At 64.6% G+C, this 41,690-nt stretch carries 35 protein-coding genes; 17 read left to right on the plus strand and 18 right to left on the minus strand.

Features of this window, described 5'->3' with window-relative positions; translation table 11 throughout:
- Positions 1-93: 93 nt before the first annotated feature.
- The 4 genes from frr to rpsB all read right to left on the minus strand — a co-directional run bounded on the left by frr (position 94) and on the right by rpsB (position 3,324).
- Positions 94-654: a ribosome recycling factor gene (frr, locus tag ACCD07_RS28635; protein ID WP_176651099.1), complete on the minus strand. Its 561-nt coding sequence runs from the start codon at positions 652-654 to the stop codon at positions 94-96.
- Between the two features lie 27 nt (positions 655-681).
- Positions 682-1,398 (minus strand): UMP kinase, encoded by a 717-nt coding sequence (gene pyrH / locus ACCD07_RS28640; RefSeq protein WP_176651100.1) that lies wholly within the window; start codon positions 1,396-1,398, stop codon positions 682-684.
- Between the two features lie 142 nt (positions 1,399-1,540).
- Positions 1,541-2,455, minus strand: a complete 915-nt coding sequence (gene tsf / locus ACCD07_RS28645) for a translation elongation factor Ts (protein ID WP_176651101.1) — start codon at positions 2,453-2,455, stop codon at positions 1,541-1,543.
- A gap of 116 nt (positions 2,456-2,571) precedes the next feature.
- The gene (rpsB, locus tag ACCD07_RS28650) at positions 2,572-3,324 is read right to left on the minus strand and encodes a 30S ribosomal protein S2 (protein WP_176651293.1); all 753 of its coding nucleotides are present in this window, start codon (positions 3,322-3,324) and stop codon (positions 2,572-2,574) included.
- Between the two features lie 395 nt (positions 3,325-3,719).
- On the opposite strand from rpsB, the gene ACCD07_RS28655 reads away from it, so the two are divergent.
- The 9 genes from ACCD07_RS28655 to ACCD07_RS28695 all read left to right on the plus strand — a co-directional run bounded on the left by ACCD07_RS28655 (position 3,720) and on the right by ACCD07_RS28695 (position 16,380).
- On the plus strand, positions 3,720-4,613 hold the full coding sequence (locus ACCD07_RS28655; protein WP_413449316.1) for an MHFG family PEP-CTERM protein: 894 nt from the start codon (positions 3,720-3,722) through the stop codon (positions 4,611-4,613).
- A gap of 138 nt (positions 4,614-4,751) precedes the next feature.
- On the plus strand, positions 4,752-5,588 hold the full coding sequence (map, locus tag ACCD07_RS28660) for a type I methionyl aminopeptidase (RefSeq protein ID WP_353404521.1): 837 nt from the start codon (positions 4,752-4,754) through the stop codon (positions 5,586-5,588).
- A 6-nt stretch (positions 5,589-5,594) separates the two neighbouring features.
- Complete coding sequence (locus ACCD07_RS28665; protein ID WP_413449317.1) at positions 5,595-8,177, plus strand: [protein-PII] uridylyltransferase; 2,583 nt, start codon at positions 5,595-5,597, stop codon at positions 8,175-8,177.
- A gap of 30 nt (positions 8,178-8,207) precedes the next feature.
- Complete coding sequence (locus ACCD07_RS28670) at positions 8,208-8,957, plus strand: pseudouridine synthase (RefSeq protein ID WP_008449305.1); 750 nt, start codon at positions 8,208-8,210, stop codon at positions 8,955-8,957.
- Positions 8,958-9,184: 227 nt separating this feature from the next.
- A complete protein-coding gene (locus ACCD07_RS28675) occupies positions 9,185-9,856 on the plus strand; it encodes a flagellar brake protein (protein WP_176651104.1) in 672 nt (223 codons plus the stop codon).
- A 68-nt stretch (positions 9,857-9,924) separates the two neighbouring features.
- Entirely contained in the window at positions 9,925-13,320 is a 3,396-nt protein-coding gene (locus ACCD07_RS28680; RefSeq protein ID WP_413449318.1) for an ATP-binding protein, read from the plus strand.
- On the plus strand, positions 13,304-14,209 hold the full coding sequence (locus ACCD07_RS28685) for a response regulator (protein ID WP_413449319.1): 906 nt from the start codon (positions 13,304-13,306) through the stop codon (positions 14,207-14,209). Before ACCD07_RS28680 ends, ACCD07_RS28685 begins: the two co-directional genes overlap by 17 nt.
- Positions 14,210-14,234: 25 nt before the next feature.
- Positions 14,235-15,518 carry a DUF445 domain-containing protein gene (locus ACCD07_RS28690; protein WP_413449320.1) on the plus strand — a complete coding sequence of 428 codons (1,284 nt, stop codon included), beginning with the start codon at positions 14,235-14,237 and terminating at the stop codon, positions 15,516-15,518.
- Positions 15,519-15,573: 55 nt separating this feature from the next.
- Positions 15,574-16,380: a transporter substrate-binding domain-containing protein gene (locus ACCD07_RS28695; protein ID WP_176651109.1), complete on the plus strand. Its 807-nt coding sequence runs from the start codon at positions 15,574-15,576 to the stop codon at positions 16,378-16,380.
- Here the strand turns inward: ACCD07_RS28695 and urtE are convergent.
- From urtE to ACCD07_RS28725, 6 genes are all read right to left on the minus strand, one after another.
- Complete coding sequence (gene urtE / locus ACCD07_RS28700; RefSeq protein ID WP_413449321.1) at positions 16,377-17,075, minus strand: urea ABC transporter ATP-binding subunit UrtE; 699 nt, start codon at positions 17,073-17,075, stop codon at positions 16,377-16,379. The genes ACCD07_RS28695 and urtE overlap by 4 nt on opposite strands.
- Positions 17,076-17,080: 5 nt before the next feature.
- Positions 17,081-17,890 (minus strand): urea ABC transporter ATP-binding protein UrtD, encoded by an 810-nt coding sequence (urtD, locus tag ACCD07_RS28705; protein WP_176651111.1) that lies wholly within the window; start codon positions 17,888-17,890, stop codon positions 17,081-17,083.
- Positions 17,887-18,969 (minus strand): urea ABC transporter permease subunit UrtC, encoded by a 1,083-nt coding sequence (gene urtC, locus ACCD07_RS28710; RefSeq protein WP_413449322.1) that lies wholly within the window; start codon positions 18,967-18,969, stop codon positions 17,887-17,889. The genes urtD and urtC overlap by 4 nt, the downstream gene beginning before the upstream one ends.
- A complete protein-coding gene (urtB, locus tag ACCD07_RS28715) occupies positions 18,966-20,531 on the minus strand; it encodes an urea ABC transporter permease subunit UrtB (protein WP_413449335.1) in 1,566 nt (521 codons plus the stop codon). The genes urtC and urtB overlap by 4 nt, the downstream gene beginning before the upstream one ends.
- 95 nt (positions 20,532-20,626) lie before the next feature.
- Positions 20,627-21,826, minus strand: coding sequence for an urea ABC transporter substrate-binding protein (urtA, locus tag ACCD07_RS28720; protein WP_353404588.1), 1,200 nt, complete (start codon positions 21,824-21,826; stop codon positions 20,627-20,629).
- A 77-nt stretch (positions 21,827-21,903) separates the two neighbouring features.
- On the minus strand, positions 21,904-23,031 hold the full coding sequence (locus ACCD07_RS28725) for a porin (RefSeq protein WP_413449323.1): 1,128 nt from the start codon (positions 23,029-23,031) through the stop codon (positions 21,904-21,906).
- 135 nt (positions 23,032-23,166) lie between these two features.
- Here ACCD07_RS28725 and ACCD07_RS28730 point away from each other — a divergent pair, with 135 nt between their 5' ends.
- The 3 genes from ACCD07_RS28730 (at position 23,167) to ACCD07_RS28740 (ending at position 25,070) form a co-directional block, all read left to right on the plus strand.
- The gene (locus ACCD07_RS28730; protein WP_176651114.1) at positions 23,167-23,394 is read left to right on the plus strand and encodes a hypothetical protein; all 228 of its coding nucleotides are present in this window, start codon (positions 23,167-23,169) and stop codon (positions 23,392-23,394) included.
- Between the two features lie 73 nt (positions 23,395-23,467).
- Entirely contained in the window at positions 23,468-24,580 is a 1,113-nt protein-coding gene (locus ACCD07_RS28735; protein ID WP_413449324.1) for a DNA topoisomerase IB, read from the plus strand.
- Between the two features lie 58 nt (positions 24,581-24,638).
- Entirely contained in the window at positions 24,639-25,070 is a 432-nt protein-coding gene (locus ACCD07_RS28740) for a hypothetical protein (protein ID WP_353404505.1), read from the plus strand.
- Here ACCD07_RS28740 and ACCD07_RS28745 read toward each other — a convergent pair.
- The 7 genes from ACCD07_RS28745 to ACCD07_RS28775 form a co-directional block, all read right to left on the minus strand.
- The gene (locus ACCD07_RS28745; RefSeq protein WP_176651117.1) at positions 25,067-26,032 is read right to left on the minus strand and encodes an ion channel; all 966 of its coding nucleotides are present in this window, start codon (positions 26,030-26,032) and stop codon (positions 25,067-25,069) included. The genes ACCD07_RS28740 and ACCD07_RS28745 overlap by 4 nt on opposite strands.
- Positions 26,033-26,044: 12 nt before the next feature.
- Positions 26,045-26,581: a peptide deformylase gene (gene def / locus ACCD07_RS28750; RefSeq protein WP_413449325.1), complete on the minus strand. Its 537-nt coding sequence runs from the start codon at positions 26,579-26,581 to the stop codon at positions 26,045-26,047.
- Positions 26,578-27,480, minus strand: a complete 903-nt coding sequence (galU, locus tag ACCD07_RS28755; RefSeq protein ID WP_176651119.1) for a UTP--glucose-1-phosphate uridylyltransferase GalU — start codon at positions 27,478-27,480, stop codon at positions 26,578-26,580. The genes def and galU overlap by 4 nt, the downstream gene beginning before the upstream one ends.
- A gap of 15 nt (positions 27,481-27,495) precedes the next feature.
- Positions 27,496-29,832 carry an NAD-dependent DNA ligase LigA gene (gene ligA / locus ACCD07_RS28760; protein ID WP_413449326.1) on the minus strand — a complete coding sequence of 779 codons (2,337 nt, stop codon included), beginning with the start codon at positions 29,830-29,832 and terminating at the stop codon, positions 27,496-27,498.
- A gap of 9 nt (positions 29,833-29,841) precedes the next feature.
- On the minus strand, positions 29,842-31,005 hold the full coding sequence (locus ACCD07_RS28765; RefSeq protein WP_176651121.1) for a cell division protein ZipA C-terminal FtsZ-binding domain-containing protein: 1,164 nt from the start codon (positions 31,003-31,005) through the stop codon (positions 29,842-29,844).
- The gene (gene smc, locus ACCD07_RS28770; RefSeq protein WP_413449327.1) at positions 31,002-34,529 is read right to left on the minus strand and encodes a chromosome segregation protein SMC; all 3,528 of its coding nucleotides are present in this window, start codon (positions 34,527-34,529) and stop codon (positions 31,002-31,004) included. The genes ACCD07_RS28765 and smc overlap by 4 nt, the downstream gene beginning before the upstream one ends.
- Before the next feature lie 93 nt (positions 34,530-34,622).
- The gene (locus ACCD07_RS28775) at positions 34,623-35,246 is read right to left on the minus strand and encodes a phosphatase PAP2 family protein (protein WP_413449328.1); all 624 of its coding nucleotides are present in this window, start codon (positions 35,244-35,246) and stop codon (positions 34,623-34,625) included.
- Positions 35,247-35,394: 148 nt separating this feature from the next.
- Here ACCD07_RS28775 and ACCD07_RS28780 point away from each other — a divergent pair, with 148 nt between their 5' ends.
- Genes ACCD07_RS28780 through ACCD07_RS28795 form a run of 4 tightly spaced genes read left to right on the plus strand, consistent with a single transcriptional unit; the run spans position 35,395 to position 37,247 of the window.
- Entirely contained in the window at positions 35,395-36,018 is a 624-nt protein-coding gene (locus ACCD07_RS28780; protein ID WP_413449329.1) for a glutathione S-transferase family protein, read from the plus strand.
- A gap of 19 nt (positions 36,019-36,037) precedes the next feature.
- Entirely contained in the window at positions 36,038-36,703 is a 666-nt protein-coding gene (locus ACCD07_RS28785; protein WP_413449330.1) for a LysE family translocator, read from the plus strand.
- A 29-nt stretch (positions 36,704-36,732) separates the two neighbouring features.
- On the plus strand, positions 36,733-36,957 hold the full coding sequence (locus ACCD07_RS28790; RefSeq protein ID WP_413449331.1) for an addiction module protein: 225 nt from the start codon (positions 36,733-36,735) through the stop codon (positions 36,955-36,957).
- Entirely contained in the window at positions 36,954-37,247 is a 294-nt protein-coding gene (locus ACCD07_RS28795; RefSeq protein WP_413449332.1) for a type II toxin-antitoxin system RelE/ParE family toxin, read from the plus strand. Before ACCD07_RS28790 ends, ACCD07_RS28795 begins: the two co-directional genes overlap by 4 nt.
- A gap of 12 nt (positions 37,248-37,259) precedes the next feature.
- Here the strand turns inward: ACCD07_RS28795 and ACCD07_RS28800 are convergent, their stop codons facing one another.
- On the minus strand, positions 37,260-39,854 hold the full coding sequence (locus tag ACCD07_RS28800; RefSeq protein ID WP_413449333.1) for a DUF1631 family protein: 2,595 nt from the start codon (positions 39,852-39,854) through the stop codon (positions 37,260-37,262).
- A 217-nt stretch (positions 39,855-40,071) separates the two neighbouring features.
- On the opposite strand from ACCD07_RS28800, the gene ACCD07_RS28805 reads away from it, so the two are divergent.
- A partial coding sequence (locus tag ACCD07_RS28805; protein WP_413449334.1) for a methyl-accepting chemotaxis protein occupies positions 40,072-41,690 on the plus strand: 1,619 nt, incomplete at its 3' end.

Consider the following 41,690-nt stretch of genomic DNA (forward strand, 5'->3'; position numbering starts at 1 on the left):
CCCCCCCCCCCCCCCCCCCCCCCCCCCCCCCCCCCCCCCCCCCCCCCCCCCCCCCCCCCGGGGTGGGGAAACCATGCTGGCGCCCCTTGGTATTTAAACCGTCAGAACTTCTTTTTCTTTCTCCGCAACCATCTTGTCGATGTCGACGATGAACTTGTCGGTCAGCTTCTGCACCTCGTCGGTGCCGCGGCGTTCGTCGTCTTCCGAGATCGCCTTGTCCTTGACCAGCTTTTTCATGCCTTCATTGGCATCGCGGCGGATGTTGCGGACGGCGATTTTCGCGTCTTCCGCTTCGCTCTTGACCAGCTTGACCATTTCCTTGCGGCGCTCTTCGGTCAGCGGCGGGGTCGGCACGCGTATCATGTCGCCCTGCGACGACGGGTTCAGGCCCAGGTCGGCGTCGCGGATCGCCTTTTCAATGGTGGCCGCCATCTTCTTCTCGAACGGCTGCACACCGATGGTGCGGGCGTCGATCAGGGTCACGTTGGCCACCTGCGTCAGCGCGGTCGGCGAACCGTAGTACTCGACCTGCACGTGGTCCAGGATACCGGTGTGGGCGCGGCCGGTGCGGACCTTGGCCAGATCGGCGCGCAAGGTTTCCAGCGATTTGATCATGCGCTCTTGCGCATTCTTTTTAACGTCAGCTACGGACATTGCTGCTCTCCTGTATCGGAATATTATTTAAACGTGAACCAGTGTACCCTCATCCTCGCCCATGATGACGCGCATCAGCGCACCGGGCTTGGTGATGGAAAACACTTTGATCGGCAGCTTCTGGTCGCGGCACAGCGCGAAGGCGGTGGCGTCCATGACTTGCAGATGCTTGGCGATGGCTTCGTCGAAGGTGATCGAGCTGTACAGCGTGGCGTTCGGGTCCTTCTTCGGGTCGGCGGTGTAGACGCCGTCGACCTTGGTTGCTTTCAGGACGATTTCCGCGCTCACTTCCGAGCCGCGCAGCGCCGCCGCGGTGTCGGTGGTGAAGAACGGGTTGCCGGTGCCGGCCGCGAACACGACGACCTTGCCTTCCTCCAGGTACTGCAGCGCTTTCGGGCGCACATACGGCTCCACCACCTGCTCGATGCCGATGGCCGACATCACGCGCGCGGTGATGCCGACATGGCGCATCGCGTCGGCCAGCGCCAGCGCGTTCATGACGGTGGCCAGCATGCCCATGTAGTCGGCGGTGGCGCGGTCCATGCCCTGGGCGCCGGGGGCGACGCCGCGGAAGATGTTGCCGCCGCCGATGACGATCGCCAGTTCCACGCCCAGTTTCGCGACCTCGGCCACATCGGCGACCATCCGTTCGATCGTGCCGCGGTTGATGCCGTAAGGATCATCGCCCATCAGGGCTTCACCGGACAATTTGAGGAGGACGCGCTTGTAGGCTGGTTTTGACATGAGACGGGGCTCCTAAGTTGGGTTGATTCGGTAAGGCTGCCGGCGCCCATGATACCTTGCCTGGCGCCGGGGACAACTGGTGTTACAGCCAAGATTGCTTGGGTCGGGCTAAAAAAACGGGCCTCTCGGCCCGTTTTCAGAATTACGCTCCTTGGGAAGCAGCCATCTGTGCGGCTACTTCGGCGGCGAAATCGTCGACTTTCTTCTCGATGCCCTCGCCTACCACGTACATGGTGAAGGCTTTGACGGTGGTCGATTTTTCTTTCAGCATCTGCTCGATCGATTGCTTGTCGTTTTTCACGAAAGCCTGGTTCAGCAGCGACACTTCCTTCAGGTACTTCTGTACCGAGCCTTCCAGGCGCTTGGCGACGATGTCGGCAGGCTGCACTGGCTTGCCGGCGGCCACGGCGGCGGCGGCATCTTCGTCAGCTTTCAGCTTGGCAACCGAACGCTCTTTTTCGATCAGTTCGGCAGGAACCTGGTCGGCCGACAGCGACACCGGCTTCATCGCGGCGATGTGCATGGCCACATCCTTGCCCACTTGCTCGTCGGCGCCGTCGAATTCGACCATCACGCCGATGCGGGTGCCGTGCAGGTACGAAGCCAGCTTGGCGGTGGTTTCGAAACGCTGGAAGCGGCGGATCGACATGTTTTCGCCGATTTTGCCGATCAGTGCGGAACGCACTTCGTCCAGGGTCTGGCCGTTGCCGGCTGGCAGTGCCAGCAGGGCTGCGACGTCGGCCGGGTTGTTTTCGGCGACCAGCTTGGCGGCGGTGTTGGCCAGGTTCAGGAAGTCGTCGTTCTTGGCGACGAAGTCGGTTTCCGAGTTCACTTCGATCAGCGCGCCCACGCCGTTGGCGATGTAGGTGGCGACCACGCCTTCGGCGGTGATGCGTGCCGAAGCTTTCGATGCCTTGCCGCCCAGCTTGACGCGCAGGATCTCTTCCGCACGACCCATGTCGCCTTCGGCTTCGGTCAGTGCTTTTTTGCATTCCATCATCGGCGCGTCAGTCTTCGCGCGCAGTTCGCCTACCATTGCTGCAGTAATTGCTGCCATGTGATTCTCCTGTATTCGGTGTTCGGGGGGATGGTGAGCGGCGCTCTAACCATTTACGTTAAAAAAAAGGGGGAGCTGTTGGCCACCCCTTTTTTCCTACTGCTTGCTGCGAACGATTAAGCCTGTTCGGAAACTTCGACGAATTCGTCGCCGGCAGCGGCTTTCACCATTTCAACGACTTCGTTACCTGCGGCAGCACGGCCTTCCAGGATGGCATCTGCCACGCCGCGGGCGTACAGAGTGATGGCTTTCGACGAGTCATCGTTACCTGGAATGACGAACTGAACGCCTTCTGGCGAGTGGTTGGTGTCGACCACGCCGATGACTGGAATGCCCAGTTTAGCGGCTTCGGTGATCGCGCCTTTATGGTAGCCAACGTCAACGACGAAGATTGCGTCAGGAACGCCGCCCATGTCCTTGATGCCGCCGATCGATTTCTGCAGCTTGATCATTTCGCGTTGGAACATCAGCGCTTCTTTTTTCGACAGCTTCTCTACCGAACCGTCTTCGATCTGGGCTTCCATGTCCTTCAGGCGCTTGATCGAGGTCTTGATGGTTTTGAAGTTGGTCAGCATGCCGCCCAGCCAACGCTGGTCAACGAAAGGTACGCCTGCGCGTGCCGCTTCGGCAGCGATGATTTCGCGCGCTTGACGCTTGGTGCCGACCATCAGGATGGTGCCGCGGTTCGAAGCGACCTGCTTCACGTGCTTCATCGCTTCCTGATACATACCCATCGTCTTTTCCAAGTTGATGATATGGATCTTGTTGCGGTGGCCGAAGATGAACGGAGCCATCTTTGGGTTCCAGAAACGGGTTTGGTGACCGAAGTGGACACCGGCTTCCAGCATTTCGCGCATAGTTACGGACATATTAAACTCCAGGGTTGGGTCTGGAATCCGATCAGTCACCATATAGGCACCCTTGTCGACCGGATTCGCGTTTATTAATGTGGATTTCCACGGGATTTTTGCAACATTGCTCAAAACCGAATTCAAGCAACCCGAGATTCTACCCTGAAAACAGCCACTTAGGCAAGCGTCGCACGCACCGGCCACGCCCTTGCACCACCCTGGCGAGCATCCCGCCACATCGTGGTGCGAAATGGGCCCGCCGCAACGCCTGCGCACCAAATTGCGCCGTATCAAAAAAAAATGAGGCATGGATATGCCATACATGTTTAAAATGTAATATCATCTGGAAAACTTTAATGCATGGCAATAACTATTAAACCAGAAGTAGTGTTCCATTACTGAAAGATCACCCTATGTCCATCCTGCTTGCCGTGACGCTCGCAGCAGCCTCCGCTGCCCAGCCCGTTTGTTCCTGGGACCACCCCGGCGTCAATCCCTACAAGGGCCGCAGCGGCGACGCCATCGACCGCTACACCGACATCCCGGCCGCCGTGCGCAGCACGCTGCGCCGCCGCATCGAGGAGCAGCAGCCGGACGACATGGTCACCATCACCCGCGACAGCATCAGCGGCAAGAGCCAGTACGACCCGGCGATCCGCGACATGCACTTTGGCGCCGCCTCGGTGTGCGCCACCGTCACCCGCAGCAAATGGGCGGAAAACCACCAGGAACCGGCCGCCGTCTATTGCGTCGACAAGCACTGCATCCTGGTACCCAAGATCTGCGGCAACGTCAGCCGTATCTCGCGCCTGCCGGCGGCGGTGGCAAAGAACGCCGGTGATCGCCCATACTTCGTCCCGGCCAACCAGGTCAGGCGTGAGCTGGGCGGCAGCTTGGGCGACAAAGACCTGGGCCTGGCCGACGCCGCGCATTCAGACGCTTCGTCCGGACAGGACGACCCATACAGCCTTGTAGGCGACTCCGCCGAGCTTCTCGATGCTCTCACGGAAGCTGCGGGCAAGCGGGCTCGCCTGATCGCCAGCATCCGCGGCACCCCAGCCGGCCACAGCCTGAGCGAGGTCGAAATGGCGTTCGACGAGGACGGATACGATATCGACCCGCGCGGCCGCGCGGGCCGCCTGTCCGGCCACAATTCAAGGTTCGACATAGACGATACCTCCGAGCTCCTCAACCCGGCGCCTGTGCCGGAAGCTGACACCTGGGCCATGCTGCTGGCCGGCCTCGGCCTGGTCGGCTGCGCCGCCCGCCGCGCCCGCCGCAAGCAAGCCGGCTCCCAGCCGGACTGAGCTGCTCCGCCCACCGTGCATCTCCGCACGCGAAGAGGCGGCTGTCGTTTATAATTTCAACCTACTGCACGCCGCGAGCCGACCCTGTCCGCTCGCCGCCTGCGTTTTTACCGTTTACCTTGCTGATTGCGATCCACTATGTCCATCTCCATTAAATCCGCTGAAGATATCGAAGGCATGCGCGTGGCCGGCCGCCTGGGCTCCGAAGTGCTCGACTACATCACGCCCTTCGTCAAGCCCGGCGTGACCACCGGTGAGCTGGATCGCCTTTGCCACGAATACATGGTCAATGTCCAGGGCACCATCCCGGCGCCGCTGAACTACTGCCCGCCGGGCTACACACCCTACCCGAAAGCCATCTGCACCTCGGTCAACGACGTCATCTGCCACGGCATCCCGGGCGACAAGGTGCTCAAGAACGGCGACGTGGTCAACCTCGACATCACCGTCATCAAGGACGGCTACCACGGCGACAACAGCCGCATGTTCTTCATCGGCGAACCGTCGATCATGGCCAAGCGCCTGTCCGACATCACCTACGAGTGCATGTGGCTGGGCATCGCCAAGGTCAAGCCGGGCGCGCACCTGGGCGACATTGGCCACGTGATCCAGCAGCATGCGGAAAAAGCCGGCTACAGCGTGGTGCGCGAGTTCTGCGGCCACGGCATCGGCAAGATCTTCCACGAAGAGCCGCAGGTGCTGCACTACGGCCGTCCGGGCACCCTGGACGAGCTCAAGCCGGGCATGATCTTCACCATCGAGCCGATGATCAACGCCGGCAAGCGCGAAATCCGCGAAATGGGCGACGGCTGGACCATCAAGACCAAGGACCGCAGCCTGTCGGCGCAGTGGGAACACACCATCCTGGTCACCGAGACCGGCTACGAAGTGCTGACCCTGTCGGCCGGCAGCCCGCCGCCGCCGGCGTTCATCACCGGCGCGGCGCCGGCCAACGCCGCGCCGGTCGCGGCGTAAGCCCGGATGTCGACCGCCGCGATGAAGAAGGAACTGCGCGAGCAACTCAAGCGCCAGCTGAAAGCCGACCGCCAGGTCGTCATCGCCGGCTTCCAGGCCGACGGCATGCCGGAAAAGCTGCTGCGCAGCCTGCGCCAGAGCGTCGACGCGGTGCTGACCACGGCCTGGCATGAAGCCCGGCTGCCGCCCAACACCGCCCTGATCGGCGTCGGCGGCTACGGCCGCGGCGAGCTGTTCCCCTACTCCGACGTCGACCTGCTGATCCTGCTGGAACAGGCGCCCGACGCCGCCACCACCGAAAAGCTGGAAGAACTGGTGCAGCTGCTGTGGGACCTGGGCCTGGAGATCGGCCACAGCATCCGCACGGTGGACGAGTGCCTGACCGAGTCGGCGGCCGACATCACGGTGCAAACCAGCCTGCTCGAAGCGCGCATCATCTGCGGCGACGAGCCGCTGTTCGCGCAGCTGCAGGCGCGCTACACGGCGGCGATGGACCCGCGCGCCTTCTACCACGCCAAGGTGCTGGAGATGCGCCAGCGCCACGCCAAATACGAGGACACCGCCTTCAGCCTGGAGCCGAACTGCAAGGAAAGCCCGGGCGGCCTGCGCGACCTGCAGGTGATCCTGTGGATGGTCAAGGCCGCCGGCCTGGCCAATTCCTGGCGCACCCTGGCCACGTCCGGCCTGATCACGCAGACCGAAGCGAAGCAGCTGATGGAAAAGGAGCGCGCCTTCAAGGACATCCGCGTGCGCCTGCACCTGCACGCGGGCCGGCGCGAAGACCGGCTGGTGTTCGACGTGCAGACGGCGATCGCCGAATCGCTGGGCCTGACCGCCACCGGCAGCGGCGTGCACATGCGCCGCGCCAGCGAATACCTGATGCAGCGCTACTACTGGGCTGCCAAGACGGTCACGCAACTGAACACCATCCTGCTGCAGAACATCGAGGAGCGGCTGTTCCCGAAATCCGGCGAGGCGGTGCGCATCAACGAGCGCTTCAACGACGTCAACGGCCTGATCGACATCAGCGCCGACGACACGTTCGAGAAGACGCCGTCGGCGATGCTGGAGATCTTCGTACTGATGACCGAGCGGCCGTCGCTCAAGGGCATGAGTTCGCGCACCACGCGCGCGCTGTGGCACGAGCGCTTCAAGATCGACGCCGCCTTCCGCGCCGATCCGGTCAACCGTGCGCTGTTCCTGCGCATCATGCAGGCGCCGGTGGGCATCATCCACGCGCTGCGGCGCATGAACGACATGTCCATCCTGGGCCGCTACCTGCCCAACTTCCGCAAGATCGTCGGCCAGATGCAGCACGACCTGTTCCACGTCTACACGGTGGACCAGCACATCCTGATGGTGGTGCGCAACATGCGCCGCTTCTCGATGGCCGAGCACGCGCACGAATACCCGTTCTGCAGCCAGCTGATGGCCAACTTCCCGCAGCCGTGGCTGCTGTACCTGGGCGCGCTGTTCCACGACATCGCCAAGGGCCGCGGCGGCGACCACTCGAAGCTGGGCATGGCCGACACCGAGCAGTTCTGCCGCGACCACGGCCTCAGCGACGAGGACACGGAACTGGCGGTGTTCCTGGTCGAGAACCACCTGACCATGTCGCAGGTGGCGCAAAAGCAGGACCTGTCCGATCCCGACGTCATCGCCTCCTTCGCCAGGGTGGTCAAGGACGAGCGCCACCTGACCGCGCTGTACCTGCTGACGGTGGCCGACATCCGCGGCACCAGCCCGAAGGTGTGGAACGCGTGGAAGGCCAAGCTGCTCGAGGACTTGTACCGCATCACGCTGCGCGTGCTGGGCGGCGAGCCGCACAGCGCCGACCACGAACTGAAGAACCGCCAGCAGGAAGCGCTGGCGACCCTGCGCCTGTACGGCCTGCCGCCGGACGCGCACGAAGCGTTCTGGAAGCAGCTCGACGTCGCCTACTTCCTGCGCCACGACGCCTCCGACATCGCCTGGCAGACGCGCGCGCTGTACGACCGCTTCACCAGCGACAGGCCGGTGGTCAAATGCCGGCTGGCGCCGATCGGCGAAGGCCTGCAGGTGGCCGTCTACATCAAGGACCAGCCGGACCTGTTCGCGCGCATCTGCAGCTATTTCGACCGCAAGAACTTCAGCATCCTCGACGCCAAGATCCACACCACGCGCCACGGCTACGCGCTCGACACCTTCCTGGTCACCGAGCAGAACTTCGCCAAGAGCTACCGCGACATCATCAGCCTGATCGAGCACGAGCTGTGCGGCGTGCTGACCACGCCCGAGCCGCTGCCGGCGCCGGGCAAGGGCCGGCTGTCGCGGCTGTCGCGCACCTTCCCCATCCAGCCGACGGTGGACCTGCGGCCGGACGAGCGCGGCCAGTACTACCTGCTGTCGGTGGCCGCCAACGACCGCACCGGCCTGCTGTACTCGATCGCCAACGTGCTGACCAAGTACAAGATCAACCTGCACACGGCCAAGATCATGACCCTGGGCGAGCGCGTCGAGGACGTGTTCCTGATCGACGGCGCCACGCTGAGCAACGCCCGCAGCCAGATCCAGCTTGAAACCGACCTGCTGGACGCGATCAAGGTATAAACTGGCTTCACTCTCTATAGAAAACGCATCATGTCAGAAGAATTATTACGCCTGTCCAAACGCATGTCCGAACTGGGCCTGTGCTCGCGCCGCGAGGCTGACGAGTGGATAGCGCGCGGCTGGGTACGGGTGGACGGCCAGGTCGTCTCCGAACTCGGCACCAAGATCTATCCGAGCCAGCGCGTCACCGTCGAGCGCCAGGCCGCCGCCGAGCAGTCCAAGCGGGTGACGGTGCTGATCAACAAGCCCATGGGCTACGTCAGCGGCCAGGCCGAGGACGGCTACCAGCCGGCCGTGGTGCTGGTCAAGCCGGAAAACCGCTGGCCGGACGATCCGTCGCCGGAAATCTTCCACCCGACGCAGCTGCGCTCGCTGGTGCCGGCCGGCCGCCTGGACATCGATTCGGTCGGCCTGCTGGTGCTGACCCAGGACGGCCGCGTGGCCAAGCACCTGATCGGCGAAACCACCGACGTCGACAAGGAATACCTGGTGCGCGTCGAGTACACCAAGCCGGGCAAGCTGCCCGACAGCGACCTCAAAAAGCTCAACCATGGCCTGTGGATGGACGGCAAGCCGCTGCTGCCGGCCAAGGTGCGCTGGCAAAACGACGACCAGCTCAGCTTCACCTTGCGCGAAGGCAAGAAACGCCAGATCCGCCGCATGTGCGACATGGTGGGCCTGAAAGTTGTCGGCTTGAAACGGGTTCGCATCGGCAAAGTCAAGCTGGGCGACCTGCCGGTCGGCCAGTGGCGCTATTTGCGCCCGGAAGAGCAGTTCTGACCTGGGCATCGTGGAAAAGAATGCACATTTACTGAAATATTCTTGCCAATTAGCAAGCCAAGAGCGCGAATAAATTGTAAACTGTGTAGATCGACCTCGCATTGTAGAAGTCATTATCAAAGAGATATGCCGTCGTGAACGATCCCATACCAAATGAATTTCGCCGCGGCCCTCCCAGCCTAAAAGATGCTGTGGAACCAATACCGGCGGGTTCGAAGCCACATGACATGACCGACGAGCATGATATCGGTGATTCATTGACCCTGCTCTCCGACAACGGCGATCCGATCTCCATTTATCCCGCCAGCTCCACCAATGTGGTGATGGCGCGCATCAAGTCGGTCGACCCGGAAAATCCCTACTTTGTGCTGGAGCTCAACGAGGGCGAGGTCATCCCGCCCGGCGAGGCCACCTTTGTCGCCTGGCTGCGCTCGGCCAAGGTGCAGTTCAAGCTGACGTCGCCGGACTGGGCGTCGCAGCCGGACGAACCGACCTTGATCCCGCTGGACTTCCCGACCAAGTGCCTGGTGCTGAACCGCCGCTCGTCGACGCGGCTGGAAACGCCGCTGGGCATCTACTACATGGCCTCGTTCGTGTTGAACGGCAAGCCGTACGAACTGCAGCTGTACGACTTCTCGGCCGGCGGCGTCGGCATGCGGGCCCCGCCGCGCGATTGCCAGGGCCTGTACGTGGGCCGCAAGCTGCAGCGCGTGCGGCTCGAGCTGGGCCCCGATTCGGTGATGATCGCCGATCTGGAAGTGCGCCTGTCGCGCACCTTCCGCTCCTTCCTGCTGGGCGAACAGGTGCAGATCGGCTGCCAGTTCATCAACCTGTCGCCGGTGATGCAGGAAGAGCTGGCGCGCCTGCTGGACAAGCTCAGCACCAGCAAGCAGCGCTAGCCCCCTGGTCCGGCACATAAATTGCTTAAAAAGCAGCTTACACAGCTGCTTTTTTTTATGGGCCCGGCATGACCACAACACAGCGCATCGTCAAGATCCGGCGCGACTACAACACCTGGGTGGCCAACGAAACCATCGAGGACTACGCGCTGCGCTACACGCCGCGCGCGTTCCGCAAATGGTCGGTGTTCCGCGTCTCGAACACCGCGTTCGGCGCGATCTCGTTCCTGGTGCTGGAAGCGATAGGCGGCACCATCACCGTCAACTACGGCTTCATCAACGCGCTGTGGGCCATCATGGCGGTCGGCCTGATCATCTTCCTGACCGGCCTGCCGATCAGCTACTACGCCGCCAAGTACGGCGTCGACATGGACCTGCTGACGCGCGGCGCCGGCTTCGGCTACATCGGCTCGACGATATCGTCGTTCGTCTACGCCTCGTTCACCTTCATCCTGTTCGCGCTGGAGGCGGCCATCATGGCCTATGCGCTGGAGCTGTACTTCCACCTGCCGCTCTACCTCGGCTACATGGCCAGCGCGCTGGTGGTCATTCCGCTGGTGACCCACGGCGTCACCCTGATCAGCCGCATCCAGATGCTGACGCAGCCGGTGTGGCTGGTGCTGATGGCCCTGCCCTTCATCGCCATCCTGCAGAAGCAGCCGGAACTGCCGGCGCAGCTGCTGGCCTACGCCGGCCGCTCCGGCCAGAACGGCCACTTCAACGTGCTGATGTTCGGCGCCGCCACGGCGGTCGGCGTGGCGCTCATCACGCAGATCGGCGAGCAGGTCGACTTCCTGCGCTTCATGCCGGAGAAGACCGCCGCCAACCGCCTGCGCTGGCACCTGGGCGTGCTGGTCGCGGGGCCGGGCTGGATCCTGCTCGGCATCGCCAAGATGCTGGGCGGCGCGCTGCTGGCCTTCCTGGCGATCAGCAGCGCCGTGCCTTTGGAGCAGGCCGTCAACCCGACGCAGATGTACTTGGCAGGCTTCGGCCAGGTGTTCGCCTCGCCGCAGGTCGCGCTGCTGGCGACGGCGCTGCTGGTGGTCATCTCGCAGGTGAAGATCAACATGACCAACGCCTATGCCGGCTCGCTGGCGTGGTCGAACTTCTTCGCGCGGCTGACGCACAGCCATCCGGGCCGCGTGGTGTGGGCCGTGTTCAACGCGCTGATCGCCGTGCTGCTGATGGAGCTGGACGTGTTCCAGGCGCTGGACCAGGTGCTGGGCCTGTACTCGAACATCGCCATCTCGTGGATCACGGCGGTGGTGGCCGACCTGATCATCAACAAGCCGCTGGGCCTGAGTCCCAAGGGCATCGAATTCCGCCGCGCGTATTTGTACGACATCAATCCGGTCGGCGTCGGCGCCATGCTGCTGGCGTCGGCCTTATCGGTGGCGGCCTTCATGGGCTTGTTCGGCCAGCAGGCGCAGGCCTTCTCCGCCTTCATCGCGCTGCTGACGGCGCTAGTGGCCTCGCCGCTGATCGCCGTGGCGACCAAAGGCAAGTACTACATCGCCCGCAAGCAGGAACACGTGCACAGCAAGACCTGCGTGATCTGCGAAAAGGAATACGAGTCGGAGGACATGGCGCACTGCCCGGCCTACCAGGGGTCGATCTGCTCGCTGTGCTGCTGCCTCGACGCGCGCTGCAACGACGTCTGCAAGCCGCACGCCAAGGTGTCGGCGCAATGGCAGGACGCGATGCGCGCGATGCTGCCGCAGTCGCTGGCGCGCTACCTGAGCAGCGGGCTGGGACATTACCTGCTGCTGATGATAGTCACCGTGCTGTTCCTCGGCGCGCTGCTCGGCCTGATCTACTACCATGAGCAATCGGTGCTGCCGGCCGGCGCCGCGGCGCTGCTGCCGCAGCTGCAACTGGTGTTCTTCAAGATCTTCGCGGCGCTGCTGCTCACCAGCGGCATCGTCGCCTGGTGGCTGGTGCTGACCAGCGAAAGCCGCCGCGTGGCGCAGGAGGAATCGAACCGCCAGACCGGCCTGCTGACGCGCGAGATCGAACTGCACGGCCAGACCGACGCCCAGCTGCAGCAGGCCAAGAAGACCGCCGACCAGGCCAACCAGGCCAAGAGCCGCTACATCGCCGGCATCAGCCACGAGATCCGCACACCACTCAATTCGATACTGGGCTACGCGCAACTGCTGGACAACGATCCGTCCATCCCCGAGCACCGCCAGCAGGCGATCCGCGTGATCCGCAGCAGCGGCGAGCACCTGCTGTCGCTGATCGAGGGCACGCTGGACATCGCCCGCATCGAAGGCGGCAAGTTCAACTTCGACATGAAGGAGCTGAACTTCCCCGACTTCATCGGCCAGATCGTGCGCATGTTCGAACTGCAGGCGGCCAACAAGGGGCTGAGCTTCCGCTACGAACTGACCGGCGCGCTGCCGCGCATCGTGCGCGCCGACCGCAAGCGGCTGGGGCAAATCCTCATCAACATCCTCGGCAACGCCGTCAAGTTCACCAGCAGCGGCGGCATCGTGCTGCGGCTGCAGTACGCGCGCGAGATGGCCTCGTTCGAGATCGAGGACACCGGACCCGGCATCCTGCAGGAGGAGATCGACCACATCTTCGAGCCGTTCTCGCGCGGCAGCGCCAGCGCGCACGCCAACGCCAGCGGCACTGGCCTCGGACTGCCGATCTCCAAGATGCTGACGCAGCTGATGGGCGGCGAACTGAATATCCGCAGCATGCCCGAACAAGGCAGCGTATTCCACATCCGTCTGTTCCTGCCCAGCGTGCACGTCTCCGGCAGGGAGCTGAAGGAGCTGGAGCAGCCCGAACGCCAGCGCACCGGCTATCGCGGCCCGCGCCGCCGCATCCTGGTGGTGGACAACGAGCGGGTCGACCGCGAGATGCTGCTCAACATACTGGCGCCACTGGGCTTCGACGTGGCGCTGGCCGAATCGGGCCTCGAATGCCTGGACCTGCACGCGTCGTTCCAGCCGGACCTGATCCTGATGGACCTCGCGATGCCGGCCATGGATGGCTGGGAAGCGAGCTACATCCTGCGCCGCCGGCAGCTGTCCACGGTGCCGATCGCCATCGTCTCGGCCAACGCCTTCGACAAGGGCATGGAGAACGCGGCCGGCATCACGGCGGCGGACTTCATCGTCAAACCGGTCAACGTGGCCGAGCTGCTGGACTGGATAGGCCGGCGGCTGACGCTGGAATGGATCACGCAGCCGGGCATCGGCATCGAGGTGGCGGCCGCCGCGCCGGAACTGGCGCAGCTGGTGTTTCCTCCGGCCGCGCACCTGGAAGCGCTGAATGAACTGATACGCATCGGCTACGTGCGCGGCATCCAGAACAAGCTCGATGAAATCAGCGCACTCGACGCGCGCTACCTGCACTTCACGCAAACCATGCGCAATTTCGCGGCCCGCTTCCAGCTGGATGCGATGGCCGATTTCGTCCTGAGGAACAAGAGCGATGAACTTCAACATTGAACCCGCGCGCGGCAATATCGTCCTGGTGGTGGACGACGTGCCGGAAAACCTGGCCGTGCTGCACGACGCGCTGGACGAATCAGGCTTCACGGTCCTCGTCGCCAACAACGGCGAATCGGCCCTGCAGCGCGCCGCCGAGGCGCAACCGGACATCATCCTGCTGGACGCCATCATGCCCGGCATGGACGGCTTCGAAACCTGCCGCCGGCTCAAGGCCAGCCTGGCGACGAAGCAGATCCCGGTGGTCTTCATGACGGGGCTGACCGAAGCCGAACACGTGGTGGCGGCGTTTGCCGCCGGCGGCAACGACTACGTCACCAAGCCGCTGCGCACCAGCGAGGTGCTGGCGCGGATCGCCGCCCACATGCAGACGGCGCGGCTGATGGACCAGGCCCGCAGCGCGCTGGACGCCTTTGGCAACGCCGTCATCGCGATGACGCCGCGCGACGGCAAGATTGTCTGGCAAACCCCGCTGGCACGCACGCTGATGCAGGGCTACGCGGTCGACGGCGAGCTGGCCCCGTGGCTGGAAGCGACACAGGCCGCGCACAGCCAGGGCCAGTCGCACCCGCCGCTGGCCCTGATACGCGGCGCGCGGAGGCTGATCTTCTCGGCGGCGGAATTCAGCGAAAACGCGCAATGGATGATCGTGCTGCGCGAGGAATCGGACGCCGCGCAAATCGAAAAGCTGATGGCCTCCTTCAAGCTGACGCAGCGCGAATCGGAGGTGCTGAACTGGGTCATCAAGGGCAAGACCAACCGCGACATCGGCGACATCCTCGGCACCAGCCCGCGCACGGTCAACAAGCACCTGGAACACGTGTTCGTCAAACTGGGCGTGGAAACCCGCACCTCCGCCGCCTCCGTCGCGCTGGCGAAACTCGCCTGATTGCGATTTGGCTTACACTTGGTGGATGACCAAAGAACACGAACTACGGCAATCCAAGCGGCTGGCGCTGGCGCTGCTGGCGGCGGCGACGGCCGTCTTCATCATCACGTCCCTGCTGCCGCGCGGCTTCTGGGTCGATGGCGTGCGCGCCGTATCCGAGGCGGCGATGGTCGGCGCGCTGGCCGACTGGTTCGCGGTGGTGGCGCTGTTCCGCAAGGTGCCCATCCCGTTCATCTCGCGCCATACCAGCATCATCCCCAACAACAAGAACAAAATCGCCGACAACCTGGCCGGCTTCGTCGAGGACAAATTCCTCAAGCCCGAGGCGCTGGCCGAGGTCATACTGAAAAACGATCCCGCCACCAATGTCGCGCAATGGCTGGAACGGCCGGAGAACCGCCGCTTCCTGTCCTCGTACCTGATCAAGCTGGTGCCGGAAATGCTGTCGATGGCGGACGACGCCAGCATCCAGAAGCTGCTGCGCGACGCCCTCGACGCGGCCGTCGACAAGCTGGAGCTGTCGCAGGCGCTGGGCGGCCTGCTCGATGGACTGACGAAGGACGGCCGCCACCAGGAACTGCTCGACGACGGCATCGCGGCGCTGATCGCGATGATGAACAAGCCGTCCAGCCGCGAGCTGATCGCCGGCCTGATCGCGGCCTGGCTCAAGCGCGAACACGCCGCCATGGAACTGGTGCTGCCGACCTCCTGGCTCAGCGAAAACGGCGCCGTCATGATCGCCAACACCTTGAACAACATCATGGAAAACATCGCGGCGGACAAGGGGCACAAGCTGCGCGTCCGCTTCGACGACATGGTGCGGCACTTCGTGGTCCGCCTCCAGTCCGATCCCGCCTTCATCGCCAAGGGCGAGGACCTCAAGCGCTACCTGCGCGACGGCGACGTCTTCAACACCTACATCAAGGATTTGTGGATCGGCGTGCGGACGTGGGTAAAGAACGACATCGAAACCGAGCACTCCAAACTCAACGACGGCATCGTCAAAGCCAGCCAGTGGCTCAGCGAGGAGCTGCTAAGCTACCCCGAGATGCGCGCCTCGCTCAACCAGCACCTGGCCTCCATGGCCCAGACACTGGCGCCGGCCTTCTCGCGCTTCCTGACGCGCCATATCAGCGACACCGTCAAGGCCTGGGACGAAAAGGACATGTCACGCCAGATTGAACTCAACATCGGCAAGGACCTGCAGTTCATCCGCGTCAACGGAACGCTGGTGGGAGGCTTGATCGGGCTGTTGTTGTATGCGAGCTCGCAGGTGATGGGGATGGCCGGCGCCTGGCTACACCACTGACTCTCATGTTAGGATTGATCCGTTTGACATCCGATTAACGATACGGGCCGTCGGCGTGACCAAATTCCGTCTTACCTTCGTATTCCTCGCTATATGCGCCGCGTCCGCGCGGGCCGCCGATATTCCGGTGACGATCTACGCCGACGCCGGCTATCCGCCCTACTCCTACGAAAAAGACGGCAAGCCCGCCGGCCTGTATTACGAAATCGTCCGCGCCGCCTTCGCCCGCATGCGCGGCTACAAGATCGACGTGCAGGCCGTGCCCTGGAAGCGCGGCATGGCGCTGATCCGGTCAGGCGCCGGCTTCGCGCTGTATCCGCCCTACCTGAACACCAAGGACGAACCTTGGACCTGGCCGTACTCGCTGCCTCTGTACGAGGAGCGCGTGGCCGCCGTCTGCCGCAAGGACGTGCTGGCGGCCAAGCCGCGCAAGCGCTGGCCGGAGGATTTTTACGGCCTCACGATAGGCAACAACGCCGGCTTCATCGTCGGCGGCGAGGCCTTCGAGAAGGCGGTACGCGCCGGCAGCCTGCGCATGGAGGAAGGCAAGGACAGCGCCACCAACATTCTCAAGCTGGGCATGAAACGCATCGATTGCTACATCAACGACCGCGTCTCGATCCAGTGGACGCTCAACCAGCTCAAGGCCGAAGGCAAATACGACGAAGGCGGCGCCCACGCCGAACTGGCCGAAGCGACCGTCATCGCGGTGGAGCAAGGCTTCCTCGGCTTCACGGACCGCGACAACGGCAAGTTCACGTACAAGTCAGACTTCGTCAGGCAGTTCGACACCATCATCTACCAGATGAAGCGCACCGGCGAAATCGACAACATCGCCCGCGGCTTCTTCAAGACTCACTAGACCGCCAGGTGGCGCTTGACGTCAGGGTCGTTCATCGCGGCCTGGGCGCCGGCGGCCACCACCTCGCCGCGCGACAGCACCATGAACTGGTCCGCCAGCTCGTGGGCGAAATCGAAGTACTGTTCGCACAGCAGTATCGCCATGTCGCCGCGCTGGCGCAGCAGCCGGATCACGTTGCCGATGTCCTTGATGATCGACGGCTGGATACCCTCGGTCGGCTCGTCGAGGATGATCAGCTTGGGTTCGGCCAGCAGCGCGCGGGCGATCGCCAGTTGCTGCTGCTGGCCGCCGGACAGGTCGCCGCCGCGCCGGTGCAGCATGTCCTTCAGCACAGGGAACAGTTCGTACACCTCGCCCTTGATGGTGGACGCTTTCTTGCCGCTGTGGGTGGCAAGCCCCATCAACAGATTTTCCTCCACCGTCAGACGCGCGAAGATCTCCCGACCCTGCGGCACATAGGCGATGCCGGACCGCGCCCGCTGGTGCGGCGCCATGCGCGTGATGTCGCGTCCCTCCAGTCTGACCGTGCCGGCCGATACCGGCAGCACGCCCATCAGGCACTTGAGCAAGGTGGTCTTGCCGACGCCGTTGCGGCCCAGCAGTGCCATGCACTTGCCCCGTTCCAGCTCCAGCGATACGCCACGCAAGGTGTGCGAGGAACCGTAGTACTGGTTGATTTTTTCAACTTGCAGCATATTTTTCAGCGCCCCAGATAGACTTCAATCACCCGCTCGTCGGACTGCACTTGCGACATCGTGCCCTGCGCCAGCACCGAGCCTTCGTGCAGCACCGTCACCACGCCCTGCTGCGCGATCTCGGTGACGAAGGCCATGTCGTGCTCCACCACCATGATCGAGTGCTTGCCGCGCAATTCATTCAGCAGCTCCGCCGTGCGCGCCGTCTCGGCGTCCGACATGCCGGCCACCGGCTCGTCCAGCAGGATCAGCTGCGGCTCCTGCATCAGCAGCATGCCGATCTCCAGCCACTGCTTTTGGCCGTGCGACAGCAGCCCCGCCAGCCGCCGCTCGCTGCCGTTCAACCGTATCAGCTTGAGTATCTCGTCGATCTTGCCCCGCTGCTCGGACGACAGCCGCGCGAACAGCGTCGGCCGCACGCGCTTGTCGGTCTTCATCGCCAGCTCCAGGTTCTCGAACACCGTATGCTGCTCGAAGATGGTCGGACGCTGGAACTTGCGGCCGATGCCGGCGTGCGCGATCTGGTACTCGGTCATGCGGCTCAGATCCATGGTCTGGCCGAAGAACGCGGTGCCGGAGGTCGGCCGCGTCTTGCCGGTGATGACGTCCATCATCGTCGTCTTGCCGGCGCCGTTCGGCCCGATGATGCAACGCAGCTCGCCGACCGAGATATCCAGGCTCAGTTTATTCAGCGCGCGGAAGCCGTCGAACGACACGGTGATCTCCTCCAGATACAGGATGGCGCCGTGCGTGGTGTCCAGTCCCGGCTCCGAAACCCGGCCTGACGATATGTTCAGATGTTCGTTGGCGCTCATGCCTGCTCCTTGCGCAGCCGCGCCGCCAGTCCCGCTATGCCTTGCGGCAGATAGCGCGTCACCAGGATGAAGATCAGTCCCAGCGCGAACAGCCACAGGTTGGGGAAGGCGCCGGTGAACCAGCTCTTCAAGCCGTTGACCGAGAACGCGCCGATGATGGGTCCCAGCAGCGTGCCGCGCCCGCCGACCGCCGCCCAGATCACCATCTCGATCGAGTTCGCCGGCGACATCTCGGACGGGTTGATGATGCCCACCTGCGGCACGTACAGCGCGCCGGCGATCCCGCACAGCACCGCCGACAGCGTCCACACGAACAGCTTGAACCACAGCGGGTTATAGCCGATGAACATCAGCCGCGACTCCGAATCGCGCACCGCCTGCAGCACGCGGCCCAGCTTGGACTGGACGATCCAGCGGCACAGCAGCAGCGAGCCGGCCAGCGCGGCCAGCGTGACCAGGTACAGCGTGGCCTTGGTGCCGGGCGCGCTGATCGAGTAGCCCAGTATCCGCTTGAAGTCGGTGAAGCCGTTGTTGCCGCCAAAGCCGGTGTTATTGCGGAAGAACAGCAGCATGAAGGCATACGTCATCGCCTGCGTGATGATCGAAAAGTACACGCCCTTGATGCGGGAACGGAAGGCGAAGAAACCGAACACGAAGGCCAGCACGCCCGGCACCAGCACCACCAGCGCGAGGCTGTACCAGAAGCTGTCGGTCGCGCTCCAGAACCACGGATAGGTTTTCCAGTCGAGGAAGACCATGAAGTCCGGCAGGTCGCTCTGGTACACGCCCTCCCTGCCGATGGCGCGCATCAGGTACATGCCGTGCGCATAGGCGCCCAGTGCGAAGAATACACCGTGGCCCAGCGACAGGATGCCGGCGTAGCCCCACACCATGTCGAGCGCCAGCGCGGCCAACGCGTAGCACATGAATTTGCCGACCAGGCTGACCATGTAGCTCGGCACGTGCAGCGCGTGGCCGTCCGGGAAGGCGAGATTGAGCAGCGGCAGCGCCGCCAGCACCGCACAACAGGCGGCGATGCCGCTCCACGCCCGGCGAGAAAACAAGGATGGATGAGTCATTCGGCGCTCCTGCCTTTCATGGCGAACAGGCCCTGCGGCCGCTTCTGGATGAACATGATGATGAAGACCAGGATGGCGATCTTGGCCAGCACCGCGCCCGCCACCGGCTCCAGGAATTTGTTCGCTTCGCCCAGACCCAGCGCGGCGATGATGGTGCCTGCCAGTTGGCCGACGCCGCCCAGCACCACGACCATGAAGGAGTCGACGATATAGCTCTGGCCCAGGTCCGGTCCGACGTTACCCAGCTGCGACAAGGCCACCCCGCCCAAGCCCGCGATGCCGGAGCCGAGGCCGAAGGTCATCATGTCGATCTTCGCGGTCGATACGCCGACGCAGCCGGCCATGCGGCGGTTCTGCATCACTGCGCGCACGAACAGTCCGAGCCGGGTCTTGTTCAGGATCAGCCAGACGCCGCCCACCACGAACAGCGCGAACACGATGATGACGATGCGGTTATACGCCAGCACCAGCGATCCCAGCACCGTCACGCCGCCGGACATCCACGACGGATTGGCCACCTCGACGTTCTGCGCGCCGAAGATGGTGCGCACCGCCTGCATCAGTATCAGGCTGATGCCCCAGGTGGCCAGCAGCGTTTCCAGCGGACGGCCGTACAGCCAGCGGATCACGGTGCGCTCCAGCGCGATGCCGACGGCCGCCGTGACCAGGAACGCGGCCGGCAATGCGGCGATCAGGTAGCAACCCAGCGCCGACGGGAAGTAGTTGCGGAAGCCGAGCTGGCACAGATAGGTGGTGTAGGCGCCTATCATCAGCAGTTCGCCGTGCGCCATGTTGATGATGCCCATCAGGCCGAAGGTGATCGCCAGGCCCAATGCCGTCAGCAGCAGCACGCTGGCCAGCGAGATGCCGTAAAAGACGTTGCCGATGAATTCGGTGCGCGCGAGGCGGCTGTCGAGCGCCTGCAAGGTGTGGGCGACGGCCACGCGCACGCCTTCGTCCGGCTCGGCGGCCAGCATCGATTGCAGCAGCGGGCGCAGGTTGGCGTTGCTGCTCTCGGCCAGCGCCTCGACGGCGGCCTTGCGGCGGATGCCATCCGGCGATTGCAGGTTGGCTGTGGCCACGACCAGTTGCAGCACGGGGCGGATGTCGGCGTCCTGCTCCTTGGCCAGGGCTTTCTCCACCAGCGGAGCCTGTACCAGCGTGACGCTCTTTTGCAGCTCGGTCGCCGCCGCCAGCCGCAACGCGCGGTCCGGCGAGAACAGCTTCAGCGCGGACAGCGCATCGTCGGCGGCGCCGCGCAGGCGGTTGTTGACCATCAGGCCGTCCAGGCCCTCGGGCAGCGGACCGTTTGTGCCGGTGGCGGGATTGTAGGCCTTGTCGTCGGTGACGATGTAGATGCGGCCGTCGGCTGTGGTGTAGAGCGCATCGTTCTTCAGCGCCGTCAGCAGGCGCGTGGCGTCGTCGTTGGCGAGCGCGCCGATCTTGACGATCGCTTCGACGCGGGCGTCCGGGTCATCGCCCGCCAGTGGCGCCAGCAGGGCGGGATCGATGGTGGCGTGTGCCGCGCCGGACAAGGCGCCGGACAACAACAGGCAGGCCATGAGCAGGAGTTTTTTCAAGATGCTTATCCTCAGGTGATGCGGACCGGCGGCAGGCGGCGCGGGATGCGGCTGCCGCGCTGCGCCGGCCCTGCCGCTTACAGCTTCTGCTTGCCTTCGTTACCCGGGATGTACGGGCTCCAAGGATTGGCGCGCACCGGGCCCGGCGTCTTCCATACGACGCTGAACTGGCCGTCCGGACGGATCTCGCCGATGAACACCGGCTTGTGCAAGTGGTGGTTGGTCGGGTCCATCGTCAGCGTGAAGCCCGACGGCGCCTTGAAGGTCTGCCCCGCCATCGCCGCGATCACCTTGTCGGTGTCGGTCGACTTGGCCTTTTCCACCGCCTGCGCCCACATGTGGATGCCCACGTAGGTCGCTTCCATCGGGTCGTTGGTCACAACCGTGTTCGCGTTCGGCAGTTTCTTGGCGACCGCGTAGGCTTTCCACTTCTTGATGAACTCCGTGTTCACCGGATTCTTCACCGACTCGAAGTAGTTCCATGCCGCGAGGTGCCCCAGCAGCGGCTTGGTGTCCACGCCGCGCAGTTCTTCCTCGCCGACCGAGAATGCCACCACCGGCACGTCGGTCGCCTTCAGGCCGGCGTTGCCCAGCTCCTTATAGAACGGCACGTTGGAATCGCCGTTGATGGTCGAGATCACCGCCGTCTTGCCGCCGGCCGAGAACTTCTTGATATTGGCGACGATGGTCTGGTAGTCCGAATGGCCGAACGGCGTGTAGACCTCGTCGATGTCGCTGTCCTTCACGCCCTTGCTCTTCAGGTAGGCGCGCAGGATCTTGTTGGTGGTGCGCGGATAGACGTAGTCGGTCCCCAGCAGCACGAAGCGCTTGGCGCCGCCGCCCTCCTTGCTCATCAGGTACTCCACCGCTGGTATCGCCTGCTGGTTGGGCGCCGCGCCGGTGTAGAACACGTTCTTCTCCAGTTCCTCACCCTCGTACTGCACCGGGTAGAACAGCAGGCTGTTCAACTCCTTGAACACCGGCAGCACCGACTTGCGCGACACCGACGTCCAGCAGCCGAACACCACGGACACCTTGTCCTGCGCGATCAGGCCGCGCGCCTTCTCGGCGAACAGCGGCCAGTTGGAGGCCGGATCGACCACCACCGCTTCCAGCTTCTTGCCCATCACGCCGCCCTTGGCGTTGATTTCGTCGATGGTCATCAAGGCCACGTCTTTCAGCGAGGTCTCGGAAATCGCCATCGTGCCCGACAGCGAGTGCAGGATGCCGACCTTGATGGTGTCGGCGGCGTAAACATTCACGCCCGAGGCCAGCATGGTGGCGGCTGCGGCGATGCGGCTCAAGGTGCCGATGAAGTTGCGACGATTTTGCATGTGATAGCTCCCTGTGAAAGTTAGAATTGCAGCTGCAAGGTGACCGAGAACTTGTCCAGGTCGGCGGCCTTGGTGACCTTGGTCTTCGAGTACACGGCGCTGATCTGCGCGCTGTAGCCGTCGATGATGTAGTTCACGCCGGCGTCGATCTGCTTGGTGTCGATGTCGGTGTCGGCGCTGAACTTCTGCCAGCGCGCGAATGGCTGGAACTTGCCCCAGCCGACCTTGTCCTCGAAGATGAACGAGGCGCCCGCGGAATATGCCTTGCCCTGTTCGGACTTGATGATGTCGTCGGTGTCGTAGTCGTAGTAAGCCGCTTCCAGCGCGACCGCGCCCGAGCCCTTGATACGCTTCTCCAGCAGGAAGTCGACGTTGTACGCGCTGTACTTGCCGTTTTTGGCGATGGTCAGGATGCCGTCCTTCTGGTAGCGCCCCGCGACGCCGATGGCCAGGATGTCGGCGCCGCCGATGTAGTTGCCGGTGCCGTAGTAGCCCGGTTCCGCGTCCCAGAAGTCGTACTGCACGCGGCCCGCGTACATCAGCGAGTCGTCGGCCTTGACGCCTGCCGCCTTGGCCTGCGACTGCGTCAGCGAACCGATGCCGAAGGTGTGGCCTTCGAAGGCGCCGAACGAATAACCCAGCTTGCCGCCCTCGCCCGCATTGCCCCAGACGACCACGCCGTCGTCGCGGCCGCGGAAGATGCCGCCGTTGTAGCCGTAGCGCGAAGCCACGCCGGCCCAGTAGCCGCCGCCCAGCGAGTAGTAAGGCCCCGCCATGTTGGCGCGGTCGGACGGCGACAGCAGGCGGCCGGCCCAGATGTTGAGCTCAGGCGAAATGGCGAACTGCCCCGCCGCGTCGAGGATGCGGATCTTGTCGCCGTCCCACTCGGTGTTGAGCATGCCCTTGATGTTCTTGTTCAGCGAGGCGCCGAAGAACAGCCGCGCCGAATCCAGATTGAAGTCGCTGGAACGGTCGGTGCCGTTCGGCGCGCCGTTTTCCGCGCTGGTGAAGCTCTCGCGCATGCCGAAACCGACGCTGACCGACTTGTCTTCGCCAAAATTGATCGTGGCACCCGCCTGCGCCTCACCAAGCCCGCCGACCGCCGCCACCGCCGCTGCCGTCAGCAGCACTCCCTTTTTCAACCCCATCTTGCTCTCCCTCTTGGTTTTGGATGTTGCAAGATTAGCTAGCAGACAAGCGGCAAGGAATACGTTGAATGACGTAGTGGCGCCGACGGCACAATTTGGTGGCACAATAACGGCTTACTTTTTCGGAATACCACCATGACCATCTTTGCCGCCCCTGTATTCGACGCCACCGTGATCTACGAAGGCAATGAGCTGTTCAAGGGCCAGGGCGCGGCGCGCGGCTGGGCCGAGAAGCTGGCAAAGGAGCTGGAGTGCGAGATCGGCGTCGAGAAGATCGGCACCGGCTGGGCGTTGACCGGCACCGTCGACGGCGAAGCCTGCCGGTGGGGCATCGTCGGCCAGCGCCTGAAGCGTTTGGAATAAGCGTGCGCTAGCGCACAACGTCGCTGCGGACCGGCGGGTACGATTCCCGATAATCTGCCCCACAAGGATAGCGATGAAGCGCGATATGCCAGCGGCGGCCGGTCCGGCCGGCACCGCCGCCCCCGCCCCGTCCAATGCTCCCGCCGCCGCCAGGTCGGCCGGGCTGCGCTACGTCCACGACGACCAGCCGGGCTATGCCCGCCGCAAACGGGGCAAACATTTCCACTACGTCGACGCCGACGGCCACGCCGTCACCGACGCCGACACGCTGGCGCGCATCAAGTCGCTGGTGATCCCGCCCGCATGGACCGACGTGTGGATCTGCCGCCAGCCGCTGGGCCATCTGCAGGCGACGGGGCGCGATGCGCGCGGCCGCAAGCAGTACCGCTATCATCCGCGCTGGCGCGCGCACCGCGACGACTCCAAGTATGAACGCCTGCTCAGCTTTGGCAAGGCGCTGCCTGCGATCCGCAGCGCGGTCGATGCCGCGCTGCGGCTGCCCGGGCTGCCGCGCGAGAAGATGCTGGCCACCGTGATCCACCTGCTGGAAGCGACGATGATGAGGATAGGGAACGAGGAGTACGCGCGCGAGAACAAATCCTTCGGACTGACCACGCTGCGCGACCGCCATGTGCGGCTGGACGGCGGCACCGTCGAGTTCCGTTTTCGCGGCAAGAGCGGCGTGCACCATGCGGTCAAGGTGGAGGACCGGCGGCTGGCCGCCATCATCCGCCGCGTGCGCGACCTGCCCGGGCAGGAGTTGTTCCAGTACGTCGACGACGACGGCAACCCGCACAGCATCGGCTCGGCCGACGTCAACGAATACCTGCAATCCATCGCCGGCGAGGACTACACCGCCAAGGACTTCCGCACCTGGTCCGGCACGGTGCTGGCGGCGGTGGCGCTGCATGAATACGAAAAATACGACTCCCAGGCACAGGCCAAGAAGAGCGTGGTGCAGGCGATCGAATCGGTGGCCAAAAAGCTGGGCAACACGCCGACCATCTGCCGCAAATGCTATGTGCATCCGGCGGTGATCGAGTCCTACCTCGACGGCACCATGCTGAAGGCGCTGCGCCGCCGCGCGCGCGATGAGCTGCAGCACGACGTGCACGCGCTGCGGCCCGAAGAGGCGGCGGTGCTGGCGTTGTTGCAGCACCGTCTGCAAACGGCCCCGGCCAGGTAAATAGGAGTAGAATTTAGCTCCGGCGAGTTTTCGCCCCAGACCGAACAGCCGTTGCGATATGCCTCAAGCCCTGCCTTTTCCGATTCGTAAAGAGTGCCCGCCGGGCGCCTGCGAGTGCGGCCGCGACGATTTGCTGCAGGCCTGGGACCGGGCGCCGGACGACACAGACATCCGCGTGCTGCGCCTGACCCGCGACCAGGAGAAGGTGCTGATTGAGCGCATCGAATCCGTCGCCACCTACGAACAGCTGGGCCATCTCAAGCAGCGCATCCAGGAACAGCTGGGTGTCACACTGACCATCACGCCCAGCGCAAACGGCGTCAGTACCGTCATGGGCCTGTCGATCAAGCTGGTCGAGCAGCCCGGCCTGTGCCGCCGCACGCGCGAGAACCTGCCGGCCGCCGTGCGCCGCTGCTTCCGCAACCATCCCGAAATCGTCTACGCGCTGCTGAACGCGCGCGACCTGCTGGGCGCCGAAGAGGAAGCCTAGCCCGGATGCGCGAGCGCGGCGCCGGGCATGTTGCCGCCTTCGGAGCCGTCCGGATAGATGTCGTGGAACTTGCTGTAGTCGAGAATGCGCACATTTCCCTCCTGCTTGTCCGACATGATGTCGGCGAAGTGGTGGTTGAAGAAGATGTGCTCGGCCGCGTAGGTCTGGCGGGCGTGGACGAAATCGTTGAGCGTGTCGTCCGTGCCGGATACGGCGACCGACAGCGTGGCGCCTTCATCGTGCAGGTCCTTCTGCGACTTGCCCCAGAACGGGCTCGATTCGTCGATCTTGTGCAGGATCGTCCACGTCAGCGCGAACACACCCGAGTGCTCGCGCTCCAGGGTCAGGTCGTAGAATCGGGTGAAGATCTGCCCTTCCAGCGTCGTTTCGCGGCGTATCAGCGTGGCCCGCACCGACGCTTCCAGTATCAGGTTGCCGCGTTCGTTCCCGGTGCGCAGCATCAGCGTCGGCACGCCGTTGAACGGCGTGATCACGGCGACATCGGAGAACATGATGCGCGACGTCGGCCGCGAAAAGCGCGCAAACAGCAGCCCCGTCACCGTCGCCACTTCGACCATGCCCAGCAGGATCTCGATCGAGGCGACGACGTGGCCGTAGGTCGAACCGGGATTCATGTAGCCATAGCCGACGGTGGCCAGCGTTTCGATCGAGAAGAACACCGTGTCGAGGAAGTAGCCCGGCCGCGCATTGGATACCGAGCCGGGCACCAGGAAAAAGGCCAGCGCGAACACCAGGTTGGTGACCAGGTACAGCGCGCCGATCAGCAGGAAGAAGCGCGGCCAGCTCAGCGTCAGCATCCAGTGATAGATGTCGCCCCAGTACCAGCGGCCGATGCCGACCCGCTTGATCTGCGAAGTCCCCATCTGGAACACGCCGCGCTCGTTGCCCACTCTTGGACGCACCACCTTTTGCGCCGGTACGCGCACCGGACCTTCAGTCATGGCCGCCCCGCCTCAATCGTCGTCGTTGGGATCGAGATCCGGGAACATCACCTCGGTGTAGCCGAATTTGGAAAAATCCGTGATGCGCATCGGGTACAGCACGCCCAGCAGATGGTCGACTTCATGCTGCACCACGCGCGCGTGGAAACCGTCGACGTCGCGCCTGATCGGCTGGTTGAACTGGTCGACGCCCTCGTAGCGCAACGAGGTAAAGCGCGGCACGCTGCCGCGCAGGCCGGGCACGGACAAACAGCCTTCGAAGCCCTCTTCCATCTCGTTGGCCAGCGGCGTCAGCACCGGATTGATCAATACCGTTTCCGGCACCTGCGGCGCATCCGGATAACGCGCGTTCTGCTTGAAGCCGAAGATCACCAGCTGCAGGTTGACACCGATCTGCGGCGCGGCCAGGCCGGCGCCGTTGGCGGCGTGCATGGTGTCGAACATGTCGGTGATCAGCTCGCGCATTGCCGGCGTGTCGAACTCGGTGACCGGTTCGGCCACGCGCAACAGGCGCGGATCGCCCATCCTGAGAATTTCACGGACTGTCATTTACCGCCTCCATTCACGATGCCGCACTGGATCTCGCGCAGGAACTCGCAATATTCGTCGCCGGTCTCGGCGTGCTTCAGGCCCATCGCCGTCATCGCCTTCAGATAGCCCAGCTTGGAGCCGCAATCGTAGCGCTGGCCGTCGTAGCGGTAGGCCAGCACGCGCTCGTCCTGCATCAGCGCGGCGATGCCGTCGGTCAGCTGGATCTCGCCGCCGGTGCCGGCGCCGATGTTGGCCAGGTAGTCGAAGATGCGGCCCGACAGCACGTAGCGGCCAACCACCGCCAGTGTCGACGGCGCCTCTGCCGGCGCCGGTTTTTCGACGATGCCATGCACCAGTTCCAGCTTCGGCTGGTACGGCGAGGCGCTGACGATGCCGTACTGGCGGGTCGCGGCGGGCGCCACTTCCTGTACCGCCAGGATGCTGCAGCGCTCGTAGGCGTACAGCTCGGTCATCTGCGCCAGCACCGGCTTGACGCCGTCGGGGGTATCCATGAAGTCGTCCGCCAGCAGCACGGCAAACGGCTCGTTGCCGACGATGGGACGCGCGCACAGCACCGCGTGGCCCAGGCCCAGCGGCTCGGACTGGCGGATGTAGATGCAGTTGACGTGCTTGGGTATCACGTTCTGCACCAGCTCCAGCAATGCGTGCTTGTTGGCCCGCTCCAGCTCCACTTCCAGCTCGTAGGCCTTGTCGAAATGGTCTTCGATGGCGCGCTTGTTGCGGCCGGTGATGAAGATCATCTCGGTGATGCCGGCGGCGACGGCCTCCTCCACCGCGTACTGGATCAGCGGTTTGTCGACGATGGGCAGCATTTCTTTCGGCTGCGCCTTGGTGGCGGGGAGAAAGCGGCTGCCGAGGCCGGCGACCGGGAATACAGCTTTGGTAATCTTGGACATGGTTTTTCTTTGTTTTTATCCGGCCGCCAGCAAGGCCAGCAGGCCCGCCTCGTCCAGTATGGTGACTTCAAGTTCCTGCGCCTTGGCCAGCTTGCTGCCGGCATCGGCGCCTGCGACCAGGTAATGCGTTTTCTTCGAGACCGAACCGGACACCTTGCCGCCCTGCGCCTCGATCATGGCGCCGGCCTGGTCGCGGCTCAGGGTCGGCAGCGTGCCGGTCAGGACAAAGGTCTTGCCGGTCAGCGCGCCTTCGGCCGCCTGTTCCGGCAGCTGGTCCAGCAAATCGCTGCGCAAATCGTCGAGCGCCTTGACCTGCTCGCGGTGGCCCGGTTGCCGCATCCAGTCGGCCAGCGAGTCCGCCACCGCGGCCGGCAGGCCGAACACGTCAAACACCGGCAGGTGCGCCAGCACTTTCAGATTCACTTCCTGTTCGACCAATTGCTTGCTGCGTGGTTCCGTCAGTTTCGGGATGCCCAGCGCGGCCATCAGCTTGACCGTGTCCAGCTTCTCGCGCAGCTTGGCGCTGGGCGGATGTTCGCCGGTGGGCGCCACGCCGGCCGCCAGCAGCGCGTCGATCGCTTCCTGATTCTTGGGTTCGGCGAAGAAGTCGGCGATCGAGTCGGCGACGATGCCGCCGATATCGGGCAGCACGCGCAGCAGCGCGGCCGGCACGCGGCGCACCAGGTCGAAGCGGCCCAGCCACTCGGCCAGCGTCTTGGCGGTCGATTCGCCGACGTGGCGTATGCCCAGCGCGAACAGCAGCCGTTCCAGCGGCGGGTTCTTGCTGGCTGCGATCGCCTCCAGCAGATTGTCCGCCCACTTGGTGGCTATCTTGCCCTGCGCGACGGTCTCCGGTGTCGTGCCGTCGCGTTCATCGGCGAGACGCTTCATTTCCAGCAGGTCGTCCAGCTTCAGCGCGTACAGGTCGGCGACGCGCTGCACCTTGCCGTGTTCGACCAGGTTGTCGATGTAGCGGTCGCCCAGGCCTTCAATGTCCATCATGCGGCGGCCGGCGAAGTGGCGTATCGCCTCCTTGCGCTGGGCCGAGCAGAACAAGCCGCCGGAGCAGCGCGCGATGGCTTCGCCTTCCTCGCGCACCACGTGCGAGCCGCACACCGGGCAGGTCTTCGGCAGCACGTAGGCTTCCGGTTCGGGCGAAGGCCGGCGCTCCAGCACCACGGCCAGCACTTCCGGAATCACGTCGCCGGCGCGGCGCACGATGACGGTATCGCCGACGCGTACATCCTTGCGGCGCACCTCGTCTTCATTGTGCAAGGTGGCGTTGGTGACGTTGACGCCGCCGACAAACACGGACGCCAGCCGCGCCACCGGAGTGATGGCGCCGGTACGGCCGACCTGTACTTCAATCGCCTGCACGACGGTCAGCGCTTCCTCGGCCGGGAACTTGTGCGCCAGCGCGAAACGCGGCGCGCGCGAGACGAAGCCCAGCTGACGCTGGTCCTGCAGCGAATTGGCCTTGTAGACCACGCCATCGATCTCGTACGGCATGGTGGGACGGGCTTCGCCGATCTGCTTGTAGTAAGCCATCAGGCCGTCGTAGCCGCGCACCACGGTGGCTTCCTTCGCCACCGGCAGGCCGAGCGTGCGGTACCAGTCCAGCAACGCGGAGTGCGACTGTGGCATCTCGGCGCCTTCCAGCGCCCCGACGCCGTAGGCAAAGAAGCTCAGCTTGCGCGAGGCGGTGATGCGCGAGTCGAGCTGGCGCAGGCTGCCCGCCGCCGCGTTGCGCGGATTGACGAACTCCTTCTGGCCGGCCTCGCGCTGACGCGCATTCATCGCTTCGAAATCGGTCTTGAACATCAGCACCTCGCCGCGCACGTCAAGAATGGACGGCGGCGTGGCGGCTTTCAGGCGCAGCGGAATCGAGCGGATGGTGCGGATATTGGCGGTGACATCCTCGCCGGTGTAGCCGTCGCCGCGCGTGGCCGCCTGCACCAGCACGCCGTCGATGTAGCGCAGGTTGATCGCCAGGCCGTCGTATTTCACTTCGGCCGCGTATTCAACGGCGGCAGCGGCGTCCAGCCCTTCGCGCACGCGGCGGTCGAAGTTTTCGATGTCTTCTTCGGTAAAGCCGTTATTCAGCGACAGCATCGGCACCGTGTGCGTGACCTGGTCGAACTGCGGCAGCGGCGCCGCACCCACGCGCTTGGTCGGCGAATCGGGCAAGGCGAATTCGGGATGCGCTTCTTCCAGCTTTTGCAGTTCGATGAACAGCTTGTCGTATTCCGCGTCCGGGATGGTCGGCGCGTCTTCCACGTGATAGGCGTGCAGGTGCTTGTTCAGTTCAGCGCTCAGCGACGCTATGCGCGTCTTGTAATCCACTTCCGTCATGCCGACTTCCTAGCTGAACAAACGCAGTGCGCGGGTGGAACCGGCCGGGATGTCGGCGTCGCTCATCTCGGCGTAGAAATCCTGCACCTGGCCGGCGATCTCGGACAACGCGGCGTCCGACAGCGGCTGGTTGTAGTCGTCGACGATGGTCGCGTCCAGGCGGCCGACCAGCGACTTGGCGCAGGCCACCATGGCGCCGAAACCATCACGCGAAGGCGCCACGCATGGCACGTCCAGCAGCAAGGTCAGGCGCGAGGTGGTCTCCTCGGCCAGCGTGACGTTGGTCGACAGCGAGAACAGGAAGCCGCCCTCGCCGTCCGGCATCACGTAGCGTCCGTCGGGGCGCACGTCGAAGCCTTGTTTTTCCAGCGCGCCCAGCAGGGTCGAAATCGCCCACGGCGCGCCGTTCGATTGCAGGTTGACGCCCAGTTGCGCGTCGTGGCCGGCGACGAAGCGGTGCAGGTTGCGCGCTTCGGCCATCACTTCGATCATGTCCGGGATTTCCGGCTCGGCGCCGATTTCGTCGGCCATCGCGCGCAGGCGCGTGACCAGCTCCGAGTATTCCAGTTCGTTCAACGCGGTGCTGCGGCTGGCCAGCTGCACGCCGCCCTGCAGTTTGGTGTAGACGCCGCCATGGACGATGGGCTCCCAGTCGCCGCTGACGGCCAGGCCGATGTAGTGCACCGGCTTGTTGCCGACCATGCGCAGGGTTTGCAGCACCGGCAGCAGCTTGTCGCCGCGCGCCGCGCTTTCCAGCGCCAGCGGCAGCAGGCAATCGATCAGCGGATCGACCAGCGCGGTGGCCTGCTCGGCTGCGGCGGCCGAGGCGGCGTTGGCGCGGGCGGCCAGCGCGGCGGCGGCCGACGGATCGTCAGACGCCGAACTGAATCCGGCGGCCACCGCGCCCAGCGCCGCGGCGGCCGCGGCAGCTTCGCCACCGGCCACGCCAGGCGGATCGACGTCGAGCGAGAAGCTCGGCTCGTGGCGCGCGGTGGATGACGAGGATGACGAAGCCGGCGCGTCGCCGGTGCGCATCAGCACGTCGTCATGGTCGGTCGAGAAGGCGCGTTCGACGCTTTTCTTGGCCTTGTATTCCTGGATTTTGTTATACGTGAACACGCCGGCGACGAATACGCCGGCGATGCCGATCAAACTCATTTGAAGGTCTGTCATGCTGCTTGTGCCTCGGAAGCGAAGTTTGCGGCGGATTCCATATCCACCGCCACGATGCGCGATACGCCCTGCTCTTGCATCGTCACACCGATCAGTTGATTGGCCATCTCCATCGCAATCTTGTTGTGCGAGATGAAGAGGAATTGGGTATGGTCGGACATGCGCTTGACCATCCGGCAGAATCGTTCGGTATTGGCGTCGTCCAGCGGCGCGTCGACCTCGTCGAGCAGGCAGAACGGCGCCGGGTTGAGCCGGAACATGGAGAACACCAGCGCGGTCGCGGTCAGCGCTTTCTCGCCGCCGGACAGCAGGTGGATGGTGGCGTTCTTCTTGCCCGGCGGCTGGGCCATGACCTGCACGCCGGAGTCGAGGATTTCATCGCCGGTCATGATCAGCTTGGCCTGGCCGCCGCCGAACAGGATGGGGAACAGTTCGGAGAAGTGGCCGTTGACGCGGTCGAAGGTGTCTTGCAGCAGGTCGCGGGTTTCCTTGTCGATCCTGGCGATCGCGTCTTCCAGCGTGTTGATCGCCTCGTTCAAGTCGGCGTTCTGCGAGTCGAGGAAGTTCTTGCGCTCGGAGGCCGTCGCCAGCTCGTCCAGCGCTGCCAGGTTGACGGCGCCCAGGCCGGCGATGGCGTTGGTCAGGCGCGTGACTTCGCCCTGCAGGTAGGACGCCTTCATGTCCGGATGCAGCTTCTCGGCCAGCGCCGCCTCGTCGGCCTGCACTTCGGCCAGCTGCGCGGCGAACTGCTCCTGGTTCAGGCGCGCGGCCTGTTCCTTCAGCTGCATTTCCATGATCTTGTCGCGCTGCGGCTGCAGCGCGCGCTCGGTCGACATGCGGCCTTCCTCGAACATGCGCAGCTGCTGCGTGATCTGATCGAGTTCGTGGCGCGCGTCGGACAGCGCTTTTTCCTGCGCGGTGCGGCGGTCCAGCAGATCCTGCAAGCCTTCATTGGCCTGGCCGGATTCGAGGTTGGCCAATTCGGCCTGGCCGGCCTCCAGGCTTTCCGTGACCTGCGCCACCTGCGCGGTGGCGGTGGCGATGGAGCGGCGGAATTCGTCGATCTTGCTGCGCTGGGACTTCTCGGCGAACTGCGCCTCCTGCGCGCCGCGCTCCAGGTCGCGCAAGGCTTCGCGCGCGTCGGCCAGGCGCTGCTCCTTTTCCAGGAACAGCGTCTGGCCCTCTTCGTGGTCGCCCTGCAGGTTGCCGAGTTCCATGTCGAGCTGCTCAAACTTTTCCTCGGACTCCATCTTGATCTGGGTCTGCTCTTCTTCCTGCGCGGCGATTTCCGCCAGGTCGGTTTCGATCTGGTTGCTGCGCTGGTTGAAACGCGCCTCGATCTCGGACAGCTTGACCACGTCCAGCTGCAGCGTGTGCACCGACTGTTGCAGGCTCTGCACCTTGGCGCGGTATTCGGTCAGCCTGCGCGTCAGCTCGGAGACGGCGGCATCGGCACGCACCGAGCGGGCGCGGGCTTCGTCTGCCAGCATCTGCTGCGCGCGCAACTGCTTGGTGAGGTTGTCGATCTCGTGCTGGCGGCCCAGCATGCCGTCCTGCTCGGAGTCGGCGGCGTAGAAACGCACGCTGCCCTGCGTGACGGCGTGGCCCTGGCGCGTGACGAAGAAGGCGCCCGGCGGCAGCTTGGCGCGCTCGGCGAAGGCTTCGGCCGTGTCTTCGGCGACGTAGACATTGTGCAGCCAGTCCTGCAGCAGGCCGCGCAGGCCGGGGTCGTTCAGCTTGAGCAGGTTCAGGAACGGCTTCAGGCCGGCCACTTCGACCGGCGTCGGCGGCACGGCGGTCGACGGCGCGTACAGCGCCAGCTTGGCCGGCGGCGCGTCGCTGAAGAAGGCCTTGGCCCATTCGATGTTCGACATCTGCAGCGCCGAGGTGCGCTCGCGCAGCACGGATTCCAGCGCGGTCTCCCAGCCGTCCTCGATGTTGAGCTTCTGCCACAGGCGCGGCAGCGTGTCGAGTTCGTGCTTTTGCAGCCACGGCGTGACCTTGCCCTGCGTCTGCACCCGCTCCTGCATCTGGCGCAGCGCGTTCAGGCGCGCTTCCAGCTGGGCGTTGGCGGCGGTTTCGGTGTTGACCTGGTTTTGCGCGGCCTGGCGCTCGTCTTCCAGCTTCGGCTGCTGCTCCTGCGCTTCCTCCAGCAGGAAGCCCTGCTCTTCCAGCGCCTGTTGCTTTTCCTCCAGCTGCAGGCGCAGGTTGCTCAGGTGTGCGCTGTCGGGCATGCTCAAGCCGCTCTTTTCCTGCTGCAGGCGTTCCCGCCGCACGGCCAGGCCGTTGAGGATGTTGTTGGCGTTGCGCTGGTGCGCCGATTCCAGTTCCAGCTGCTGCTGCGCCTGCATGATGCGGGCGCGCGACTCGGTGCTCTTGACCTGCGCCTCGCGCCACACCTGCTCCAGCATCGGCAGCGATTCGGCCTTGGCCTCGGCCATCATCTGCGATTGCTCGACCTTGGCCGACAGCTCTTCCAGCGTGAATTCGGCTTCCTCGATCTGGCCGCCGTATTCGGTGGCCTGGTGCTGCCACTGGTCGCGCTGCGCGGTCAGCGCGGCCAGCTGCGCCTGCAGGCGGCTGCGCGATTCGATGACGAACTTGATCTGCGCTTCCAGGCTGCCGATTTCGGCGTTGGTCTGGTACAGGCTGCCCTGCGCGGTGTGCAGGCGGTCGCCGGCGGCGAAGTGCGCCTGGCGCATCTGCTCCAGCGACAGCTCGACGTTGCGCAGCTTGGCGGTCTGTTCCTCCAGGTCGTTCTGCGCCTGCTCCATCTCGCGGAAGTATTTCTTCTGCTCAGTCTCGGCCTCGATCTTGCGTAGCAGCCACAGCAGTTTTTGCTTTTCTTCCTGGTCCGATTGCAGCTGGTGGAACTTGGTGGCGACTGCCGCCTGGCCTTCCAGCTTTTCCAGGTTCGAATTCAGCTCGCGCAGGATGTCGTCCACGCGCAGCAGGTTTTCGCGGGTGTCGTGCAGCCGGTTCTCGGTTTCCCGGCGGCGTTCCTTGTACTTGGAGACGCCGGCCGCCTCCTCAAGGAACACGCGCAGCTCTTCCGGGCGCGACTCGATGATGCGGCTGATCATGCCCTGGCCGATGATCGCGTAGGCGCGCGGGCCGAGGCCGGTGCCCAGGAAGATGTCCTGGATGTCGCGCCGGCGCACCGGCTGGCCGTTGATGTAATAGGTCGACGTGCCGTCGCGCGTCAGCGTGCGCTTGACGGCGATTTCCGCGTACTGGCCCCACTGGCCGGCGGCCTTGCCGTCGTTGTTGTCGAACACCAGCTCGACCGACGCCCGCCCGGCCGGCTTGCGGTGGGTGGAGCCGTTGAAGATGACGTCCTGCATCGATTCGCCGCGCAGCTCGGACGCCTTGGATTCGCCCAGCACCCAGCGCACGGCATCGATGATGTTCGACTTGCCGCAACCGTTAGGACCGACCACGCCAACCAACTGACCCGGCACCTGGAAATTGGTGGGATCAACGAATGATTTGAATCCCGACAATTTGATGGAAGATAGACGCACGTTGTTATCTGGAGTGTGGGCTGGAAAAGTTCACAATAATACCATTTTGCGTATCAAATCTGGCCGAAAACGCATACCGTCGCAGTGGGCCCGTCATGGCTCGCGGTTCGGTTCGCGCCAGATGGCGCGGGTGTACGGTTTGTCATGGCCTGACAGGAACAGCGCGGCCTGGGTGATCCACATTTCGGCCGGCACCGGCTCCACGCGCGGCGCCACCAGCAGAATCGGAATGCACAGCACCACCAGCACCCGGCTCAGCGCCAGATGATGCTCGGTGCTGGCGTACCAGATGAAGACGGCGGCCACGGCAAGGCCGAGCAGGCAGCCGGTGATCACCTCGGAGACCGAGTGGGCCAGCACATACACGCGCGACATGGCGATCAGCACGGCCAGCAGCACGCCGGCCAGCGTGGCCAGCTGCCGGGCCGGCACCGGCGACGAACGGAAGACCAGGAAACAGGCGACCGGGAACACTGCGGCGGCACGCATCGCGTGGCCGCTGAAACCGGAAAACTCCACCGATTCGACACCGACACCCCAGCCGATGAAGGCGATCTTGGTAACGACGACCAGCGCCATGCCGACTCCGAACAGCACGACCCAGGCCGCCGTCAGCCGCCACGACTTGCCGGCCATCAGCCACACGGCTATCGCCACGCCGATCGGTCCGGTAACCGCCAGACTCCCCACTACGCTCAAGCCATGCCACCACATCATCGTCTAATCGCCTATCCGTTATTTTTGCACTGCACCATCATTAAAACATATGCCGGCACATTTTAACTAAAATTGCCGTGCAACAATAGACAGAAATGAAAGCTTGAGGCCGCCTGCAGCCATTTGCGGGGCGTGGCATACTCTTGCCATGCTCACCATACTTGGCAAATCCTCCTCCATCAATGTCCGTAAGGTGTTGTGGACCTGCGCGGAAATCGGCCTGGACTACCGCCTGGAACAATACGGCGGCGGTTTCCTGCCGACCGACACGCCGGACTTCCTGAGATTGAATCCCAACGCGATGGTGCCCGTCATTGTCGACGACGGGCAGCCGCTGTGGGAATCCAACTCCATCTGCCGTTATCTGGCGCACAAGCATGGCCGCACCGACCTGCTGCCAGCGACGGCGATGCCGCGCGCGCAAGTGGAGAAGTGGATGGACTGGCAAGCCACGGAGCTGAACAATTCCTGGCGCTACGCTTTCATGGCGCTGGTGCGACGCAGCCCGAAGCACGCCGACGCGGCCGCCATCGCCGCCAGTGCGGCGGAATGGAACCGCTTGATGGGGATGCTCGATGCGCAACTTGCGGAGACCGGTGCTTTTGTCTGCGGCGGGCAACTGACGCTGGCCGACGTCGTTCTGGGGCTGTCGGCAAACCGTTGGCGCTCGGTGCCGATGGAGCGGCCGGCCCTGGCGTCGGTCGATACCTGGTTCGACCGTTTGAGCGAGCGCGACGGTTTTCTCACCCACGGCCGCAACGGCCTACCCTGACCTTTTTGGGAGTTTAGCAATGACTGTTTCGACCTGGCTGTTATTTTTATCGGTTTCGCTGGCTGCGGCGTTCAGCCCGGGACCGGGCGTGCTCATGGCGATCTCGACCGCGACCACCATGGGTGCGCGGCGGGCTTTCTACAGTTCGGCAGGCAATGCGCTGGGGGTGTTCATCGTGGCGACGACGGCGGTGGCGGGCCTGGGCCTGCTGCTGAAGACGTCGGCGCTGGCTTTCGCCGCGTTGAAGGTGGCCGGGGCGGCTTACCTGATTTACCTGGGCATCAAGGCCTGGCGCGGCGCGCGGCTGGTGACCGAGACGGCGCAGGCCGCCGCCACGGCGGGGGCGACGCAAGACGTGGCCGAAACGGCCCAGGCCAGCCGGCTGAGCACCTTCCGCAGCGGCCTGCTGGTTGCGGTGAGCAATCCGAAAGCGATCCTGTTCTTCACCGCCGTGTTCCCGCAATTCATGCCGCCGGATCACGTGGATCCGGTGCGCTTCCTGCTGCTGACGTCGACCTTCACCAGTTGCACGCTGCTGTCGCACTTCTTTTACGTGGCATGCGCATCGTGGCTGAAGCGCAGCGTCAAGCAAAGCATCGCCCGCACCCGCCTTGCCAAGCGCACCACCGGCGTCATTTTCGTCGGCATGGGCGGCGCCCTGCTCACCTTGACCAACTCCAAGTAACATTGCGGAAATGGCGATAGAATCGAAGGATGAACGCAAATTTCAAGGCCCTTGCCGCTGAGGCGCTGAAGCTCGCTCCGGACGAGCGAGAGGCATTCGTCCAACTTTTAATGGCCAGCCTGAATCAGGATGCGGGAATAGACGAAGCATGGGCCGTCGAGGTCGAGCGGCGTATTGCAGAGGTTGAAAGCGGTGCCATATCGGTCCAACCAGTGGCAACCGCGCTTGCCGAAGTCCGCAAAAATATCAAGTGAAACCAGTCATCGTCCCGGCCGCGCTTGCGGAATTGCAGGACGCTGCCGATTACTATGCATCAAAAGGTGGCTCGGGCCTTGCGCATACGTTTGTCGATGAGTTTGAACGGGTCGTCAATCTTGTGCTGTCCAATCCGCAGTTGGGCGCAGTATTCCGTGGCGACCGGCGCCGATACTTCCTTAGCCGGTTTCCTTACAGCGTCATTTATCAAGTCACCACCGACGAACTCAGGATTATTGCGATAGCTCATCAACGAAGGCGCCCGGGCTACTGGCGCGGGCGACGGTAAGCAACCCAGCACTCAGCCGAAGGCGGAGGCCGGCGGGTCGATCGAGGCGTCGTTGTCTGCGTTGCGGGCCAGCGCTTGCGACAGCGCGACGGCGACCACGCCTTCGGTGCGCACCACCTGGACCGTCTGTTCACGGAAGCGTTTGGCCAGCTGCTCGCCGGACATCGAGAACGCTTCCTGCCGTGCCGCCGTCGAGAAGATGTACAGCGTGCGCAGCGGGCTGATCCATGCCAGCTTGACCTTGCGGCTGCCGCCATCTTCCTGTTCGAACTCCAGCCACATGCCGCGCGCCAGGCTGTCGACTTCGATGGCCGCGTCTTCCTCTTCCGGATCGGGCTGCCGCTGGGCGCGCGCTTCCTCGGCGGCCCTGGCGGCGGCTTCGGCCTTGGCTTGCAGTTCCAGCCGGCGTTCGGCGGCCTGCTGGGCCACCTGCATTGAAATCTCCAGCTGGCGCTCCGCCGACATCTCCAGCGGCGCACGCACGATGGAGGCGTGGCACTCGGCCAGCTCGGCAAAGAATTGCAGGCGGTCGGCGTCCTGCCACTTGATGACGTCCAGCCATTTGTTCAGCGTCGACAGCAGGCCGGGCAGCTTGGCGATCAGCTGCTTGCGCTCGTCGGCGTTGAGCTTGGGACGCACGCTCCAGATCAGGTCGTCCATGGTCTTGGTGGCGTTGTTGACGGCGCCCGGCTTGTCGTCCTCTATGCTGTAGGCGATGGTCAGCACCGAGACCCAGCGCTGCTCGAGGAAGGCTTCGACCACGGCGATCACCTCGCCGGTACCGATGCGCAAGGCGACGGCGTTCTTGGCCAGCTTGCCCGCTTCGTACATCTTCTCCTGCTTCAGCGCGGCGGCGATCGGCTCGGCGATGGCGGTGGCGGCGGCGCGCTCTTCGGCCTGGATCGACGCTTCCAGTTCGTTGACCGCCTCGGCAAAGACAGACAGTTCGTGGTCGTAGTCGCGGCCGACGCGGTCCACGCTGCGCTGCATCGCCTGGAACAGCGGGTCTTCCGGTCCCTTGCGCTGTTCCCAGCCCATGCGCGACAGCAGGTCGATCAGGCGGCGCGCGGGGTGGGCTTCCTGGAAGAAGAAGTTCTTGTCGACCAGCGCGGCTTTCAGCACCGGGATTTGCAGGAAGCGGATCAGGTCGCGGATTTCCTGCGAGATGTTTTGATCGCGGAACACGGTGTCGAATATCGCCGACAGCAGGTCGATCGTGCTTTCATCGGTGCGCGACAGGCTGCCCTGCGGCATGCTGGCTTTGATGTTGGGCAAGTAGAACACATTGCCCGGAGCGGCCGCATCGCCCGCCGCAGCCGGCGCGCCGTTCACGGCCTGCATCGGCGATGCCGCCACGCCCGGGACAGAGGCCGCGCCGGCCACCGCGCCCAGGGTGCCGATGGATTCGTAGGGAACCGCTTTTTGCAGCTGGGCCAGGTACGCAAGCAGCGGCTGCTTGGCGCCGATCTGCGACAGGCGCTGCGCATCCTCGTTGCTCAAGCCCGGCACGAAGCCTTGCGCCGGGCCCTGCACCCAGACGCCGCCCGCCCCCTGCACCGCCCCGGCGGGCATGGCGCCGGCCGGCATTTGCATCGCTCCGCCGACAGGCGCAAAACCACCGGCGGCCACCGCAGGCGCACCGGCCGCCGCGGCGACGAAGCCAGGCGCCGCGGCGACGTCGCCCGCGCCAGGCCTCGTCGCGGCTGCGTTCGGCACCCAAGCAGCGCCGGCGTTAAGCGCCGACATCGGCAGATCGGGAATGCTCAGGTCGACGCCCAGCAAGCCGCCGGCGATGTTGTCGACGATCTCGCCGGCGGCCGAGCCGGCCACGTCGCTGGAGGCGAAGAACTGCCGCAACTGCTGCGCCAGCGCCGCCTGGTTGCCGCGCACGCGCGACGGCGCGGCGGCCTTGGACTTGTCGGTCTTGCGGCCCTTGTAGCCGTCCACCGATCCCGGCAGCACACCCTTGCTCTGCAACGCCAGGTTCAGCGCGTCGAGCATCGGACCCAGCTCGATGAACATGCCGGGCTTGATGAACGGCTGCAGCAGCGGCGCCGCTTCCGGCTCGGTGTCGAACTCGGTCCAGGCCTGCTGCAGCGCGACCAGGAACACTTCGGGACGGAACGGATTCTGGCTGCCGCGCAGGATGTCGCGGTCCAGCAGGAAGGCCAGGCGCACGTTCAGCGTCTGCAACTGATCGGAGTACAGCGTCTCGAACGGCTTGCTGACGCCGCCCAGCGCCACCTTGTTGTCCATTTCCTCGTACGGCACCAGCGACAACGGCTGTTCGGGCTCGCGCGGCTGGCCCTTGGCGGCCGGCGCCAGTTCGGCGATCTCGCGCCGCAGCGCCTTTTCCAGCGTGCCGCTGGCCAGGTGCAGGAAGGCGAAATTGCGGTTGCGCAGCTGGTTGCCGGCCCGGATGCGCAGCTGCATGGCGCGGGTGTCGCCGTCGGTGGCGTCGATCAGCGCGCCGGCCAGCTTGGTGGCCAGTTCCAGGTATTGGTCGCCGGCATGCTTGGTGGCGATGCCGATCAACTCTTCCAGCAAGGCATGCCGCGGCGAAACCGTCTTTTTCGGCACTGCGGATGTTGTGGAAGTTGCAACCATGGTCGGACCTGCTCAGGCGTATTCAATCGGGATACCACATTCTTGCACATTATTTCCACATGGCAATACACGAATGGAAAGACTGTGTGATTTTTTGCGTATTTTCCTGACTTTCAGCAACTTTTTCGCCACTGTTGAGCCGACTCAAACGACAAGGTTGAGGTTTCTTTAACATAACAAACTCCCCTCCCGCCTTCCGCCGACACCAAGGATCACCATGAAATTCTTACATAACCTGGAAACGTCCAGCAAGCTGCTGGCCGCTTTTGCCGCCGTGCTAAGCCTGAGCGTGCTGCTTGGCGTCAGCGCCTTGTCGCGCATGAGCGCCATCGACCAAGCCTCGTCTGAATTATCCGGCAAATGGCTGCCGCGGACGATAGCCGTGCTGTCGCTGCGCAACGATCTGCAGGAAGTACGCAAGCTGCAGCATGTGGTGGTCGCCGACAAGGACAGTATCGCCGATGCCGACAGGAAGCTGGCCGACGCGATGACCGCGCTGCGCGCCAACAGCGGACAGCTGGCGCGGCTGCTGGACGGCTTACCGGCGGCGACGGCAGAACTGCTGCGCCAGAGCGGCGAGTTCGGCGCCGAGCATGACAAGCTGGTCGCGCTGGCCGCCGCCGGCAACCGCGAGCAGGCCGGCGCGCTGCTGAAGGGCCGCTCGCAACAGTTGCTGGACGGGCTCAACGGCACGCTCGACAAATTGCTGGCCGCGCAGATGGACGGCAGCCAGCAGGCAGGCCGCGCGGCCGACGAGCTGTACAGCGGCGCGCGGGTGGTCACCACCGGCCTGCTGGCCACGGCGATCTTTGGCGGCGCGCTGCTGGCGCTGTGGCTGGCGCGCTCGATCTCGACGCCGCTGCGGCAGGCGTTGCAGGTGGCCCAGCGCATCGCCGACGGCGACCTGGGCAACCGCATCGATGTCACGTCGGACAATGAAACCGGCAAGCTGCTGCGGGCCATGCAGCATATGAACGACAGCCTGCTGGCGGTCATCGGCCAGGTGCGCGGCGGCGCGCGGGCGCTGGGCGGCGCGGCGGCGGAGATTGCCGAGGGCAACCTGAACCTGTCGGCGCGCACCGAGCAGCAGGCGGCGTCGCTGGAGGAGACCGCGTCGGCGATGGAGCAGCTGACGGCCACCGTCAAGCAAAACGCCGATCACGCGGTGCAGGCCAACCAGCTGGCCCTGTCGGCCTCGGCCGTGGCGGTGCGCGGCGGCTCGGACGTGGAACTGGTGGTCGGCACCATGGCGTCGATCAACGACAGCTCGAAGAAGATCGCCGAGATCATCGGCGTGATCGACGGCATCGCCTTCCAGACCAATATCCTGGCGCTGAACGCGGCGGTCGAGGCGGCGCGCGCCGGCGAACAGGGGCGCGGCTTCGCGGTGGTGGCGTCCGAGGTGCGCAACCTGGCGCAGCGCAGCGCGGCGGCGGCGCGCGAGATCAAGCAGCTGATCGACGATTCGGTCGACAAGGTGGCGCGCGGCACGCAGCTGGCCGACCAGGCGCGCAATACGATGGACGAGGTGGTTGGCAGCGTCAAGCGGGTCACCGGCCTGATCGGCGAGATCGCCGACGCCAGCGCCGAACAGACCACCGGGCTGGAACAGGTCAACCAGGCCATCGCGGCGATGGACCAGGCAACCCAGCAGAACGCCGCGCTGGTCGAGCAGGCTGCCGCCGCCGCGGCGGCGATGCGCGGCGAGACGGACAAGCTGGGCAAGGCGATCGAGGTGTTTGCCGTGCCTGATGGCGACGCGGCGCAGGCCGCGCCCCCCCGGGGGGCAGGGGGGCCCCGCGGGGGGCGGGCCGGGCGCGGGCGCGCGGGGGGTGG

Source organism: Duganella sp. Dugasp56, assembly GCF_047304105.1.
Taxonomy (GTDB): Bacteria; Pseudomonadota; Gammaproteobacteria; order Burkholderiales; family Burkholderiaceae_D; genus Rugamonas; species Rugamonas hordei.

Coding starts and splice junctions, on each gene's coding strand:
- ACCD07_RS28735 (WP_413449324.1), top strand. CDS start 23,468: ATGAAGCGCGATATGCCAGCGGCGGCCGGTCCGGCCGGCACCGCCGCC.
- ACCD07_RS28685 (WP_413449319.1), top strand. CDS start 13,304: ATGAACTTCAACATTGAACCCGCGCGCGGCAATATCGTCCTGGTGGTG.
- ACCD07_RS28670 (WP_008449305.1), top strand. CDS start 8,208: ATGTCAGAAGAATTATTACGCCTGTCCAAACGCATGTCCGAACTGGGC.
- urtC (WP_413449322.1), bottom strand. CDS start 18,969: ATGACTCATCCATCCTTGTTTTCTCGCCGGGCGTGGAGCGGCATCGCC.
- urtB (WP_413449335.1), bottom strand. CDS start 20,531: ATGGCCTGCCTGTTGTTGTCCGGCGCCTTGTCCGGCGCGGCACACGCC.
- ACCD07_RS28765 (WP_176651121.1), bottom strand. CDS start 31,005: ATGACAGACCTTCAAATGAGTTTGATCGGCATCGCCGGCGTATTCGTC.
- urtE (WP_413449321.1), bottom strand. CDS start 17,075: ATGCTGCAAGTTGAAAAAATCAACCAGTACTACGGTTCCTCGCACACC.
- frr (WP_176651099.1), bottom strand. CDS start 654: ATGTCCGTAGCTGACGTTAAAAAGAATGCGCAAGAGCGCATGATCAAA.
- ACCD07_RS28675 (WP_176651104.1), top strand. CDS start 9,185: ATGACCGACGAGCATGATATCGGTGATTCATTGACCCTGCTCTCCGAC.
- tsf (WP_176651101.1), bottom strand. CDS start 2,455: ATGGCAGCAATTACTGCAGCAATGGTAGGCGAACTGCGCGCGAAGACT.
- rpsB (WP_176651293.1), bottom strand. CDS start 3,324: ATGTCCGTAACTATGCGCGAAATGCTGGAAGCCGGTGTCCACTTCGGT.
- ACCD07_RS28790 (WP_413449331.1), top strand. CDS start 36,733: ATGAACGCAAATTTCAAGGCCCTTGCCGCTGAGGCGCTGAAGCTCGCT.
- ACCD07_RS28740 (WP_353404505.1), top strand. CDS start 24,639: ATGCCTCAAGCCCTGCCTTTTCCGATTCGTAAAGAGTGCCCGCCGGGC.
- ligA (WP_413449326.1), bottom strand. CDS start 29,832: ATGACGGAAGTGGATTACAAGACGCGCATAGCGTCGCTGAGCGCTGAA.
- ACCD07_RS28680 (WP_413449318.1), top strand. CDS start 9,925: ATGACCACAACACAGCGCATCGTCAAGATCCGGCGCGACTACAACACC.
- urtA (WP_353404588.1), bottom strand. CDS start 21,826: ATGCTGGCCTCGGGCGTGAATGTTTACGCCGCCGACACCATCAAGGTC.
- ACCD07_RS28725 (WP_413449323.1), bottom strand. CDS start 23,031: ATGGGGTTGAAAAAGGGAGTGCTGCTGACGGCAGCGGCGGTGGCGGCG.
- galU (WP_176651119.1), bottom strand. CDS start 27,480: ATGTCCAAGATTACCAAAGCTGTATTCCCGGTCGCCGGCCTCGGCAGC.
- pyrH (WP_176651100.1), bottom strand. CDS start 1,398: ATGTCAAAACCAGCCTACAAGCGCGTCCTCCTCAAATTGTCCGGTGAA.
- ACCD07_RS28800 (WP_413449333.1), bottom strand. CDS start 39,854: ATGGTTGCAACTTCCACAACATCCGCAGTGCCGAAAAAGACGGTTTCG.
- ACCD07_RS28745 (WP_176651117.1), bottom strand. CDS start 26,032: ATGACTGAAGGTCCGGTGCGCGTACCGGCGCAAAAGGTGGTGCGTCCA.
- ACCD07_RS28780 (WP_413449329.1), top strand. CDS start 35,395: ATGCTCACCATACTTGGCAAATCCTCCTCCATCAATGTCCGTAAGGTG.
- ACCD07_RS28665 (WP_413449317.1), top strand. CDS start 5,595: ATGTCGACCGCCGCGATGAAGAAGGAACTGCGCGAGCAACTCAAGCGC.
- def (WP_413449325.1), bottom strand. CDS start 26,581: ATGACAGTCCGTGAAATTCTCAGGATGGGCGATCCGCGCCTGTTGCGC.
- ACCD07_RS28690 (WP_413449320.1), top strand. CDS start 14,235: ATGACCAAAGAACACGAACTACGGCAATCCAAGCGGCTGGCGCTGGCG.
- ACCD07_RS28775 (WP_413449328.1), bottom strand. CDS start 35,246: ATGATGTGGTGGCATGGCTTGAGCGTAGTGGGGAGTCTGGCGGTTACC.
- ACCD07_RS28785 (WP_413449330.1), top strand. CDS start 36,038: ATGACTGTTTCGACCTGGCTGTTATTTTTATCGGTTTCGCTGGCTGCG.
- ACCD07_RS28730 (WP_176651114.1), top strand. CDS start 23,167: ATGACCATCTTTGCCGCCCCTGTATTCGACGCCACCGTGATCTACGAA.
- ACCD07_RS28655 (WP_413449316.1), top strand. CDS start 3,720: ATGTCCATCCTGCTTGCCGTGACGCTCGCAGCAGCCTCCGCTGCCCAG.
- map (WP_353404521.1), top strand. CDS start 4,752: ATGTCCATCTCCATTAAATCCGCTGAAGATATCGAAGGCATGCGCGTG.
- urtD (WP_176651111.1), bottom strand. CDS start 17,890: ATGAGCGCCAACGAACATCTGAACATATCGTCAGGCCGGGTTTCGGAG.